We start from the raw sequence: 57,671 nt of genomic DNA on the forward strand, positions 1-57,671 counted from the left end.
AAGGCATTTCTTTTAGAAAAGGATGCGTTTTCTTGTCCAATGTAAGTTGTCTTTGCATATCATAACGATCGTAATTTTCTTTGTTTTGCTTATATTTCCGTTCTTTGTCTAGCAAGGCAGAATTGTAACCAACGGTCTAACACTTCTATTTGTGCTTCTGTTGGAAAGATTTCATATTTTTGATTCAACAACATCGTCATCACCTCCTATTCGTTATGTCCTTGTGTTTCGATGTATTGTTTTAGAATTTCTAATGGTTTACCGCCCACAGTCTATAAACAATAACTTTGAGACTACAAGCATTCTTTACATACATTCTATCTGATTTGAGGAAACTCCTTTTTCATTCCTTTGACTTACGCCAACCAAAATTCATCTCCTCCCTACTCATTAGGCTTCGCTCTTCTCATTCCTTGAGGAAGGGGAATTCTTTTGGAAATATGTTAAAAAAGACCTTTACTCATAGACGAGTAAAGGCCTGAATACGCAAAAAGATACATGTTGTCTGTTAACAAGTACATATATTTCATGGCAGTAATAGGCATAATTATATTCACCTATTTTCTCCCTTTTGCATAAAATTTAATCACATATCATATTTTTATACTAGACTAAAAAAGTTGGTCGAGGTAAAATATTAAAGTAGGACGCTACTTTTTTTGACAAAAGAAAAACAAACCATATTTTAGGTTTTTAAAATAAAAAATACTATATTAACTTTCTGAACCAAATGAAAAAGGAGAGGATACGTTATGGAGGAATTAGAAACAGCCAAAGCGCAAAATGCGGTTGCTGTGTCACACCAGGAAGGATGGCGACAACAGAGCAGCGATCCTAGTTTACGAGAAGTGTACAAAAGTATGAAGATTCCGAAGAAAGGAAATACCCTTCGAAAGTTGCTTGCATTTATGGGACCAGGTTATCTTGTTGCAGTAGGATATATGGATCCCGGAAACTGGGCTACATCGCTAGCTGGAGGATCTGCTTATAACTATACGTTATTGTCTGTCATTTTAATTTCTAACTTTATGGCTATTATTTTGCAGGCATTATCTGCAAAGTTAGGGATTGTAACAGGGCGAGACTTAGCGCAAGCATGTCGCGATCATTACAGTAAGCCTGTATCGGTTGCTTTATGGGTGTTATGTGAATTGGCTATTGCAGCTTGTGACTTAGCGGAGGTAATAGGTGCCGCTATCGCATTAAATCTTTTATTTCACATTCCTCTTGTATGGGGTGTATGCATTACTTCATTTGATATCTTACTAATACTTTTATTGCAAAATAAAGGATTTCGCTATATCGAAGTTGTTGTCATTAGTTTAATTGCAACCATTTCCGTTTGTTTTGGTGTAGAACTGTTTATGTCGCAACCACAACTGAGTGAAATTGCAAAAGGCTTTATTCCAAGTAAAGAGATTATTCAAAATCCACAAATGCTATTTATTGCACTTGGAATTTTAGGAGCTACGGTTATGCCGCATAATTTATATTTACATTCTTCTATCGTACAAACGAGAAATTATGAAGAAACGTCTAACGGAAAACGAGAAGCGATTAAGTTTTCAGTGATTGACTCTACTATCGCATTAATGTTGGCTTTATTTGTTAATGCATCAATTTTAATATTGGCAGCGTCTGCTTTTCATAAAACAGGCCATACCGAAGTAGCAGAAATCCAAGATGCCTACCAATTGTTAAATCCGATTCTTGGAAGTGGGATTGCGAGCGTATTATTTGCGGTTGCTTTATTAGCCTCAGGACAAAATTCTACGTTAACAGGAACGTTAGCTGGGCAAATTGTAATGGAAGGTTTTTTAAAGATTCGTTTACGACCATGGATCCGCCGCTTAATTACGCGATTAATCGCAATTATACCTGCGGTAATTGTGACACTTATATATGGAGAAAAAGGAACCACGGATCTTTTAGTATTAAGCCAGGTTATCCTATCTCTTCAACTTTCATTTGCGGTTATTCCACTTGTTATGTTTACTAGTGACAAAAAGAAAATGGGTGAATTTACAAACTCACTTTGGACCAAAGTGATCGCTTGGTTCATTGCCATTATTATCGCTATTTTAAATGCCTATCTGCTCTTTACTACATTTGTAGGATAAAAGTATTCTATATATACAAGTTAAAAACCCCTTCAACCATTATGTTTGAAGGGAATTCTTCTATTCTCAATCTTCTTTATTAGAATGAAACGAAAAACCAACCAAAACAATAAAAAACTCCTGTTTAACCAGGAGTTTTTCTACTTTTCTTCTTTTTTAAAAGTTTTCTATCAACTTTTTACATACATCCCGTTATCGAGAATTTTCTTAAAAGCAATCTATTTATTTTTCCTTTAATTGTTTCAATAAGTCTTTAATTTCCGTTAATTCACTCTCTATATGGTGAAGCCGACTCTGCATATCATCGATTTCTTGCTCTGCTTTGTAATTAATCGCAAAGTCAATAACAGATTCATGTTTGTCACGCGCAGCTTGACGGTTTTGGCTCATCATAATAACAGGAGCTTGAAATGCTGCTATAAAAGATAAACATAAGTTCAACAGAATGAATGGCGGAGCATCAAAGTGTGTTCCTTTTGTGATAGACAGGCTATTCCAAATAATCCATCCAGCAAGAAAACATGCAAACCAGGTAATAAATCGCCAGCTCCCTCCAAACTGTGCAATTTTATCAGCTAGTCGATCTGCCCACTTTGTTCGTTGTGTATATGCACTATCAAGTTGGCGAAGGATCTCTGACTCGTAACGATCTACAAGTCGGTCAATACGTGTTAAACTTTCTTGGTTTAAGTTAATATCAAAACCTTGGATTTTCGTAGCTTCTTTTTTTTGTCCTTTAATTTGATTCCAGATTTTTTGTACCATTGTACAAACCTCCCCATTTATAGAGGAAGCCATCTTTCTAAAATTCACATAAAGCGGTAACTATTTCTATAAAGTAATCCGCTTCGAATATTCAGTTGTATGACTACCTCTGATGTCGATTCTATATCCGACTCTCCTATGCTCGGATTACTCATAAAACAGTTCCACCTCACTTTTTTTAAAATCCTTTCTCATTATATGTTATCTTGTCTCTTCTGACTATGTAATTATTGAAAACTATTCTTTAATTATCTTACATTTCATATAAAGAAAATCATTTAAACAACCGTTTATGGTGATATATATAAGTTAAAAAACCTCTTTCTTTTTAGGGGGACGAGAGCATCTGGCCGTGCATAGAAGCGGTCAGGGCCTTTTCCTGCCACATGCGAGGTTTAAAACAAAGGGAGCAAGCAAGTTTCTGCATAGCAGCGACTTATAAAGAAAAGCGGAGCCGACTGTTTAGGCCTGTTGGCTAAAGTTCTTTCACACAGAAGGTGTTTTTTACCTTCTCGTGTGGAAGGTTCTTAGACATGAGGATCTAGGAGGCAGAGCTAGACAAAGATGTCAAAAAATTAAAATGGATTTATATATTATTAAAAATACTATGGAATAAAGTGAAACTTTAATCAGTGGGGGTTTTCTTCATCCCCCACTGATTATTAGTTGAACCAATCGGGCTTTTACGGGCAGTTATCCCCCACCTATCTTCTTCGATTCTCTTTCAATCTTGAGGTGGGGGTCTTACTGCCCGTTAATGCGGGATAAAAAAAAGCAGACCCTTTTCTAAAAAGGTCTGCTTTTTCATTAAGTTTCGTTCTTTCTTCTCCCTGATTATACAGGTAAGAAATCCGTTATGGTCGAAGTCCATCTAATGAAGTAGTAACGTTAATATCAACTGCTCCTTCTACTCCATTTACATTCCCGCTTTCTGTATATTGCCAAGAATTCCAATTGTTCCAATCACTTAATGTAGTTGGAACGGTAGAGTTATATCTGGAAATCCAAAGAGGTACATCGCCAAGTCCGGATAAATTAAAACCATTTACATACCAAGGCCCTGTATAAAGCATCACACGTTTCCCTGTTGTCTGCTGTACATAATTAATAAAAGTACGTGCCCAGTTTGACACATACGGTCCGGTTATATTACCTGTCGGACTAGCTGGTGATTCAAGATCAAGGACAGGCATTAAATCCGTATGATATCGATTCAATACATCAATAAAATGTTTTGCTTCTGTAATCGCGTCATTTTGTTCTGGATGAGCAAAGTGATATGCTCCAACTAAAAGACCTGCTGCAGATGCATCTTGCACATATTGTGCATAGGTTGGATCTGTATATGAAACACCTTCAGTTGCTTTCATATAAGAAGCACTAATGCCAGACTGCTTTACTTGATTCCAATTTATATTTCCTTCCCAGTGTGAAACGTCAATAAATGTATACGAAGGTTTCAGTATTGTCGTTACTTTACTATCTTCTGTACCTTGCATATATTCCACTTCGATCCAGTGAACATCACTATTTGAGTTATCTGTAACATCAATTTTTAATGCTTTTTCATTGTAACCATGATATCCCCATGCATCTACAACTTTTTTTCCATCTACATATACACGAATTCCATCATCCGCTCCTGTATACAGAAGGTACTGACCAGCTTTCAGATGCTTAGCTGTAACATAGCGTGCTGAGAAATGGGTTCCTGATACACCTCTAGCCGGTGAGCCTTCAAAACCATTATCATCTTGCAAGCCGCCATTTGCTGCTTGCGGAAGAGTCTTAGCTGCAACCGGATATCCAGAAAGAGATTCATTCGGATAGTAATATGCAAGCCAACTATCAAATGGTACTACATCTGAAAATACAGCTGCTTGTCCACCATCTTGATAATATTGTGTGTGAATACTATGAGAACCTGCTGCTATGTTTGGTAATACGGTACGATTCGTTTCACCAGCAGCTGCTGACCAGCGATTAATAACTACATTATCATCAACCGAAACCTTTATGCCATCATCTGCAAACGACTGAACGAAATAATCTCCTCCAGACAATTGCTTATTCTGAACAAAATCAGCTTGGAACTGTTGAGAAGGAAAACCAGCAGGACCTCCTGATCCCCAGTTATAATGAACTTCACCGTTTGGATCCAGCTGAGTATAGACAGTTTTCGAAGATAGTACATTCGCATCAACCCAGCCTATAATACGATTGTCTTGCTTAATTTTGTTCCAAGTAGTAGAACCTTTTGTAAGACTTTGTACAACTTGCACCATTTGATATTTGTAATCATTTGTAGACGCTACGAACTTCGCTCCATATTCTCCATACGGTACTGTCCATATACCATCGCCGTTCGTCGATGGTTGTATAACTGCTGCTCGATTCTCATCTTTAATATTAGTTATATCTGTAAGTGACTTTCCGCCATCAATCCAGCCAAATATCTTACCGTCTTTCGCTATTTGATCCCAAGTAACATTTCCTATTGTTGCAGTCTTCACAACTTGAAACGTTTGATAAGCATAATCATTTGTACTTTGTACATATTTTGCGCCAGGAAGGCCGTACGGTACTGTCCATATGCCATTGCCATTCGTACTTCCAATCGTAACCGAAAAGTTCGCCGGCTTAGCTATCCCTGTATTGTCTATTGCATAACTGCTAATCCAGCCAATAGCTTGACCATCTAGACTAAACTTATACCATTGTACACCTTGATATGTAACGCTCCCGATTAACTGCATATCTCGAAAAGCATATTGATTAGAAGATCCTAAATAACTTGCACCTGGAAGGCCATATGGCATGCTCCATATACCATTGTCATTTGTCGCCCCCATAACAGCCGCCTGATTTATAGCTTGTAGATTCGTCAAGCTACTTAACGCACGACCATCGAGCCAGCCAATGACTTGATTGTTCACGCTACATTGATACCATGTAACATTTCCAATCGCTACTTTCTGAATCACCTTTACATCTTTTCCTACATAATTATTAGTGGAACTAATATAGTTTGCGCCATTTAAACCATATGGAATAGACCAAACTCCGTCACCAGATGTAGAGACAATAAACTGATTCTGATTCACATTCGTTGTAGTATATAGGGCTTTACTATCAACCCATCCTGCATCTTTTCCATCTACTTGCAGATGATACCAAAGTACATTCCCAATCTGCGCACTACCAATAACATGAACGACCATACCACTATATTTCGTAACGTCCCCAAGGTAACTAGCCCCTTGTAAACCATATGGTACTGTCCATATACCATTACCACTCATGTTATTTTTAATCAAGCTATCGCAATTTAACGGAGTTTGATTCACACTCGCTGTAGTATTTAGGACTTTACTATCAACCCATCCTGCATCTTTTCCATCTACTTGCAGATGATACCAAAGCGTATCCCCAATCTGTACACTACCAATAACATGAACGACCATACCACTATATTTCGTAACGTCCCCAAGGTAACTAGCCCCTTGTAAACCATATGGTACTGTCCATATACCATTACCATTCATGTTATTTTTAATCGAACCATCGAGATTTACCGATTGTTCATTTGCAACTGTACTAGCTGCCAAAGCAGTATTCGGACTTCCAACAATTACCGTCTGGGCACCACAAACCGTAATCGCGGTACACACAGATAGCCAAACTTTCTTCACTTCTAGACACCCTCTCCTTAAATTGTAATAATCTTGTAGCTGGAAGAGGTCTATTTTTATGTAATCTTTTAATATATATTTCAATAAATAAGATCCCTAACAATTATGTCCCTCTCTACTACCTTTACATATTACTATTTTTATAGAAATTTTAATATAGTATTTTTGATAAGTATTTCGAAATATATTTAACATAAACACTTACCAAAAACCTTTATATGGAAACGTTCATTCATGTTTCACACAAACGAACGATACCTTCTAATACATACCATTTTATTATCTTGGTATATTTTTACCATTTTCATATATTATGTACTTGCACTTTCTTTCGTGAATATTAATGTATCCTGCTATTTATAAATCGCAGTCTCCTATTTCAAGATTTAAGAGAAATTGTCCTTGGCTAATGCAAGCAAAAACATTATACCTCCAATCATGTATCCGTTTAACTGGCTGCTTTACTCCTTCTTGAAGCAAAGTAAGAACGTCAATTACAAAGAATACATGATAAAACCTTCAAAACTATTAGAAGACTTCTACTAAAAATCTCTAGAATCATTAATACATCTGCTAATGAAGAAATGAATCGTACAATAACACATTGTAACATCTTTACATTCAATAACACAATAAGTTAAGGTATTTCATACTTTAATAGATTCAGAATGAGTATCTTACGCCAAGTCTTACACGAATTCCTCCTTCCCTATATATAATATTCGAACCGACTCATCTTTTTGTGGGGGTAGTTTTTTAAATTTTTTTCAATAAAATCGAAAAAACTTCGAAATATATGATTTTGCGAAGATATCTATACAATATCCCACTTTTGTATCTCTTTGCTCCCCTCCTCCAACTGCCTGAGATACAGTATGTTGTACTCACTTTAAACAGCGTAGAAAAATAAACCTGCCTACCATTATAAACACCTTCATCATTTCATTACTTGAATGCCAAAAGTAATTAGATTATAATCTAATTAGACAAACGTTAAAGTAGGTGATTTCTACATGCAATTAAACAAAATTGTTGAGTTTCATAAAGCATTAGGTGATCTTACACGTGTTCGTATTATCGCCTTGCTACAGCAAGGTCATTTGAGCGGACAAGAGATTGCCGGAAAGTTAGGACTTAAGCCCCCAACAATTACCCACCATATGACAAAGCTGCGAGATGTTGGACTTATAAAAGAACGTCGTGATAAAAATACTATCTATTTTTCTCTTAACACAAAAATATTGGAGATGAATGCTAAGGCTATTTTTACTGTAGGAACAGGAGGCGATTCAAATATGGAAATGTCGGTTACTGAAAAGGAACGTTCAACTATTATCAATAATTTCTTCACAAAAGATGGAAAACTAAAAACCTATCCTGCACAACGAAAGAAAAAACTTGTCGTACTTGCACATATGATTAAAGGATTAGAATTCGGAAAAGTTTATCAAGAGAAAGAAATGAATGAATATTTAAAGCAATTTCATGAGGATTACGCGACATTAAGACGTGAACTCATTATGTGCCAATATATGTACCGAGAAAATAATCAATATGAGTTAAACCCCGTTGAGTTATGGTGGTTAAAATAAAGGGCGTCACTTGGCGCCCTTATTTTTTAATCAACTAATTAGATAGATATGAAATTAGATACTTATAAAACAAGGAGGATAGCTATGAATATTTCATTTATAAATGAAGAAAGACAATATCGGAGGTTATTTTTAGCCGGCATTGTGAATGGTATTGGAGATCGCTTTAGTTCCGTAGCTGTGCTAGCGATGCTACTCCATGTAACAGGTTCAGGGTTGGCTGTGGGAATGACTTTAGCAATCCGTCTCATCCCCTCTTTATTTTTCGGACCAATAGGCGGAATGTTGGCTGATCGATTTTCAAGAAAAATAATATTAGTTGTAACAGACCTTATAAGGATTCCATTTGCCTTGTCCTTTCTATTTGTTCAAAGTAAAGAAGATATTTGGATCGTTTATTTTAGTTCATTTATTTTGGCGGCAGGAGAAGCTATATATGGACCGGCAAGAAAATCAGCAATACCTAGGCTTGTTCATAAAAAAAATCTTTTAAAAGTAAATAGTTTAGAACAAGTAATGATAGGGATCGTTTTAATCATTGGAGCACTTTCAGGCGGAGTAGTTTCGTCTCTTTTCGGACCTAATGTGACTTATTGGTTAAATGCAGGATCATTTTTAGGGGCTGCCGCTATCAACTATACGATTAAGTTTCCAGTGAATGAAGATGTAAAAAAAGCAGAGAAGTCCGAAAAGGTAATCTTGACGTCGATTACGGTGCAAATTCTTTTTTTCTGTGAAATATTAATAGCTTCAATAAATGGAATTGATAATGTTTTAATTAGCGTCTATGCGATTAACGAGTTCCACCTTGGTGATGTTGGTGTAGGTCTTTTTTATGGCGCATTAGGTATTGGCCTAATATTAAGCTTTTCTGTTGCAAATCAACTACGAAAAAATTTCCTTGTTACAGGTTTAGTATGTTTATTGCTTGAGGGAATATTTCAACTGTTATTAAGTCAAACACATTTAGTAATTTTTGCATTTCTTATGTTTTGCGGGATTGCATTTATGTCTGGGATTGGTAATGCATGCTTTGACACCATTCTTATGAAGGAAGTTCCTGAACAACACCAAGGAACCATGTTTGGACTACTAGCAACAATCATAAATACCGTATTGGGAATATCTATGTTTATTTCTGGATTGGCATTGCAATTCCTTACTCCACGTTTCTTAGGTTTGATTGGAGGTATCGCCTATATCCTTATTGCCATTTCCCTAATTGTAACTATTTCAACGAAAGCATATCGAAAAAGAGGTACCATTTGAGAGGTACCTCTTTTCTTATGAAGACTTTCTCCTATTTCTTCCATTCACTATAATTATTACAAGTTATGACTAAGTTTCCCCTTTTCTGTATTTACCTTAGTCATGCTTATGTTTATGTTTATCTTTTTTATCTTTTTTATCTTGATTCTTTTTACCTTTGTCTTTTTTATCTTTATCTCCACCATGATCTGAGTCTTCATTATCATTTCCTTTCCTATCGCCCTGTTCCGGATTTTGAGCTCCCGGTAAAACAACTGCAGATGGGGCTACTGCTGGTGGAACAGCGTCAGGGCTAACCCCGTTAATATACAGCTCATTATTCATTGCGTATACGCTGCTCGGCTGTTGGAATCTGGATGTGTCTGTTCCAAATGCTTGAATCATTGCTTTAAAAATAAGTTGTGAGATTTTCGTTGTATCTCCAAGCATATAATTGCCTGGACCATTCTTCGCATAGCCAGTCCAAACAACCATCGTGTATTGTGATGTATAACCGGCAAACCAACTATCATTTGTCGCTTTAGAGGGATAGCCGAACTGACTAAGTGTCTTGTCGTCAAAGTTTGTTGTTCCCGTTTTCCCTGCAATATCAAAACCTGGTACATTAGCTGCTGTACCTGTTCCGTTAGAGGCATTCACTACACCACGAAGCATATCGGTAATCATATAAGCCGTATAGTCATGCATAACACGTTTACCATTCGACTTAAAGCTTATTTCTTTATCATCTGATAGAACAACTTTTGTAACAAAATGCGGTTTTGTATACACACCATCGTTTGCAAATGCACCATATGCTCCTGACATTTCAAGAGGAGACACAAGGTTACTTCCAATTGCGTAAGACTCATAAACCTGATTATCAGGAAACGTAATCCCAAGTGATTGCGCAAACTCTTTTGCTTTATTCGAACCAACTTCCTGTAATGCTTTCAAAGCTGGTATATTACGTGACTCTACTAGAGCATTTCGTACAGACATAGGACCTTTATAATCCGTATAAGCGTTTCGAATCGGTTTTCCATTTGAGTAATGATACGGTTCGTCTACAAGTTGATGGTATGTTGACCATTTTAAATGTTCAATTGCCGGACCATAATCAAAGATTGGTTTAAACGTCGAACCTGGTTGACGGTTTATATCAATAGCGAAATTATTTCCTCGGAATGTTGCTTTGTATTCATTGCGGCCACTTCCAATCGCACGTACTTCACCCGTTTTCGAATTCATAAACGTAAAAGCTGCCTGGAAACGGTCATTCGGATAACTCACAATATCTTGCGTATTCATGATTTTATCGGCATACTGCTGTGCTTTCGGATCGAGTGTCATATAAATTTGAAGACCATCCGTACCGATATTGACATCTTTCAACTTATCTTCAACTTCTTTTGTTGCAGCATCCAAAAACGCTTCGTAAGGCATACCTTCTTGATTGGTTTTCGGAACAAGCCCTTTCGTTACCGGAACTTTCATCGCATCCTGCATTTGTTGCTTCGTAATATATCCTTGTCTATTCATAGAAATTAAGACGAGGTTACGGCGCTTTGTCGCTGCTTCTTCGTTTTCCGGTTTGGACGGATCATAGTTATTTGGACTTTGCGGTAGTCCTGCTAACATAGCAGCCTGTGGAAGGGTCAATTTTTTCAAATCATTCGCTTCAATACCGTAATAATTTTTAGCTGCAGTAGCAACGCCGTAAGAGCGGTTTCCAAGGTTAATTTTGTTCAAATATATTGTCAAAATATCGTGCTTAGAATATTTTTCTTCCAATTTATATGCCAAGTACCATTCCTGTATTTTTCGTTCTAGCGTTTTTTGAGAAGACAAAAATGAATTTTTAATAACTTGCTGTGTAATGGTACTTCCGCCCTGAGATCCGAAGTTCCCAGTCAAGTTTTCGAGAATTGCTTTTCCAGTTCGTTTTATGTCTATACCATGGTGTTCATAAAAATGAGAATCTTCTGTAGCAATAAATGCATGTTCCAACACTTCCGGAACTTGATCATAAGTGACTTTTGTTCGTTTTTCCTTTCCATATTCATAGATAAATTTTCCGTCTTTATCATAAAACTTCGTGGATAGCGGATCCACCAATTTTGAGGCCTCTATTTGGGGAGCTTCCTTAATAATGGAAAAGAAAATAGCAACTCCTACTCCTACTAAACTGAGGCCAATCAGCAAACAGACAAGTAAGATTTTTTTCAACAATGATCCTTTTTCGGAGGACTTTCCGCTTCCTTTTTGTTTTTTCTTTAGCTGTTGTCGTTCTTCACGAGAACGATACGTTTCTGACATTATTCTTCTCACCTACGTTTGCTTAGTTTACTTATGAAAGTTAAAGACCATGTTAAGTAAGCCCCTTTTGTTAGCTTACTACCTACTAAATTATGAGTATTATATTTGGCCTAGCACTTAGTTATCGCTTCCTTCTATTTATACTTATTTCGCAAGGAACCTTATTTTTAAGGGGGTCATAAGAGTTTTTTCAGAAAAAACTCTTATAAATCCCCAAATAATGTAGTTTATCTCCTGGATAAAAAAGACGCTGAATATGTATTGAGGTTGCTGAAAAAGTACCTACCTTGAGCAAGTAACAGAGATTTTATCCATATACAGAAAATAAAAAGCAGATAATCACCTAATATAGTAGGCAGTTATCTGCTTTTTTCTTTTAATAGACTTTTCTAATGTCCTCTATGTATGAAAAACCTTTACAAACAAATGAGAAAGGTTTTTCAATAAAATAAGCTCTTTGCTCCTTACATAGACATAACATGTAAAAGGCAAATTCCACTACTATGAAGGAGCAAGATGACTGATTATGATAAACCCATACTTTCACAATACTAGGCAATTGGGCGCTGCTACCACATATAGTTCTGCCCAACAGACACTTCATGCCATTCACCAAGTGATGGCAACAGAACCTTTTTTTCTCCATAGCGTACATTATCCTGTTACACATCATTACGTTGTACCTCATCATATTATACATCATGTCATCTATCCAACTGACATTTCAACAATTCCATTTGGCTCCACATACTATTTCTAAGAAAGGCCTTTTACTTTTCATTTTCTTTGTATAAATAAACTGAAGCTTCCATCAGTAGTGGCTTCATCCTAACCTAAAATTATATTTTTTATGCTCAATACTTATGTGATTAATGATGGTTTACATCTATAAAGGGCTCTCATAAAAAAATCATTTTATTTAGCTATCCATTTTATAAAAAATACCCATAAAAGATTAACCTTTACGGGCATTATAATTATAGTTCTATACTTAAATATACGCTGTGTGTAGTACTTATATTGAAAGTCTTTATATATTACCTATCGATATGACAAGGCGGCGTCAATGTTGATTTCGTCTCTTTTGTTTTATTGTGGTCTATATACAGGTATACACCAAGCATTACTAAAACACTCACTACTGTGTATGTAAAAATTTTCTTTTTCATATCTTTCTCCTTACTTTATCAATCATGTAACCTACATTAACCAAACCATTTTTTCAAAGTTGGCACTCTTTTTATTACCAGCCAATCAAGCGTCAAAGCCACAAGCAACGAAATGCCTACTAGCGGGAACAAAATCCCCAGCATGATAATAAGTATTACTGCTCCTTTCATTAATTTAAAGTTCTTTGGTAAAGAAGGTGCACCTAACGTACCAGATGGCTTACGTTTCCACCACATCATGCAGCCTGTTACAGCAGTTCCGATTAACACAAGACAAATTACAAGATCCAATAGTTGATTAACTAACCCGAAATAACGCCCTTCATGCAGCGCAATCCCAATAGAAATCGCTTTAGCTAATATTCCATAATCTGCAAATTGCAAATTCGCCAATACCTTTCCGCTGTACTGATCAATATGCAGCGTTACTTCCCCTTTTGGATTGTCAGGTTTAACGGATAATGTGTACACACCTTTTTCTCCTTTAGGGAATGTAATTGCGTATCCATCTTCTAAATGATTTTTTTCTGCTATTTCCATAATGTCTGCCACCATAAGAGGGGCTGTTTTATTTTCCTTAGATTCTGGAACTGGTAACTTTTCTGCTGCCCAAGGAACATCCGCTATCGCTTTAGATGGAACAGTAGACTGCGGCAAATTACCATCCCATAGTCCTGTCGGGTATCCTGTTTTTGTCGCCGTTGCGATTTTATTAATATAATCCCCCCATAATCCAGACCAGGGAAGTCCTGTCAGTATAAATAGAGAAATGAACAGTGAAAACCAAAACGCCGGAACAGAGTGTAAATCCCTTAGCATTGTCCTCTTTCCTTTAGAAAACCTTGGAATCAATGTACCAAAAATTGATTTTTTATTACGCGGCCACCATAAATATAAGCCGGTAATCAACAAAATCATGGCCCAGCAAGCAGCCATCTCTACAATCCGATCTCCCGCCTTGCCAATCATAAGCTCGCCGTGCATCCGCTCCACTTGACTCATAAATTTCTCTTCTTTCTTTAAATCCCCTAAAATCTTTCCATTATGTGGATTTACGAATACCGTCATCGGAACTTTCTTATCTACGATTCCCACTTCTGCTGAACGATTTGACGCAAAAGATGGCTTGTACTTTGTAACAGAAGCACCGGGATACGCTTTTTTGACTGCATCTATTTGCTCTTCAGCAGTCAACTTTTCCTTTGTAGCCTGTACATAGTAATAATCTTTGTATATAATATTTTCAATTTGTGGTTTAAATAAATAGATAATACCTGTGATTGCTAATAAGATTACAAAAGGTGCAAAAATAATACCAGCATAAAAATGCCAGCGCCATACAGCTCGATATAAAAATATTGCTTTTGAACTGTCTACCTGATCTTCAGTAGAATGATTTACTGTTTGTTGTTTTGCAAACATATTTGGTTTTCCCCCTAAATGATACTCGTCCTTCCTTCTTTACAAAAACTTATAAGACTATAATTTCGATTTTTAATATATCGAATATATGTGAACATTTTGTGAGGATTATTCAAACTTATTTACAATTTTTCTATAAAACTTTTGACTGCAAGATTTCTACGTTCATTTTTACTAAACACGAAAGACCTTACATACACAATTGTACATAAGGTCTTTCTCTCAGCAATTCTGCAAAAACTTTATTTAAATTATAATTCTTCACTCATGAAAATAAGCTTTTTCCATACTTTAAATTGAAAATACTACATGATAACGTATAAAAAAGTGAATCGATCAAGTTAACTAGTGCTCCGACAGATAAAGAGACCACTATAAACCAATAAACTACAGTTATGCTTTCGGCAATACCATACCTTTATACAATTGTACTGTTGTCCAGTAATATGCAAAATAAATGAAAACAAACAAACTAATTGGCACCCAAATTTTCACATACGGATCAAGCAAAATGAATGAAAATAGATTCATACCAACTAATACATGAGCGATTCCGACAATCCCAGGAAATAAGAAGATAAAGAATACTTCTTTATAGATGCTGCGAGAAAGCATTCCCTTTCGTACACCAATCTTTCGAAGCATGGCATAGCGCCGTTTATCTCTAGATGCTCCTGTTAAAATTTTAAACATAAGTGAACTAGCCATCATCGCAAGAAAAGAAGCGCCTAGGAAAAAACCCATAAACATTGTGCCGCTCATAAAAGTATACATAAACTGGTACGTCGTCATTTTCGTTTGCATCGGTACTTCTTCACCAACATGTTTTTCAGCCACTTCTTTTTGGCGTTGATCAATTTTCGCAAGAAACGGTTTATATTTTTGCAAATCATCAACACGAACTAAAAGGAGTAAATGCATTGTCCCTTGTACTTTTTCATAATTTTCTTTGTCAGCAATGCGGAGCGGCTTTCCTTCAAATTGATTGTAGCTAATTTGAAATTCACGAGTAAGTGCATCTTCCCATTGCTGAGGCATGCTTGGATATTTCCTTGTTGATGGATTCTCAAGCGAGGTATATATAGATTCAGGAAGTGTCTCACTTACGCGAACACGAATTGGCTCTTTACTTTTTTTCGCACTTTTGTGCTCTGAAATAAGCGGTGGATGATCAAGTAAATCGTCACGTAAAAAGTATACCGCTTCTTCATTTTCTTTATAAGAATACTTCTTTTCTTCTAAAATGTTCATTTGCTTTAATTCTTTTATTTCTTCGACATTCGGATCATGAATCGTCGCATCATACACTCGTGAAAATTCCGTTGTCATCCCAACATTTTTTTGAAATGCCATCCCAGCTGTCATCGCACCAGCACCTAACGCAATGAGCATAGCAACTGTACCTAACACTCTAGATAAACTGTTAATTCGAAACCGTAGCTGTGCAAGCGTAAAACTATTAAGCCCTGCTTCGTTTCTTTTTTTATTTCTTTTTAACATCGTAACAAATAAAGGCAAAAATGAACCAAATATAAAATAAGTTCCAATTGTCGTACTAAATGTTGCAATTATAAGTCCCATTTCCTGCAAGTCATTCACATGAATGATTGAGTAATATCCAATACTTAACATCAAAATTCCAAGCACCGTAAAAACCGTAATACGAAGTTTACTTTTTTCTACCTCATCTTGCGTCTCATCTTCTCGTATAAGCTCTAATTCTGTTTTGCGCAAAAGACGAATGCTATTAATCATCCCAGTCACTACAAAAAGAACAAAGAAGAAAAGTAACGTTGCAATTAAAGCAGGAAAATAAAATGCCTCATATCCCTTCGCTGATACATCCATACTTTTTATAAGAATCTTCCCTACTACACTAGCTAATCCAATTCCTACTGCATTTCCAATCATTAAAGCAATCATTCCAAGCCCTAATGTTTCGATAAATAGCAGCTGTGCAACCTTCTTCTTTTTTGCCCCAAGCATCATATACATGCCTAATTCTTTTCGGCGCAGTGTAAGCAAAAATGAATTCGCATAAAGAATGTAAAATAAGGTGATAAACGAAAGTAATACAGAACCAATCCCGAAGACAATACGAATGCTGTGAATGATACTATTTTCTTTCGTAAATTCAGTATTTAAGGCCATCGTTTGAAACATATAAAAAATACTTATACTAACGATAAGACCAATTAACAAAACAAGATAATCTTTCATCATTTTTCGTATACTATGTACAGATAATTTGAGTAACATGCCCTCACCTCCTTATATCGCTTCCTTAGAAGAGCTCATTTTTCCTAGCACATTTAAAATATCTTGATAAAATGCTTCTCTACTTCCATTGCGGTGAATTTCATCATAAAGCAATCCGTCTTGGATAAATAAAATTCGTTCACAATAACTAGCACTAAATACATCATGCGTTACCATCATAATACTAACTTGATGATTTTCATGTAAATCACGCATCGCTTCTAATAAACTTTTTGCATTTTTACTATCAAGCGCTCCCGTTGGCTCGTCTGCAAGAATAATTGCTGGATTATGTACGAGGGCACGAGCTGCTGCTGTACGCTGCTTTTGACCACCAGAAACTGCAGTTGGATATTTCTCTAGAATTGCTTCTATCCCAAGTTTTATTGCTACCTCTTGTACTTTTCCTTCAATATCTTTTGAAGGAACTCCTTGCAATGACAACGGCAACGCAATATTTTCATAAATTGAAAGGTTTTCAAGAAGATTAAAATCTTGAAAAATAAATCCTAGCTTTTGCGCTCTAAAATCAGATAATGCATTTCCTTTCATATTTGTTATGTCTGTTCCAGCAATTTTCACGGTACCACTAGTCGCTTGATCAAGTGTCGAAATCACATTCAACAACGTCGTTTTTCCTGATCCCGATGGACCCATTATCCCAACAAACTCGCCTTCTTTTACTGATAACGTTATTCCTTTTAATACCCTTGAATGGTTTTCCTTTTTCTTTCCATATATTTTTTCTACTTGATTTACTTCTACTACATCATTTTTCATCACTTCATCCCCTAACTCTCAGTATCTGTTAGTATCTTCTCAGAAATTTTTTAAGTTTCTTATAGGAAAATTCTTAAGAATTCTTAAGATTCACGATATATATACAAATAAAAAATAAGCTTGGCATCATACCAAACTCATTTTTTGTTATGCAATATTCTCTTTTTTCTCTATCTCATAATCAATCTCTAGAAACTTCGCACCAAACAGCCACATTTGATGATGTGCTGTTAACGTTGTTGCATCCTTCTCTCTTATCGTAAACGTTTCTGTGAGCGGCAAGCGAATCGTAAAGAAGCGGCTATGTAAATAAATCCCCTCATCCCCTCTTGCACTATTCCTTAATCGACTCGTAATGATAAGATTGTTTTTATCATTACGCAATTTTAATATCCCCGTCATATTTGCATACGGTAATGGCAATGCAATATTCATGTATGTTTCCTCATTATATTCATGCTGAGAATAGAGCGCGACAAAGATTGTTTCATTCAGTTCGTTTTTCCGAACCCACGCTCTAACGTCATTTCTACCGTCTTTTTCATCTTTTATAGCAACAATTTCCCCATACATCCTCTCTAAGCGATTTCCCATCCCTAAATGAATTTGTTGTAAACGTCGGCTTACTTTTTCATATAGAGAAGCAAATAGCCAAAACCAACGTGACCAGTGAATAGTTGCTTTTAACTCATATTCTTTCGTGTTCTCATAAAAATCAATAATAAGTGGTGGTACATTCTTTGTATTAAAGTGTTTACTATCAAAATCTATCACTTTATTTATAAGACCTGTATATTCCTTCTCCTCTATTAAGCTATTTTCTAATAAAACATTTTCTCCAATTTTCATCTTACCTTTTATACGACTCATCGGTTTTCCATAACGCATATATGTCGGTGCAGCTTTTTCAATCATCCAGCCAATACAACCAGGTAATGCCACGCCCACTCCGTTCACAACTCCATGAATCCAAACCATTTGTGCAATCGTAATAGTCATCATTCCTTTAAAATTCCCGTATGAGTAGAAAAGTGAAAAAAGAATAGTTATCATAAGCGTACTAGACGAGATAATAAGAAGAACTTTCGCACTTATAGAAGTAAACTTTGTTTTCCATACAAAAATCCCGTAAATATAAAGCGAAATAAGATAAAATAGTACCGCAAAAAATTCAAATACACTCGAATAAGTAATACCAATCGCAACTGTCATCGGAGAAATGATGATAATAAACATAATGATCATATATAATTTATTTTTCGTTTGTTGCTTTCTCCCTAACAAACCTGCAAACAAAGGAAGTAAAAAAGCAGAATAATGAAAATGAGCCGCTGTGAGTAAAACAATATCTGAACTAAACTGCATAATTGATATATTTGCTACAGAGGCAAAGAACCAAAAACCACCTAAAAATAAATATATAAATCCACTATCAATCGCAGTTTCTTCTAACGGCTTCCATCCTCTTTCTAATAATCGGCTTACTCCAAACAATGCGATAATACCGGTATATATAAACCAGATTATCGCAAATAGAAAATAGTTTGTTACAAAAGCAAGCATTGCACTGATTGCTGCGATCGGATAAAAAAATGCTGCGAGCTTATAACAAAATAGTTCGTTCCCGTCTCTTTTTTTCTTATCTACAATAGAAAACGCCATCGGGATAAATACAAGAATGGACAATAATATAATCGCTTCAACAGGGTACAGATTTGACCACTCTAGTATGAGAAAAACAACATAACAAATACAACCAATTATTATATTTCGCATAAATTTATATCCCTTTCTCTAAACGTTCCCTTATAGGAGAAAAGCGGTCCTAATAATGGATTTTGTACTTGTACATGTATTCGATAACACTCTAATTCATCATCATAACTTTCTATAATCTTTGCCTGTCCATATAAAAACTTGGGCAATGGAATCTTCATTCCGCATAAGTAGAACCACTGTTTTTTAGATGAAATATGCATTGCTCCTTTTGCATCGACATGAAACGCGAGCGTCGATACAAGCAAATGTGGTTCACCAAAATAATCGACGATTTCGTCTTGTTTATCATTCAAATACATGACAGCATGAAAATAACGTTTTTTTTCACCGAACAAAAACATCCGATTCCATCTTACAAATACCTCTCCTTCACTATCTTTCTCTGCTTTATTTTGGATAATAAACGGTACTTCTGTCCCTCTTTCTGAAAAGAACATCCGGAATTTTGCTGCTACCTTTAAAAACATTCTTACAGCAACAGAACCTTCTGTAATTTCATCCATTCTACCTTCTCCTGTAAAACTATATTCTTCTGTAATCGCATACCGTTTTTGTAATTTTGGATGTAACTGATGATAGGATTCTTCTAATAATGTTTCGTAAATGGAAGACAAATTTTTTACTCCTTTCTACTTCTCTTACAATTCCTTGCTTGCGGTAAGTTATTACTATTCATATAACCGATTATTGAGAATCCAATTAATATGATGTTTAACGTAATCGGATTAAAAGGTTGTATAAAACTAACGATATTTGTAAATCCCGCCGCAGCTGTCAATATTAATAGTATAAATGTATGAAGAAAAAATAATTTTTGTTTTGAGAAAGGTAACAACCAGATAACCCCAAACACAATTTCCAAACAACCAATTATTTTAATTATTACGAGAATATGATTTTCTGAACCAATAAGACTGGAAAGCATCTGCACCTCTTCTGGGTGAGTATATAAAATTTTCGGAATCAGTCCTTGATAAATCCACACAAAAGATAGTAAAAAGCAAATGAGATAATATGTAACCGCTCTTTTTAATAATAAACGTGGATGAAATCCTTTTTCTAACCACAATTTTAAGGCGTCAAAACTCCAAGCAGTTGCCCACCCTAATAACGGACGAAATATGTATGAATCTATAAATCTTCCTATACCTCCAAATCTCGTTTCATAATCATACTGCGTTTCAAAGCGAACCTTATTCTCATTCGGTGTATACTTCCAATAACCTCTCCCTACCGCAATTAACGAAAGGTTACTATCTGTCCAAAATTTCAGTGACGAAATGCGTTCCCCGCCTTCTTTTTGTAATTCTCCTATTGATTCTCCTTCTCCAGCAATTTCAAATCCGAAACCAATTTTTGTTTTATATAAAAAACGCTGTGGTTCGCCTTCGTTTTTTTCTAAATACGATATTTCTGTAAACCGTGCATCCCATTCAGTATGTATCTTTGGATCTTGTGTATACTTCCAAAGTTCATCCATTGTTGTTTCAATTTCCATTTTTACATAAATAGGGTTTTGTTTTTTCATTCACACTCCTCCATTCATATGTTAAATATTGCAACAATCACCCCTTTTAACCATATTTTATATTATTTTCATTCTACCAATAAACAGTTTTAATTTTCAAAATAATTATAACCCACTTAATTTCTCTTAACATTTTGATTACTATGAAACAAATGTTACCAACAACTTCATACAACCAATTACTCTCGCCTAATGACGTGAGATAGAGGTCGCAACTTTTATGAGTATTCTATAGGAGACACAGAGATTGTCAGTGAATGTAGATGAAAGGAAAAGTTGCCGAAGCACTTCATGAATCATTTATGGTAAAAATCAAACCGTTTGTATCAATTCATAAAAAAACAAAGAGCCGACTTCCCAAAGCACCTATGTGCCTTTGGGAGATCGGCTCCTTCTTACGTGTCCACCGATATATCGGCGGAAATGGTACATTTATCGGCGCTTCTCTCACTAATGGAAAGCCCGCCCAATTGGGCTTTTACGAGCAGTTTTCTTCCCCGTACTTCTCCAGCCTTTACTGCCCGTTAATGCGGGATAAAGATTCTCCGACAATATTTGATACAAAAATAGTCTAGCTCCTGAAGCTGTGTCTTTTAGAACAAGTGAATGTTTTGCTTTTTGCACTCTTCACGCATTTCATCTGGCCACACTGAAGACTGCACTTCACCGATATGTGCTTTACGTAAGAAGTACATGCACATTCTTGATTGCCCAATGCCACCACCTAGTGTTAGAGGCAGTACATCTTCTAAAATTCCTTTGTGGAAATCGTATTCACGTTTGAAATCTTCTCCTGCTGTTGTTAATTGTTCATCAAGAGATTTACTGTCAACGCGAACCCCCATAGAAGATAGCTCAAATGAAGACTGCAGTACTGGATGCCAGAATAAAATATCTCCGTTCAACTTCCAATCATCATAGTCCGATGCGCGTCCATCATGTTTTTCACCAGAGCGCAGTGCCCCGCCAATCCCACTAATAAAGACTGCACCGTGTTCTTTTGCAATCGCATGTTCACGATCCTTCGGTGTTAATTCTGGATATTTATCCTCAAGCTCTTGTGATGTGATAAATACGATCTCTTCTGGTAAATACTTGCCAAGGAACGGGTATTTTTCAAACAGATAGCTCTCTAATTCTTTGAATATTCCGTAAATTGTTCGTACTGTTTCTTGTAAATAATCCATTGTACGCCATTCTTTTTGAAGAATTTTCTCCCAATCCCATTGATCAACGTAAATGGAATGCGTTGCATCTAACTCTTCATCACGGCGAATTGCGTTCATGTTTGTATATAAACCTTCACCAGCTTCATATCCATATTCATGCAAAGCGAATCGTTTCCATTTCGCTAGTGAATGTACAATTTCTAACTCTTCTCCTGAATGCAGCATATCAAATTCAATTGGACGCTCCACACCGTTTAAATGATCGTTTAATCCTGATTTTTTCGTTACAAATAATGGTGCAGATACACGGAATAATCCAAGACGCTTTGATAATTGCTCTTCAAAAAATGTTTTAACTTCCTTAATTGCGATTTGTGTTTCTCTTACTGTCATTAATGTTTGATACATGATGTTTTCCTCCTAAAATGTTTTGATGTAATGAGGAAAGAAACCAATAAAAAAAGCCCTTCTTTCCCAAAAAACTGGGACGAAAGACTTTGGTTCCGCGGTACCACCCAAATTAGCAACAGAGGTTGCTCACTTATCAGTACGGAGATTAGAGATCACTCGATACTGTTCTTCTTGTAACGGCGAAGTTCCCGGCTAAGTCTACTTTCCTAAAAAGGATTTCGGTTAGCGACTCCAGGAGGTTCTTCATAACAGGCTTCGTATCAGGCTCACACCATCCCTGACTCGCTTGGACTACGTCCTATTACTACTCTTCCTTTCACAGTCGTTTTACTGTCACATCTCTGAAACATTTTATTAATGTTTATTCTATACAAAAAAATAAGAAAGTCAACAAAAAGTTTTAAAATATTTTTCAATTCTTTATTTTGTGGATTTACAAATAATTCATGTAAAAATATATTCGTAAATCCATTACACAATGAGTCACACTTCAACAAATTATTCTGTCTTATTAGTACAGATAAAATGTAAGGAGGATCTTCATGAGTAATGTAACAAATAAAGCTTCTGAATGGTTATACGTATTTGTATTTTGCACCGCTGGGATTAGTGTCGTTTCTCAAGGTTTCATCATGATTCCAATCGAAAGTCAACTTATATTCTATTTTCAAATCCCTAAAAATGTTACCTATCTCTCAAGCAGCATATTTTCCATTTTCTACGCCATTGGATTCTTAATTTTCGCTCCTCTTTCCAATCGATTTGGAAAGAAAAATATATTAGTTCCCGGTCTATTCGCTTTGTCCTTTTGTACGCTGGCGATTAGCGTTTGCAAAATATACAACTTATTTTTGTTCCTTAGAGCTTTACAAGGACTAGTAGCAGCTACATTTACTCCTTTAGCACTTGCATATGCATTCGAATTGTTTATTCCAAAACGTCAAGGCTATGTTATCGGGATTTTAAGCACAGCGTTTACAATGTCTAGCCTATTAGGACAAATACTCAGTAATTGGTTTATATCTCAATACGCTTTTCCTACTCTTTTTTATTTTTTCGCTTTCATTCATCTTTTATGTGCAATAATCTTATCTTTCATTCTGCCTACATCTATCAAAAGTGATCGTCCATTATCTATGGCATACTGGTTTGATATGTTTACATTATTTCGCAATCGCTACTTAGCAATTTGCCTTGTGATTACCTTTACGCAATTTCTTTCATTCGTTGCCATTTATAGTTCTTTACATCACTTATTAATCCAAATGTATCACCTTACAAGTCATGAAATTTTGCTCTTTCAATGCCTTGGCTTAATTGGAATGTCTATTTCTCCTTTTATGAATAACTTTATTACACATATTAAAGCCCCAAAAATGATTACATTAGGGCTTCTGATCACGTGCACCGGAGTACTTCTGTTCTTGAAATGGGATCGTATTTATTTTCTCTCTATCACTACAATCCTATTTGCGGCAGGAATTTCAATCGTACTACCTTCTATCATTTTTCATATTGGACAAATAAGCGGGAAGAAAAAAGGAGTTGCAATGGCCCTTTATACATTTACTTTATTTCTAGGATCTAGTATAGGTCCTTATATCGGGACCAAAATGATGTTTAAATATGTCGTACTTACTATTTTCTCTATCTTATTCTTGACTATCCTAATATCACTTTCTTTACGAAAGAAGCAAAGTTATTTCTACGAAAATATACAAGTTAATCAAAATGATTAACTTGTAACAATATAAATAAGAGCTGTTCTAAATGTCATGACATTTAGAACAGCTCTATGTTTCAATCTTAATTTTAATATCCGGAAATACGTTTCAGCTTATCTGGATTTACGACATAAAAAATCTGCTCAATTTGATTGGTATCTTGCTTCCAAGCGAAACTGAAAACACCAACTACTTCTTCACCTTTTACTATGAGAACACCTGGTTGATTATTTACCAATACTGCTTGTGCTTTTTTCCCGGCAAAGAATTTCGTAGCAATAGCAGATAACAAACTTAGTACACGTTTTTTACTAATAATTTGATTAATAGCTGTAGCGACGTTCCCTCCTCCATCTGCAATAAGTGTTACATCGCTAGTAAGAATTGCTGAAATTTCTTGAACGTTGCCTCTCGATAAAGCAGAAATAAACTTATGAATTTGCTCTTGCTGAATTTCGTATGATGTAGAATTTTCATCAAAAGATACATTCATTTTCTTCTTCGCACGGCTAAACACTTTACGGCAATTCATCTCCGTTATATGGAGTAAGTCAGCGATCTCACTATGTTTTAAATTTAACGCTTCTTTTAGAACATAAACTGCTCGCTCTGTAGCCGAGAGTTTTTCCATAAGAACAACAAAAGTATAATATAGTTGGTCATCTTGAATGATTTTCTCTGAAGGATCCCATTTCATGTCCTGTACAATCAGCTCTGGCAACCACGTACCAACATAAGTTTCTCTTTTTTTTCGGCTTGATTGCAATTCATTTATACAACGATTTACAACCATTCTGCTTACATACGACTTTATGTTTTTAATATCAGTTGGATGAATTTCTTTCATCTGCAGTTTTATAAATGTATCATGGACAATATCTTCGGCATCGCTTAGAGATCCAAGCATTTTGTATGCTATAGAAATAAAATAAGATTTGTACAATATGTATAATTCATTTACATCCAAGTTATTTTGTTTCATGTTAGTCCCTCCTCAAAACTCCTTGATTCAAAAATCTAATATAGTGTGCAATCAAAAGTACCCTAGAAAAAATTTTTCTAGGGTGTACCTATGCAAATTTCTCTACAAACGGACTTTCAAAAATAATCTTCTTATACTATGAAAAAGATTCTACAAATGATTTTGAAACCCTTTAGACCAAGAAGGATGAATGGGCTCCCACCCATATTCTTTTCGAGCTTTCGTATTTGAAGCGCCGCGCTCACCACGATTACTGCCAGCTTGAAAAGAAGGCTGAAGTGCACCAATTGCAGAAGCATAAACAGGCAACCAATCATTTCCTGATACAGGATGATTATCGACAATGTTGATCGGACCAGTTGGCCAATCCAGTGCCAATAGTGCTGCTCTAGCTGCATCTTCTACATGTAGAAAAGAAACAACACCATCCGTTGCTGCCATTTCTTGTCGTCGTACTTGATTTGCAATCATTCCATCTGTTGCATACCAAGTTCCTGGTCCATAAAGTGTTCCGTAACGAAGGATTACAAATTCCGGCATTTGAGACACTTTTTCTTCTAACGCCATAATACCTTCTATCGTTGTTTTTCGCGGAAACGGAGCAGTAATATCTAACGTTTCCTCTTCTGTAGCAGGTTCCTCTCCAGGCTCATATGCCCATGAAATACTTTGTGCAATCATTCGTCTAACACCTACTGATTTTGCTGCATCTACAAGATTTTCTGTCCCCTCAATTCGCATTTTCGCATTATCCACCGAGCTTCCCGCACTTAACGATGTAAGTTGATGAATCACTACATCCGGCTGACTCTTTTCTAATGCAGAGAATACAGCATTTCGATCAAATGCATCGGCCACTACTGGCTTTGCATCCAAATTTGTAATTGTGCTTGCCCGTGATTCATCACGAATCATTCCGAACACTTCATGCCCCTCTCCTACTAACAAAGGAATTAAAGAACGTCCGATTACACCAGTTGCCCCGGCTAGAAAAATTTTCATTTCTATACCTCCCATATACGTTTCAACTTATTCGTCTAGTTTTTCAGACTGCTATTTTGCTGTTCATATATAAGACAAATTGAGTTTATAAATCGTGACATAGATAGAAAAAAATTTACCGCAATAAAGAATCCTTTATGAATACACTAGATTTTACAACTTATTTACGATTGCTTCTACGATATTTTCAACCGTCATCTCCCCATCAATTACGTAGTCAGCATTAGGTTTCACACTTTTCTCCATCTCTAAGTATGCCTCTCTCCCAGCTTGCAAGTATACCTCACATTCGAAAAGAACCTCATCAATAGTATGTAAAGGATTACGAATAAATCTTCTCGCCATTGCTATATCTAATGGCGTATCAATATAAAACGAAATGTCTATCACATCTTTCATCTCATTATTAAGGTACGAAAATGGATAGTCCAAAATAATGTAATCTACAACTGAATCATTTAATACTGATAGAATATCTGTCATTATGGGACTAACATTCCACTCATTATAATCTGCACCTTTTTCCATCCATGCACAAATGTCACTTGGCCCCTCTAAATTATAATCATCAAAATGAAAAGTCTTAGCGTTATTCAGTCTATTAGCTAACTCCTTCGTAACGGTTGTCTTACCGCCGCCAGATACAGCTGAAATAGATATTACTGTTGTTTTTTCCCCCATATTACTCCTCCATGAAATAATAGAATTTTAATCTCTTTCCTATCCCTTTACTCTAAAATAATCTTTTGCGGGAGTCTATAGTTACAAATGGGCGTATATTAAACAGTAAAAAAAAGCAACTACTCAGCCATACACCACTTATTACCTTTCAGCACATAGATTGCTGCCGTGACGATACAAATGACAATGCACCTTGCTGCCTTTCTTTGTTACCATACTTTGCACATGACAGAAATAGGCAATGACCGCTTCTATGCATGGCCAGTCCCTCCCAGGCCATTTAAAAAAAATGCTTTTCTACCTTTTTTACAGAGTAACTGAGTAGTTACAATGTATTCAAGATTTAACCCCTTTTACATAACACATTACTATCAGCAAAAATTAAAAGATTTCTATTAGCGGGATAAACCTGAGAATTTTGCGCATTACTGTCCATGTTATGATATACTATTATATCCTGCTGTTCATTTTTATGAGCAACTGTCGGAAAGGAAAAAGTCATAAACCCAAATTTTATTTTAAAGATTTATTGACTACTGTGGAAACAGATTTGCTATACAATAATAACGGAGTGATTATATTATATGAGTAAAGCTAAAGGTAAAGGTGGAACAGGTAGAGGAACAGGCAGTAAGGGCTGGAACCGATGGAAAGCCAGTGCCAACAAAAAAAAGAGTGCCAAACCTTATACAAGCAAAGGTGTTAAAAAAGCGGGTGGCGCAAAGACAAACAGTAATACAGGTGACAAATCCGAAAGATAGGGACTGCTATTTCCGCTTGGTATCTTTCGTGTAAGTGTAAGATAGATGTTGTGTGGGTTTATTTTGCGGAGAAAAGCAAAGATTTAAAACAACAAAACAAGTGGTTACTCATTGTAAAAAGATAACTTTTAAAATTCATTACTACGATAATCTATATTATGAAAAAAGCTATTCTTTTAGTAAGTACTTATACAAAAGAATAGCTTTTTTATGATATGGATACAGTTTTCTATTTACTTGATGACGATATGACAGAACCACTTATAGAAATTTTCAAGTTATATTTAAAGCACAATATCGTAATCCTTTATTTTAATCGTCTTCAGTTAACCGCTTCGCTTCAAAATACAACACTTGAATAAATTTCTTCGTATTAATTCGTGTATGACCGGTCGTTGATAATGATTCGTTTGTTAACTCTGTCATTCGTTTACGCACGATTGTAAAATCAAAAAATTTCGGAGCATAGCTTTCAAATTTTGGATTCGAAAAATCTGTTAAACCGAGAGAAGCTAAGTGATTGAGCGATTGATAAATCGCACGGCGCACCCTTTGTTCTGAAGCTTTTCTTTCTTTATCAATTTCTCCCTCTGAAGCCATTTCACCTAACTTTTTAACAGTAATATGTTGAAAAATATCTTTTAATACTGGAACTCCATGTTCAAAGGTTTCCTTCTTTTCGTATTGATATAAAAATTCCAGCATACTTAGTAAATCTTTACTTCCGTTCTCTCCGGCGATTCCGAGCTCCGATAATAAGTAACGACCTGAGTCCGCTATTTTTTTCTCTTCTTGCAATGGTTCATTTCGAACTTGTGGTTGTTCCCATTGAAATACATTGTTTAATGATTTTTGAATATCTTGAATAGACCGTTCCAAACGAATACGCTCTACCACTTTTCGTACAACGGATACAACTTCAATTTTATTAAGAGGTTTTGTAATATAATATTCAACACCAAGGGAGTAAGCTTCACCAATTAATTGTTTTGATTCTACTTGAGAAATCATAACCACTTTCCCCGCAAACGACGGGGCAATGTGCCGAACCGTTTCAATCCCATCGCGAATTGGCATTAATAAGTCAATAAATAATATATCTACTTTTTTAAAATTTAACTGATCTCCTTCTACGAAAGCTCCATCTTCTGCTTCTCCCACTATTTCTCCAAGATCCTCATCTTCAATAATTTGCGCTAACATAGAACGAAATACTTCATCATCATCTATGATGTAATAAAACATAGGCTCATCCTTCCTTAGTCAGGCTAGATTCCGGCAGCCGTACAATAAACTTGCAGCCTCTTTCAGCGTCTCTGTCTTGTAGTATAACCTCTCCACCTAGTTCCGTCACCATCTCTTTTATATAAGATAGACCAATTCCTGTTGAAGGTGTTCCTGTTTGATCATATTTTGAAGTAAAACCAGGCTTAAATACTAACTCCTTATATTTCCCCGAAATGCCCGGACCATCATCTATTACTTCAAACGTGACAACCGCCCCTTGCTTCTTAACATGAATTGTAATTGCACCAACACGATCAATTGCTTCTACAGCATTCGCAACTAAATTATTTAAAATCGACAAAACAGTATATACATGATACTGCGTATGTTCCCCTTCTATCTGTTTAGAAAATACAATTTCCTTTTGTAATAACTGTGCGTATTTCTCGTTAATTCTTATAATCATTTCCGCCAGTTCATTTCCATTTATATATTCCGAAAGATCTTTATCTAAAAGAAGTTTAGATAATCCTGCAAAAATTCTTTGATTATCTTTTTTGATTTCGTGTACTTCTCCTGCAATTTTTAGCGCATTTTTACTATACGCCTCTATATCATTCCCAGTGCTTCCTTTCTGTTGTAAATCTCGATATAATTGGTACGCTCCTTGTGTAATCCTTTCCGCATTTTGCAGCGTTTTCTTCAAATGAACAGATTCTACATACAAATTAGAAAGATGCATAAACATCTTTTCATTTTCTTTCCGGACCTGCGCCTCTTTTAATTTTGTCTCATATAAACTCATCATATTTAAAAAACCGAGCGCAAAAAAACTACGGAAAATAGCAATAATAATAATTTTATTGCTTTCTGAAACTGTAATGACCGTACTCAGCACAAAAATATGATAAAAAGCAAGTTCTGCCATGCTTGAAATAATTTCAATCGTAATGCCAAAACATCCGATAAAAAATGGTTTTTGATGAAATCGATTTACTTTGCATATTGAAAAAAGACTTCCATATACGAAATAATAAAAGAAGACTGGATAACGCATACAAAAGGAGTCTGAGAAATGAAAAGAACCTTGTAGCATCCAGTCAAGGCCAATTCGAAATGCTACTACAGATGCCCCAACAAGAATTCCTGCTACAGCAGCTGGAATTTTCCTTAAAAATAATAGTAAAAAGAAGAAAATCGGTGTTCCAAAGCTAACACGAAACGTATCATTAAATGGATGAAAATTCAGTTCTCCAGCTATCGGAACAGTCAAAATTAAAATAATTAACAGCGAAATATCTTTCTTCCACAATTGATGCCAGTTCAAACACGTCACTTCCCATTAGTTAGTTTTGAAACATAATAAGGAAAGCCCGCTTATTATATAAACGGGCTCTATTCCTATGCTGTTACTTTTTCAACTGCTTTTATTTGACGATAAACAGGTTGCCACATTACATCTTGAACAGCCTTCCTGATATCGTTATCACTTAATACCTCACGAGCAACACCTTCAGCAACCGCCGCTTTTGCTACTTCAACAGCAACGATCTCTGAAATATTACGCAGTTCTTCTACTTCCGGAAGAATTGGTGCACCAGGTTGACTTGTATCTACCATACTTGCTACCGCTTCTGCTGCTGCCGCAAACATACCATCTGTCATCACACGAGCACGAACAACAATTGTACCAAGACCAAGACCCGGGAAGATAAGTGCATTGTTAGATTGCCCAATTACATAAGTAACTCCATTATATGTAACTGGCTCGAACGGACTACCAGTTGCAACAAGCGCTCGCCCTTCTGTCCAAGAAATTAAGTCAGCTGGTTTCGCTTCCGCAAGAGGCGTTGGATTAGACATTGGTAAAATAATTGGCCTTGCCACATGTGCTGCCATTTCTTTTACAATTTCTTCTGTAAACGCACCAGCAACTGTTGACGTTCCGATTAAAATAGTTGGTTGTACATGTTTTACAACTTCAGCAAGACCAATCGTTTCTGATTGCTTCCATTGTTCGACTTCAGACTTCTCACGTGCATAAGGACGTTGGAAATCAAGAAGATCATCCATATTATCAGTAAGTAAACCATTACGGTCAATACACCAAAAACGTCGGTTTGCTTCTTCCTCGGATAAACCTAAGCGCACCATCGCATCACGTACTTGATCTGCAATTCCAATTCCAGCAGTACCCGCACCAAAGACTACAACGCGTTGTTCACAAAGTGGAACACCGGAAGCCTTCACAGCTGATAACACAGCTGCCAGTGAAACAGCGCCAGTTCCTTGTATATCATCGTTAAATGTACATACGTTATCGCGATATTTATCTAAAATTCTGCGTGCATTACGCGAGCTAAAATCTTCCCAGTGCAGTAATGCATTCGGAAACTTGTTACATACAGCGTTTACAAACAAATCAATAAATGTATCATACGCTTCTCCGGTTACACGAGGATGACGATTTCCGATATAAAACGGATTATTTAATAAATCCTCACGGTTTGTACCAACATCTAAAATAACAGGTAATACACGACTTGGATCAATACCAACTGCTGCTGTATAAACAGCTAGTTTTCCAATGGCAATATTAATACCACCTACGCCCCAGTCTCCAATTCCTAAAATACCTTCACCGTCTGTTACAACAACTAAATCAATATTTTCTGCAGTTGCACCAATGTTAGCAAATGCGTCCTCAATACCATTTGGATCATTAACTGATAAATACACACCACGTGGTTTACGATACTCATGACTATATCTTTGAATCGCCACGCCAACAGTTGGCGTGTATACAATCGGAAGCATTTCTCGCAAATGATCTGTAAGCAAACGATAAAATAGTACTTCATTACGATCATGCAGTGCTGTTAAGTATACGTTTTTTAATAAGTCATCCGGCTGTGAACAAAATTGTTCATACGCACGGCGTACTTGTTCATCCAATGTTAATACAGCTGGTGGTAACAACGCTTTTAATCCTAATTCTTCTCTTTCCTCTGTCGAGAAAGCGACACCCTTATTTAAAAGTGGTGTTGCTAATACTTCCGCTCCTCGTAATGCCGTTTCTAAATTTCCATCCGAGGAAACTGTAAACTTACTCATATAACCCCTACCTTTATGTATATATAACATTTCTATATTGTAAACAAAAAAAGGAGGAAAGTCCCCCTTTTTTTAATTTTTCTTTAAAAGAGATGCTCCCGCAATTCCAGGATGCGTCATTTCAAACGGATCTAAAATCAAGTCTAATTCTTCTTGTGATAATACACCGTTTTTCAAGCAAAGCTCTCTGACAGATTGACCAGTTGCAATTGCTTCTTTGGCAACGCGAGCTGCTGCTTCGTATCCGATATGTGGATTCACAGCTGTAATAATACCAACGCTTTGCTCAACATACTCTCTCAAGTGCGCTTCATTTGCTTCAATTCCTTTTAAGCAATTATCTGTGAAAGCACGGAAACCGTTATTCATAATACTGATTGATTGAAGTAAGTTGAATACTAGCACTGGTTCCATTACATTTAGCTCTAATTGGCCTGCTTCTGAAGCAAGACAAATTGTATGGTCGTTTCCAATTACTTGGAACGCAATTTGGTTAATCACTTCTGGCATTACAGGGTTTACTTTCCCTGGCATAATAGAAGAACCAGGTTGACGAGCTGGAAGCATAATTTCACCTAACCCAACGCGTGGACCAGATGCCATTAAGCGCAAGTCATTTGCAATTTTTGACATATTCATCATACATACTTTCAATGCAGCTGATACTTCTGTATATGCATCTGTATTTTGCGTTGCATCTACTAAATCCTCTGCTCCAACAAGTGGCAATTTACTAATAGTCGCTAAATGTTTTACTACAGCCTCAATGTACTGCGGATCTGCATTTAATCCTGTACCAACAGCTGTCGCTCCCATATTTACTTCATATAAATGTTGACGAGATTTCTCGATGCGTTTAATATCGCGCCCAAGCACACGAGCATATGCTTTAAACTCTTGTCCTAGACGAATTGGTACAGCATCTTGTAAATGCGTACGTCCCATTTTAATAACATGATCAAATTGCTCTGCTTTCAACTCAAAGATATCACGCATATATCCCATCGTTTGTAATAACTCTTCTAACAAGTTTAACGTCGCAATATGAATTGCAGTTGGGAATGCATCATTTGTTGATTGTGCCATATTCACATGGCTATTTGGACTAATATAATGATAATCGCCTTTTTCCATTTCTAATAATTCAAGAGCACGATTGGCAATCACTTCATTTGCATTCATATTCATAGAAGTTCCAGCTCCGCCTTGAATCGGATCAACGATAAAATGCTCGTGCCATTTCCCCTCAAGAATCTCTTGTGCCGCCTCTGCAATTGCTGTACCTTTTTTTAGTTCTAATCGTCCAACATCTGTATTCGCAAGCGCCGCCGCTTTTTTTACAATCGCAAGTGCTTTAATTAATCCCTCATGAATTTTATAACCTGTAATCGGGAAGTTTTCGACTGCACGCATCGTTTGAACACCATAATACGCATGCATTGGTACTTCTTTCTCACCTAAAAAATCTCTTTCAATTCGCACATCTTTTGTAGCTTCAGTTATTGTTGCCATATATGTTCACTCCTCAACTTATTTTGTCCCACATTCATATGTAACCATTCTCCTAGCTCAAATTTTACAAGAAATAAAAAATGAAGCAGGAGATATACTATTTGTGATAAATCAATTCGTTCACGAATAATCAACGAGAGATAAAAATCTCTCACTAATTAAACTTTCAATTTATGCTGCTTTTGTTTGACTTACAGTTTCTACATACTGGTCTGCTTTCGCTTGATCAAATTCACCTTCCCATTTCGACATGACAATCGCTGCTAATGCATTCCCTAATACATTGACAGATGAGCGAATCATATCTAAAATGCGGTCAATACCAGCAATTAAAGCAATTCCTTCTAATGGAAGTCCCATCGAACCTAATGTTGCCAATACAACAACAAAGGAAGCGCCAGGAACACCAGCCATTCCTTTAGACGTTAACATTAAAACAAATAACAATGTAACTTGCTCTGTTAGTGACATGTGTACACCGTACATTTGCGCTACAAATAGTGACGCTAACGCTTGATAAATAGCTGATCCAGTTAAGTTAAATGTATAACCAGTAGGTATTACGAAAGATGCAACGGCCTTCGGACAACCGAACTCTTCCATTTTTCTCATAATATTTGGTAAAACAGCTTCTGAACTCGCTGTTGTAAAAGAAAGAATCAATTCTTCTTTTAAAATTTTCATTAAGGTGAAAATGTTTACTCCCACCATTTTTGCATTTATACCTAGTACAACAATAACAAATAACATAACTGTTACATAAACTGCCACCACTAATTTCCCTAACGGAAGCAGTGTAGCCACTCCAAATTTTGCAACCGTAACAGCAATTAATGCAAATACACCAACCGGAGCAAATTTCATGACTTGATTTGTCACCCAAAACATTGCTTCTAATACACCTTCAAAGAAATGAAAGACTGGCTTTCCTTTTTCTCCGATTGCAGCAACCCCTAAACCGAATAACACTGAGAAGAAAATAATTGGTAATAAGTCGCCTTGTGCAATAGATTCAAACACGTTTTTTGGTACAATATGAACAATTGTTTCTGCAAAACCTTTTTTCTGCGTTGCATCAGCTGTTGCTTTGTATGCTGAAATATCACTTTGATGTAAATGGCTCATATCAACGCCCGTTCCTGGATGGAACACATTTGCTGCTATTAATCCCATTAAAATAGCAATCGTCGTGATAATTTCAAAATAGAGTATAGTTTTTCCGCCTAATTTACCGAGCTTCTTCATGTCGCCCACACCAGCTACCGCTACAATAAGTGCAGATATAACAATTGGAACGACGATCATTTTAATTAAATGAATAAAAATATCTCCAAGCGGTGTAATATAGGAAATAGCTGTTTTATTCCCATAAAAGATTGCCCCTACTACAATCCCTAAAATGAGCGCTACAAAAATTTGTGTAGCTAATCCGAATTTTTTCATGTATTTTCATCCCCTCCATGCGAACGCTTTCAATTTGTATGTATAAAAGCTTATTCACATGATATAGGTGAACCTACAAAATCAGACAAAAACCTACAAGTTTGTCACAAAACTTTCGAATTTTTTTCTTGAAATATTCACTTATGTTGTCAAAAGCAATATAAAAGTGATGGAGCATTCAGCTTTACTACTTGCTCGTGACTATCATTTACCCGTCCATCTCTGTAACTTTGATGAACAAGGAGTCATGATTAGGAGAACATATAAGTCGCTGCCTTGCAGAATACAACATGACTGCTACTCGCTTTCTCCTTTTGTTTTAAACCTTGCATGTGGCAGGAAATGGCCCTGACCGCTTCTATACATGGCCAGATGCTCTCGACCTCCTAAAAAAGGGGTTTTTATGTCGTTTTCTAACTTATATGTATGTACATTCACAAATTGTTAAATACAACTACTGGTTCTTCTATAGTATTATTGTTCACAACTACGTCCGCACAATCCTTTGGTTCATGCTCTTCTATGTACATATGACAAGCCGCATGATATCGCTGTAAAAACATTTCACCTGCCTTCTCTTCACTTCCAAAAGCTTGCGCTTCCCTCTTGGAACCACGTTCTCTAGCAATCTTGAAGTCTGTTTCTACAAATACTTTATAGTCAAATAAATGTTTTAGTTCTTCCTTAAATAAAAAGGTTCCATCTACTATAAATATTGTATCTTCTGATGCTAGTACAGGTTCAGAATGGATATACATATCGGTCTCTAAATCGTGTGATTGTATTTCATAACGCATCGTACCATCAGATCCTAATGGCATTAATAATCGTTCAGAAATGGCTTTATAATCATGAGCATCTTCATAATACCCCTTCGCTGATTCCTTCCCCTGTGAATATCGAATTGCTCTTGGATTGTGAAAGTGATCGATACTCGTTCGAATTACTTTTCTTCCTTGATTTTGAATTTCTTTCGCCAATTCATTTGCAAATGTTGTTTTTCCCGAAGCTGTAATACCACTAACACCCACTCTTACTGGATGATTTAATGTAAGCGCACACATTTTCTCCGCAATCTCACGAATAACATTTTGACGTTTCACTCCAATTCCTCCTCACGGAATCCAGCCACACACTTTCTTTTACTAATGGAAAATAATTCTTTCCTGCCATTCTAGTTTATCATCCAAAGTATATGTTGTAAAAATATGTTTTCGTTTCTTCAAAAATCATTATGAATGAGAAAAAATGCAGCATCACGCTGCATTTTCTCTCATTCATATTTCTGCTTCTATAAGTAATAATTAAACATCCCAACGATCTTTTCTTTACATTTCTCTAAAAAGGATAAATGATTTAAAAATGTTATCGTCATTTCTTTTGAATCTTGAATATCCTGTGCTAATGCCTGATTTACTTGTTGCAGAAGTGGACCACCCTTTATATAGAAATTCATCTCATCATTGATATAAAAGCTACGTGGAGTAAAATTCGCTGTTCCGATAACAATTGTTTCATTATCAAATACCATAGCTTTTCCATGAAACATCCCTTTTTTATATCCATATACCGAAATACCATTCTCGACCGCTTTACGAATATAAGGGTATGCAGCCTCTTTTATAAAAGGAATGTCCGGCTTGAAAGACCACACTATTTTAATGGAAACACCACGCTGCCTTGCTTGAATTAAGGCATTCATAAGTGTTTCATCTTTTGGTATAAAGTACGGAGTGGCAATTACGATAGAGTGTTTTGCCTGTTTTATTAATTCAATATACTTTTGGATTATATCATGACCATTATAACTAGACAGTGTATATAACGTTTTCCCTGGGATACTCTGCTTAGAAATACTTGCTATCGCTTCAGAAGTATCTCGTTTCCAGTCTAATGCAAACTGTTCTTCTAAATCCTTTACCCCGTCTCCTGTTATTCGTATATGATAATCTCGCCAATATCCAAATTTCTTATTTTTCCCTAAATACTCATCTCCTATGTTAAAACCACCACTATATCCTATTTTCCCATCGATCGTTGTAATTCGGCGATGATTCCGATGATGTAGCGAATAAAAAAAGAATGGCAATTCAGCTTTTCTACTATATGTAAAATGAACACCACTTGCTTGTAATTCATTTTTCATTTTTGTTTTGAAAGACAAATCATTAATCCGATCGACTGATAGGTATACTTGTACACCCTCTTTTGCTTTTTCTTTCAACAGCTTCAAAAAAGTATGGCTGCTTTTATCATCTGAAATGATAAAAAAATAAGTAAAAATTGAATGTTTCGCCTCTTTTATGTCAGAAAATAGCTGCTGATACAAAGATTGTCCATCAACATATAGTTGAAAATCACTATAGTGAAGTTCATATTCTTTCGTTTGATTTTTTTTCGCTTCTATTTTTCTTCCCAGTGTAACATCAACATGCATGCAAACAAGCAGTAAAACGAATATAGCAATAATAATAGAAATAATTCGAAGTATTTTTTTCACCATTTCGATTTCCTTCCGCACAAAATAATTGCCTCTACATAGTATTTCAGCAGAAGGTGCTTTTCATGCTTGTTTACAGAGCGTTTCATATTATTTTTTACTATTATTTATACATACGGGGAGGAATAGATGAAAAATCTTAACGCAAAAACACCTATTGTCTTTATTCCCGGCCTTTTTGGTTCTATGAGTAATATTCATACCCATATACATATACCCAAAACGATTAAAATAAAGCTTTCATCAAATTAAGTTACTAATGGCATCTTTCAAAATGAAAGATTCTATTTTCTATTCTATATGTTGTTTCACGACATATATCGTGTTACGATGTGGTTTAGGAGATGAAAAAATGGACAAAGAGATGATGAAAGGAAGTATCGATATACTTGTACTCTCTATAATTTCTCACTATGATACTTATGGTTATGAAATTATTCAAAAACTAAAAGAACAAAGTAACGACGTTTACCATATGAGTCAAGGTACACTATATCCAGCACTCAAACGAATGGAACAAAAGAATTTGATTGAATCTTACTGGAGAGAATCAGAAACAGGACAAAAGAGAAAATTTTACTGCATTACTGTAACTGGCAAGCAGGAACTAGAGAAGAAGCTGAATTATTGGGGACAAATCACTGCGCTTATTCAAACTTGCAGGAAAGGAGAATTCGCATGAAAGATTTTGAAAATTACATAGAATGTATTGTAAAAAAGAGTAATCTAGATAAGTCAGCCCGTGAAGAACTAGCTTTAGAATTGCTTGATCATCTTACTAGTTTAAACGAAGAATATATTAGAAAAGGGATGTCAACAAAACAAGCAAAACAATTAGCCCTACAACATTTTGGAGAACCAAATTTTATTGGGAGAGAACTTCAAAAAGCTATTTTTCCATATGAAAAATTCATAAGGCGCTCTGCATGGTCTTTATTTGTTCCTTACATATTATTCTTTGTTTGGTATCAGTATTTAGGAAATAGCGTTGGTCGTGAGTGGTTTCTTAGGATTATTGAGCAATTTTCAAGAAATCATGATGTAATGTGGTTGCTTCGTACTTTTATTGATATCACACCTTTCTATACCCTTTTTCTGTATAACATACCTGGTTATTGGGTAGCTCATGCAGTTAAACCTATTATTTTATTGATTCCATTGGGATTTTTAATTCCTATTCTATTTCATAGGTTCCGTTCTTCTAAAGCAGCTTTTATGCTCTTTATTAAATTAACTTTAACAATTGAGTTGTTGTATATTGTCATGTTAGTAGGTACTTTTGACACTACTAGTATTATTTTTCATTTGGTTGGCCTCTTAGTTGGGTTTACAGGATGGAAATTACTACGAAGGATACCGGTTAAGAAATTCCTTAAACCATCAAATACAAACTATGTGAAGTGATCGTTTTATTACAATTAATCTACAAAGTGATTTTGAAGGGGTACAGCATTCAACTGTACCCCTTTTCCATCTTTATTAAATAAAAGTCCTAGCATCATTATTACGCCCAAATTTATAAATAGCAATTAAGAAGAAGCAAATTGCAAAGGCGAATAAGATTAAAATGTTTAAATATAAATCTGCGAACTGCGTTCCTTGCTGTAATTTTGTGATTGTATCTAATAACCAACGCTGCGGAAGAAATTCAGCAATTTTTTGTACTGATGTTGGCATAATGTCGAACGGAAAGAAGCATCCCGCAAGCAAACATGTCGGTGTAATAATAATATTTTGCATTGCGTTTGCTGAACTCGAGTTTTTTGCAAAAGATACAATCGCTAACGATAAACCAATTGCAATTAAGCCAAATATCATCAATACTCCAATCAAAACCAATAATGGTATATTCGGATTAATATGAAATACATTGGTCATAAACAGTACCGTTACAATGATTTGTACCATCATGATCACCACATTAACAGCAACGTTAGATAATATATATTTCCTTCCGTCTATTGGTGTCGATAATAATCTAAAATACGTTCTATTCTCTTTTTCTTTTAAAATGAGTTCTGAAAAGTTCACCGCTGAAAATAACATAAACATCATAAGGTAACCAATCGTTTGATTCGTCATATCTTTATTTTTCGAAGTATCCTTAAGCGTATGAGCTGTTAACTTGAATGAATTCTTTTGGTAACTTGCATACATCTTGTCAAACTTACTTTGATCATCTTGTGCTACTTTACCCATTGCCGTTATATTATCCATATAATTATACAAATACGATTTGATAAAACCTGTAATTTGCGCACCTTTAATGGAGGAGATTTCAATGTGACTTGGCTTCCCGTCTCGAACACTTTGCGAAAAGCCTGAATCTAACGTAATGACCGCATCAAGCTTTTTTGAGGCAAGGCTCTCTTCTATTTCTGATGATTGAATTTTACTAATTTTTACATGGTCTAATCCTTCTATAAATTTCACCGTATCATTTGCGATATAATGATTTTCATGATTTACAATCCCAATACGCAATGTCCCCTGCCCTGCATTTCCATAAATCAGAAATGAAAGCAATGCTCCTGCAATTGGCAATCCGATAATAAGAAGTAACCCTTTTTTATTTTTCAAAAGTACAGATAATGTTTTTTGTATGAGCCATAAAATATCTTTCATATTATAGCCCCTCCCGTCTGCGTAATGCGATAATCGCAATCAATAAAAACAGTGCTGAAATTCCAAGATTTAAAGAAATGACCGGAAATGCTGCTCCTAAATCATTCGCATAAATAATTTTCATAATCGCTGTATTTGCCCATGTTAATGGCGACATATTTGTAATCATGTTTTCTTCGACTACAAAGTATGCTCCGCCAAAAAAAGAAGCTAACTGTACAACAACCATAATAACCGCTCTAGCTGCCTCACCTGTTTTCATAATATATCCCATTCCTAATCCAAAACTAATCGCGAGTAATACTTCTGTCAGTAAAATTAGAAACACTATACCAAGATGGTCACCCCAATTTGCCTGATACACAAACTTACTAAAGAAAATAACAAGAAGTACACAAAGTACATTTGTGACAAGACTACCCAAAATTTTTCCAATGAAAATTTCCGCTTTACTAACAGGAGAGGCAATTAAACGATCTCCGGTTTTTCGTAATCGCTCTTCGCGAATCAGAGAACTCCCCCCCATCGCACCGTACAAGACAATCATTGTCGTTGTTACAACCGCATAATAATCCATAGAACTTGGTTTTTTAGCAGCTTGTAAAGAGGTCTCTTTTATATAATCATCATGGTTCCCACTTGAAATCACCGTACTCACTTTCGCAGGATCTACTTTTGCAACTTCTACTACTACATTGTACTTATCGACAAATGTAGTAAGCATTCCCTCAACAATACTTCCTTCAATGCTATTTCGATCACTCTCATATAACTTCACACCATCTTGATTCATTTCTACATAGCCAGCATATTTGTTTTGTTTCACTTCTTCTTTTCCATCTACATCCGTAGAAACTTTTGTAAAGTGAATTCCCGATTTATCTGTTTCTTTTATAAATGTTTCAAAAGCCTGTGAGAACTTACTATCCGCTTCATCTTTATATAATATCTTTATATTTTTAATAGAAAGATTGTCAGTGTTAAATGCATTTGTTAAAGCTGTTCCCAAAATTAACATCAGTACAACTGGGAATGCCAACATAAAGACTAATGTTCTTATATCTCGAAACTCTTTTTTTATTTGCGTGATCGCAATATTGAAGATATTCAAGCAATGAACCTCCTTTTGTAATTACTCAGCCCTACATTCCATTTAGAAATTTTCAGCATATAGATTGTTGCCACGAAAATAAAAATGGCAATGCGCCTCACTGTATTTCTTTATTTTCATACTTTGCGCGTGGCAGAAATAGGCCCTGACCGCTTCTATGCATGGCCAGTTCATCTCGACCATTTAAAAAGATGCTTTTCTGCTTTTTTTCATAAAGCGGCTGAGTAGTTACCCCCTTTTTCTATTTATTATTAATCTCGTAATTTTCTTCCCGTCAATGTTAAAAACACTGTTTCTAAGTTAGGTGCCTGCTCCTCTAATGATCGTATTTCTATATCATGACTAATAAAATACTGAATGATTTTATTTAAATTGTTCACTCCTGTATCGGAATTCACTTTAATTACGTTTTCCTCTATTTGAACAGCCTTAATCCCGCTAATTTCTTTTAGTTGATCCACATCCATATTTTCAAGTGATTTTACTTCAATCCAAATATCTTTCGTATCCGTAATAATCGCTTTTAACTGTTCTTTCGTTCCTTCTGCAATTATCTTTCCATGGTCAACAATCGCAATTTGCGTACAGATTTCCTCTACTTCTTCCATATAGTGACTTGTATAAATGATTGTGCTCCCCATTTCATTTAACTTTCGAACAGACTGGAGAATGTAGTTCCTTGATTGCGGATCAATCCCTACTGTCGGCTCATCCATTATAATTAACTTCGGACGATGCGCAATCGCACAAGCAATGTTAAGTCTTCGTTTCATTCCACCGGAAAAGTTCTTTGGATAACTTTTATGTTTATCACTCAGCCCTACAAATTGAAGAGCTTCTTCGACTCTTTCCTTCAATTCCGCTCCTCGTAAACCATATAATCCTGCAAAAAACTTAACATTTTCATAGGCCGTTAACTCTTCGTAAATTGCTATGTCTTGCGGGACAATACCGATATTCATCTTCGCAAAACGGTTATGTTTCTTCACATTTTTCCCCAGTATACAAATCTCACCTTCGTTACTTCGTAATAACCCAGCAACCATATTAATTGTTGTACTTTTACCAGCACCATTTGAACCTAAAAAACCAAATATTTCTCCTTGTTTAATAGCTAAAGACATATTATCTACTGCGATGAAATCCCCAAATTTTTTCGTTAAGTTTTTGATTTCTAATGCGTTCATCATTTCACCCCTATTTTCGTTTCTCTGCTGTTATTATAAGCAAAAAAAATGAACCTGCTCAGTGCAGAAGTTCATTCTTTTCACATGAGAATATTCACTTTTTTCATATGAGATCATTCATCTCACTTATTCTTTATTGTATCGGCAGTAGCATTGTTACAGAAAAACCATTTGTACCATCTACAATAATCGTCCCGTTAATAGAAGCTGTCCGTTCTTCCATACCGATAATGCCGAGTCCTTTTTTCACTTGAGGTACACCCTTTCCATTGTCTTTCACTTGGACCTTCACAACAGTATTAAGTACATGAATATCGATTGAAATAGCTGTTGCCTCCGCATATTTCATAGTATTCGTTAATGCTTCTGTTACATTTTCTCCAATGATTTTCCATTGTATTGGAGAAATCACATCCAAATTTCCTTTGTATAGAAACGAAATTTTCATATCATGTGTTGCCGCAAATTCATCTATGAATAATTTCATACGATGAATACCAATTTGTTCAGTTGGTGGTTTCATATTCTTTAACGTTATTCTAATGCTTTCAATTCCATCTTTAGAAATATAAATGGCATTTTGAAGCAACTCTGCCGCTTTCTCTTTATCAATATCCATCAATCTTTTTGCTGCTTCCATTTGAATTAACGCACCTGTCATAGAATGACCAATTTTATCATGAATTTCTTGGGATAATCGATTTCGTTCTTCTAGTTTAAATGTGTATTCAGATTGTCTGATGTATGCTTTATTTTCATTCAAATTTTTTGTAAGCCTTTGCATATCTTTTCGCATCATGTCATTTTCTGCTTCATATTTGAATAACCTTTCCGTATATAGCTTGGCCATTGTGAAAATAACAAAACTAAATGCAGTGATTAAACCGTATGTCATACGTATATTTTCCTCCACAAACACAACTGGAAGAAGCATAATAAAAGGAATCATCCATCTTTTCTGTATGTAATAAGAAGTAAACTCATATAAATTCAATGGTAAAAATAAAAATAATAACGGATGAATCTGTTCGTGCGAAACAGCTATCATCACAATTGATACAAAAATAATCACTTTTTTCACTGCATCTTTTTTGAAAATATATATCGCAATATTGATACAAAAATAGAGAAGCAAAGCAAATACAATCCATGGTAAATTCGTCACATTCGAATAGACATAAATAAACACGATGTATAGGAAAACGATAAGCTTACTAATAATCATCCAAAATTCCATATTTCTAATCCACGGTTCCTTTTAAATAATAAATAGCAATTTGTGTACGATGCTCAAGTCCTGTTTTATTAAGAATTGACGTAATATAGTTCGCAATCGTCCCTTCTGATATAAAAAGCTGTTTTGAGATCTCTTTATTCGAAAATCCTTTCGCAATAAGAGCAATAATACTAAGCTCTCTTTCTGTGAAAAGACTCTTATCTATTTTCAGCCCTTCTTTACTTTCTTGTAAGTTTGATTTAATTTTATCGAGAACTACATCTTGCATTACAGTATGTCCGTGATAAACACTTTTTATCGCATCCCGAATTCGCTCTGGATCATTATTTTTTAATAAATAACCTTTTGCCCCATTTTTCACTGCATCTAAAATGTATTCATCATCATCAAATGTCGTTAAAATAAGCGACTTCGTTTTTGTCTCCTCACAAATTAACTTCGTTGCTTCTACACCATTCATATTTGGCATCCGCACATCTAAAAGCGCAATATCTACATCATGTTTTTTGCAATAATCTAGAGCCTCTTTTCCATCACTTACTGTTTCTAACACTTCAAATTCTTCATATGTACTTAAAATAATCTTCATGCCTTCTCTAATAAAAGAGTTATCATCAGCTATTAATATTTTTATTTTCATATTTGTTAGTACGGAAATTCTCCTACTAACATTCACATCCTTTCTCCATGTAACATTTCCCTATTGCTCATTATATACTTCTCTATACCATTTTTTCACACTTTTTTGATATAGCCTCTTCTCTGAAAATATATTATTCTTTTTTTACATCATGTGTAGGGGGACTTCTCATTTCTTACGTCTATATAATAGAATGCGTCAAAAAGGAGGGAGAGAACAATTGAGGAAAAACAATTAATTGAAAAAGCACAACAAGGAAGCGAGCATGCTTTTCGCATCCTTGTACAAACATATCGTCATTATATTTTCCAAGTTATTTTTGCTATTTTAAGACATCAAGAAGATGCCCAAGATGTCACACAAGAAGTGTTCGTAAAGATCCACGCTTCTCTTCCTAATTATCAATTTCGTGGATTCAAAACGTGGATTACACGAATTGCTACAAATCACGCTATTGATTATAAGAGAAAGAAAGCAAGGGAAAATGAAGAACTCTCCTTATCAAAAGAAACTCAGGAAGATATAAAATCCTCCCATAATATTGAGGCATTGTTATTGACGAAAGAGCAAAAATTGTTGATTGCTCAAAAACTAAGAGAACTTCCAAAGAATTATCGTGATGTCGTTCTCGCACATTACTTAGAAGAAAAAAGTTATCAAGAAATTGCTGCTCAACAAAATACTGAAATCAAAACGGTGGAAATGAAACTTTACAGAGCAAGAAAATGGATTAAAAAACATTGGAAGGAGGAAGATTTTTTATGACGCATTTTTCAAAAGAAGCTTGGTGCAATTATATTTTAGACCTTCTATCAAACAGTGAACGCGAATCTATGGAACAACACCTTTATGAATGTGATCATTGTTTAGCACTTTATATGGAAATCATTGATGAACAAAATGAAAACCTTCCAATGATAAATGATGATTCATTTACAAATGAAGTTATGGAGCAAATCAACTTTGAAGCCTTAGAGTCTGAAGAAAAAATGAGTAAGAAGCAACCAAGACAAATAAAAAGTACGCTCATTCACTACATAATTGCAACTGCAGCTACGTTAATTTTTATGGCAAGCGGTTTATTCCATTATATTTTCACGGTAACTGCTAGTTTTGAACAATCTTCCAAACAAAGTGGGGTTTCGATTTCAAAACAAATTGTAAACAAAACGATACACACAACAAAAACAAACGGAGGTTCAAAACATGAATAAAAATCCCTTTTTAGCGCTTGTTTTAGGGCTAATCCCTGGACTCGGACATTTATATTTACAACGGATTGGGCGTTTTATTATATATAGTGGTTGTTCATTATTACTATTCATTGCTGCGGTAGGATTTATTATTAACTTTGGGTATAGCGATTTCATTTTCCTTATCGTATTTTTATTAGCACTTGTATGGGGAATAAACCTACTAGACTTAATTATTTCTATAGTAAATCAGTCATGGAAAAAAGAGAAAGGCCGAACGCAAGAATCAGCATGTGAAAGTGAACGATTTTATATCATTCTCTTATCCATCGTACCTGGACTTGGGCACTTTCAATTAGGACTTATGCAGCGCGGACTTACATTTTTAGTTGCTTTCACAGGACTAGGTAGCATGATTATATTCGTTACACTATTAACATCTCGTGAAAGCTTTCTTATCTTTCTTGCTACGTTACCTGTTCTATGGATTTATAATTTCTTCGATGCCGTCCAGCAGCTGCAGAAAAAAGAACGTGGCGAAATATTAGTCGATCGTACTATTTTCGAAGAATTTGAAGAGCACCGAGAACAAGGAAAAAAAAGCAAAACATTTGCTTCTATTTTAGCTATGTTCCCTGGAGCAGGCCATATGTACTTAGGCTTACAGCGCCGCGGTCTTCAACTCATGGCAGCCTTTTTACTTGCTATTTATTTGCTCGACTTATTAAGATTATCAGCCTTCTTATTTTTAGTACCTATTATTTGGTTCTATAGCTTTTTTGATACATTACAGCAAACATCTAAATACGGAAAAGAAGACTTACAAGACACACCTATTATTGATTATTTTATTAATCATCAAAAATGGCTCGGCATCGGACTTATCGGGTTAGGAGGCTACTATTTATTAGATCAAACACTCCTTCCTATTTTAAACGATTATTTCGCTACTATATTTAACATTCATATTAGCGAATTGTATTATCGCTATTTTCAAACATCTATCGTTGCCCTCCTTTTAATTGGTGGTGGCTTTAAATTATTACTAGGAAATAAAGAAGAAAAAGGTGGTGCGAAAGAATGAGAACATGGCGTGTAGGAACGATATCTATGGGGATTTTAACTATTACATTAGGTTGTTTCTTATTATTTTCAACTATAAAAGGTATACAAGTATTCGATAACATTACAGCATGGTGGCCTGTTCTTTTCATTGTACTCGGCATCGAAATTTTACTATATGTTATATTCTCTAAAAAAGAGCAGCCTATCATTAAATATGATATTTTTAGTATTTTCTTTATCGGTATCTTAGGGACAATTGGTATCGCTTTCTATTTCTTATTATCCACTGGATTACTAGAAGAGATTCGTTATTCTATTCATACAACTGAACAAACGAATAACATCCCAGAAGTACAGTATGACATACCTGACTCTATTAAAAAAATTGTAGTTAATACGAGTAATGCTCCTCTTACAATAGAAGGAAGCAATAGCAATAAAGTTCATTTATTAGGAACATATGAAATGACTATGAAAGAAAATGAAAAAGACAAACTAAAGCAGGACGACTTTATTGCGATTCAAACAGTCGGCGAAACGATGTATGTGACATTAAAACCATTACCCGTTCACCATAAATTCTTCGCATCACAATCACGAATGACAGCAACACTTGTCCTCCCGCAAAATAAAAACGTGGAAATTCGTGGTTCTGAAAGAGAACTCTCTCTTTACCCAGGTCAATTACAAAATAATTGGTCTGTACAAGAAAGTTCAAGTGTATCTGTTCATCTTGTAAAAGATAGTGATATGACACTATCAGCTGTAACCAATCAAAAGGATTCTCATGGTAGTACACCTTGGGAACATGTAGAAGAACTAGCGAAAACAGAAAATAATACTTCAGAGGGGAATCCCGATTCAAATCAGAAAGAACAATGGTATAAAAACACCATAAAAACGGGAAATGGTACACACCAGCTAAACATTCAAAAAACTTATAATATAGACATAAGTGTTCTTGAAAAATAAGAAGCTAAAAAACCCTTCCACATTCAATATGTAATGACCCAGTAAAGTGAGACAAGGATAAAGCACCCCCACTGTCGTATGTAAATGCAAACGACAAATTGGAGGTGTTTTTTCTATATAACCGCTTTTAAACCTTCCAAAACTAATCCAATCATAAAGCCACAAACAGCGCCATTTACACGAATCCACTGCAAATCTTTTCCTACATTATTTTCAATCATTTCAATTAGTGTCTGATCATCTAGCTTATCCAAATTTTCTTGTACAAGTTTTCCAATTTTAGAATGATTGTTTTCAACAAAGGTTACAATTTGCTTTTGCAACCAGCCTTCCATTTTTTGAATCGTTACGGGATCTTCTTTTACTCTATTCATTTGCGCCCTTAAAAATGAAAGAAGATATGTATCGGTAAACTCTTCTTGTTTTATAAAAGCAACTGCTCTTTCCTGCGCTTGTCCCAACAATTCTGTTATTTTTTCAGTAGCATTCCAATTTGCAATCAAACTTTCTTTCCAATTCTCTAATTCCTGTAATACCGCTTGATTTTCCTGAACATGAATAAGTTCTTGACGAATTTTCATTACTATAAGTTGTCTTGTGCTATTATCAGGGTTTTGTAAACTACTAATATTACTAATCAAAAACTTCTGCAAAATGTTTCCGATTTTTTCTTCATCTACAATATTCATAAAAGATTTAAGCGTAAACTGTAAAAATCCCTCTACTTTTATATTTTCCATCGCTTTCATGCCTAAACTTCCGAGCTGATAACGCGCTTCATCTTGAGCCGTCCACTCTTTTGCTTTAACTAACATATAATCAAATGTTTTTTCATCGTACTCTTCTGCAACTAATTGATCAATAAGGATTTGCAGTATATTTCCTGTATGAATCGTATGCAAATACGTTTTTAATTCTTTTTCAATTACAGTAGCTAATTTTTCAGTATTAATTTGAAGAATCGCTTTTTCAGCAATTGTAACAATGCCTTTTTTCACGCTATCCGATTGCAACTCTCTTTCTGCAATCTGCAATACGATTTGAGCTAACTGCATCTCTTTTACTTTATCTGTTATACTTTCTTTCGTCAGCCAATCATTTTCCAGTGTGGAAACGAGCCCTTTCGTAATTCGTTTCCGATTTTTTGGTAGTAGCGCCGTATGCGGAATTGGGATTCCCATCGGGTGGCGAAACAGCGCCGTAACTGCAAACCAATCGGCAAGTCCGCCTACTAAACCAGCTTCAAATCCGCCTTGTATAATCCCCCCTGCTATCGTTCCTTGGAACGGGATTGTTGCGGCAAAACCAACTCCCATTATTCCAAGTGAAATTCCAGCTAAATATTTTGACTGTAATGACATTGTATTTCCACATCCTCTTATTATGTATAAGTAAACCTTTCAATTTGTAAATTCATTGAATGATTTAGACTTTTATGTATAGAATCTCAATTTTTTCATCTAAAGCATATATATACTATAATAAACCAAATTAAAAATAACAAAGAAATTCAGAACAAAAATGAGAGGCTTATATGCCTCTCTCGTTTTACAATTTTATAATATTGTTAAAAATTCAGCAATCGGTCCGAGTACAAGTACTGGTAAAAATGTTAAAGCACCTATTATAAATATCGTACCAAGTAAGATTCCTCCAAACAAGCGATTGTCAGTTTGGAACGTGCCAATCGTTTCAGGTACAATTTTTTTCTTTTTCAACCCAACTGCAACAGCAAGCATCGTAATGATACTAAAATAACGACCAACATACATAACGATTCCTGTTGAAATATTCCAAAATGGTGTATTATCATTTAACCCTTCAAATCCAGATCCGTTATTTACAGCAGACGATGTATATTCATATATGACTTGCGTTAGACCGTGAAAACCGGCATTCGAAATTGCATCTGTTCCGAAATGTGTTGAAAAGGCAATTGCTGCAGCGCCAAGAATAAATAATGGCTGAGATACAATTGTAATGGCGATTAATTTCATTTCTTTACCTTCTAATTTTTTATTAAGAAACTCCGGCGAACGGCCTACCATTAATCCTGCCAAAAATACTGCAATCATTGCATACATGATTACGTTCATGAATCCGACTCCAATCCCGCCAAATACAGTTCCTAGAAGCATATTTACGAGCGGGACCATTCCTCCAATTGGTGTTAACGTATCATGTGTTGTATTCACGCCCCCTGTCCCCGAAGCGCTTGTAACAGTTGCATATAAAGCGGAAGATATAACGCCAAGACGCATTTCTTTCCCTTCCATATTTCCTTGCGAACGATCTACACCAATTTGATTTAACAGTGGATTTCCTTTCCATTCAGATATGGCAAGTGTCGAAAATCCAACGATAAACAAAATGAGCATCGATACAAAAAACATTCTTCCTTGTTTACGATTTCCAACCATTCTTCCGTATACAAACGGAAATGCCATTGGAATTAACATTTGTAGCATCATTTGCAGCACATTACTAATCATATTTGGATTTTCAAAAGGATGTGCTGAAACTGTTCCAAAAAAACCGCCGCCATTATCTCCAAGTTCTTTAATAGCTAGTAAAGACGCTACTGGCCCGCGAGGAATTACCTGCTCCGCCCCTTCTAACGTTTTTGCGATAATTGTAGAATCTAACGTCTGCGGTGTTCCTAGTGCTAGAAAAATGAGTGAAGCTACAAATGAAATTGGTAACAATACCCTTACAATAGATTGAACAAAATCAACAAAGAAGTTCCCTACTTTTTTACCTGCTAACACACGAATAAACGTAATCCCAATCGCTATTGAAGTTGCAGGTGCTGCAAACATCATAAACGTTACTCCAGCCATTTGAGAGAAATACGATAAATTGCTTTCGCCCCCATAATGTTGTAGATTCGCATTTGTCATAAACGTAATGGCTGTATGAAACGCTAACGTCGGCTCCATTCCTGGAAAATGATTTGGATTTAACGGTAACATCCCCTGTAATCGAAATATAGAGTACACAACAAGTATAAAAAATAGATTTGTGATGATTAAACAAAACAAATAGCGCTTCCAGCCTTGACTATAGCCCTTAATGCCCGCAATTTTAAACAAAATTTTTTCTAGTGGACCAAATACCTTTTGAAATGGTCCCTTTTGCTGAAAAACATTATATATATAATCTCCCATTGGTTTTGCGACAACTACAAATAGACAAATTGTAATTAGACTTGTAAGCCAGCTCACTCTTTTCCTCTCCTCTGTTATCTCTACATTTTTTCTCCATTACATATAGAAATAAGTTATAATGTATTTTTTTACCATAAGAAGAATAAAAGAAAACACTAGGCTGCACCTAGTGTTTTTTACACACAAGTCCCCCCTCTCAAAACGCTGACGAGGTTAGCTGTCGGATTCGGACCTTGAGAGTAGCCCTACCTAAAAAGGATTCACCCCGAGTGACAAAGCACAAAATTGGTTCCCCCGCTCCTAAGTGGATTAAGCGATATTCGGCTGTAAAATTTTTCATTTGTCTGTTAATATACTCTTCTAAACTCTTATTGTAAAGAGAGAAAATATAAAAAAAGAAAACCTCCCTAAATGAAAGGTTTCCTTCTACACATTAATAACAATAAACCGCCACTACAAAAATAAGTGCGATATACAAACAAAGCGGACTGTATAACCACGAATCATACATCGAAAATTTTGTCCCCTTTACTTTCTTAAAAAAACCAACATATTTCATATCACCAATTGCACGTAAAAAGAAAATTCCCGCTAAAGCGATACATCCCCATTTTGTATAACGACTTGGATTCCAGAAAGACAAATATTCACTTTGTGCTAATAGAATCATAGCAAAACATAGAATGGCAAGCGCCACTGCAAAAGTCCCTATTTTCCGCGGAACAAAAGCATATTCGCCACTGTCTTTTTTCATCGGAAGAACAACCTTGCTCCCCCAAGATCCACCACATCCCCAATACATATGAATGAGACTGATGAACACAAGTATGCTTGCACCTACAATGATGAAAAATGCTGCCATTGTATCTTCCTCCTACTTGTACATATGAAAAATCAAATTTTCTCCTTCATAGTTTCGCTTACTTTTAGTAACTTCCTTTCATGTATAACCTATACAAGGTAATCATCCATATATATCCATTTTATTTTTTGACCTATAAGTCACAACTATATAAAATACAATATGACATGACCGCTACTTACATTCTCATTTTGTTTTAAACCTTGCATGTGGTAGAAAAAGGCCCTGACCGTTTTTATGCGCGGCCAGATGCTCTCGTCATTCTAAAAAAAAGGGGCTTTTATGTCGTTTTTTTAACTTTTATATATAATGAAAAACTTTTCCTCATAGCTTACGAATAGGACTAATAAGTGCAATAATAACTTCAATTATCTTTGCAACTGACGCCAATGCAAATACTGCAACTGGATTATAACCAGAAATGATCCCACCTACTAAAGCTCCTAATGGCATAGCTAGACGAGTAAGTACTCGTGAGAAGCCAAGAACCCTTCCTTGTATATCAGCGGGCACTGTTTCTTGCCGGATTGATGCTACGATCGTGTTCCAAGCTATATTACAAATCATTGCAACACCAAAGGCAATACCGGGTGCTAGCCAATATTCACTCCAGATTGCATAGGTTAAGCCAATCGCACCTATGCCCAGAAGAACAGGGATAAGAATCCCACGTCGAAAGTACCTTTCGAGCGGAACTGCAATAATGCTCCCTAAAAGTCCCCCAACTCCAATTAAAGTGTAGTTAAGACCGCTTTGCTCAGCAGATAAGTGTAATGTTGAAAGCAAATAATACATGAACACGCCCAGTACGCTACTTGCCCCAAAGTTGCCAACCATAGCTTGGAGAGATAAAGCAAGGTTAAGCCGGTTATTCGTCAGCCATTTCAGTCCCTCTTTCAGATCTCTCGCTATGCCTTGCATTACATTACCTTCTCTAACGACGGCCTTATTTCCCCCTAATTCAGGTAAGAGGAATACTGCGATTAAAGTAGCGGCAAAGGAGAAGACATTTAACCAAAGCGCGTTAAATCCTCCTATTATGGCAATTGTCATTCCTGCCAATGTTGGTCCTGCTAAACTAGCAATCTGATTAATCATTTGATATGCCGAATTCGCTTTTGTTAACTTTTGACCCGCAATATACGGAATTGCTGTAACAGTAGCTACATCAAATAACATAGATAAGACAGCTAACATAAAAGAAATAACGTATAGATGCCAAATCTGGAGTACCTCTAGAAAATTTAAAATAGGAACTAGTCCGACCAAGACCATACATCCTAAATCAGCTGTCCACATCAACTTCCTTCGATTCCAGCGATCTACCATTACGCCAACTATTGGTCCGAATAAAACAATAGGTAAGACACTAGTAGCAAAAAGTGAACTCATAACTACTACGGAACCAGTTAACTCATAAGCAATCCAAGGAAGAGCAAAAGTATAAAGGGCGTCACCGAGTCTGGAAATTAGTAAACTAGAAACAAAAAACATATAGGAATTAGATAAATATGTAATTTTATTCAACTCTTTTTTACTAGTTTCATTCGGAGTCATCGATGAGTTGAACTTTGTCTCCTTTTTCAAGGACAATTCTAGACCCTCCTTTCAGTAAATAAAGTGAAACTTTAATCAGTGGGGGTTTTCTTCATCCCCCACTGATTATTAGTTGAACCAATCGGGCTTTTACGGGCAGTTTATCTCCCGCCTAACTTCTTTGCTTTTGCTGAATTTTGAGGCGGGAGTATTACTGCCCGTTAATGCGGGATAGATGTTTTAAATATCATTATTTAAACAAGAACCGCGAGATATTTCTGAATTTTACAAACTCTATTTTTAGTTTAACATAATTCTGAATGAAGCCCCTCACTTCAAATATATAAAGAGAGTAGCCGAACGGTATGTGGCAAAGGAATTTTAGAATATAAAATTACTATTTTCCGTGCAAAAAAAGGAGTCCTTCCCTAAATCAACGAATTTGTTGCTTGCAACCTAAAACAAAAAATGACTGAAGGTGACTGGATGGTAATTTATATCGCGCTGTTACGAGGCATTAACGTAAGTGGACATAACAAAATTAAGATGGCTGAATTGAGACGTACCTTGGAAACGATGGGCCTTAGCCAGGTGCAAACGTATATTCAAACCGGCAATGTCCTTTTCAAATCGGAGGAGAGCCCAGCGCCGCTTCGCCTTCGAATCGAGGATGCGATCAGAATAAATTTTGGCATTTCAATCACCGTTATTTTAAGAACAGCCGAGGAACTAGAGCGGATCATCGCAAATTGCCCATATGTAGATGTCTCTTTAGCAAAAGGCGCAAGTATTCATGTTTCAATATTGACAGAAGCACCTCCGCAGAAGATAGTCGATCGATTGGCAAACAGTGAACGTAATAACGATGAATACCATATAGACGGACGTGTAATTTACTTCTTGTTTCGTCAAAGCATCTTGGATTCCAAGTTGGCAAAAAATATGCAAAGTCTTGGCAATACAGCAACAACGCGTAACTGGAATACAATCAACAAAGTAGCGGCGTTAGTAAAAGCAATGCAAGTTTGACGTGAATAAACATGTTCGATTTTCGTAGTCAAAGCCCTATAGGTAATCTATAGGGTCTACATTATTTTTGACATATAATACTCATCATTGAATTCATCATTAATGATAAGGGAATGACGTTTTATTCCTTCAATTTCAAACCCTGACTTTTTATACAAGGCTATTCCCGCTTCATTATGTACCATTACTGTCAATTCTAATCTATGAATACGATTATCTTTTGCCCATTCTTCTAAAGCTTTAAAAAGATGTGTACCAACCCCTTGACCATGATAAGAAGCTAAAATCCCCGTGACAACATAAGCACTATGCCTGCATCTATTGAAGTTTTCTCTATAGGCACCAACATATCCAACTAAAACATCATTTTTTTCAGCAACCAAAATAGTTGAACTTTTATTCTCTAAAATGTCTTGAATTTGCTTTTCTTGTTCGTCTATGGTGATATTTCGTTCATTTGGCTCTAACATCATGAATTCAGTCTCTTCATCTAATCGCTTACAAAGTAAAAGAAAATTTTCTGCATCTGCTATTTTAATGCTTCGAATTTGTATATTTTCCATTTTTTAAGCAACCTTCTCTCCCCTATTTTTCTGGATCAATGATTCAATTAAAATCAACTTTTTCATAAAGTGAAACTATAATCAGCCCTCACCAATCGGGCTTTTACGGGCAGTTTATCTCCCACCTAACTTCTTAAGAAAGGCCGGAAGCGGCTCGCTCAGAATCGCAGGACGCCCACGCACAGGGCGGAGAGGCGCTTTCTGCCTCGTCCGAGGGGGCGAAACGACCGGAGATTCTAGCCGCTAGAGCTGGACAACAAAGAAATGTGGAAGTGGCTCGCCCAGAATGTGAGGGGGATGGAGCTTCTGACGTAGAGGTGTTTTTTACCTCGTAGGAAGAAGCGAAGCCACCGAACATTCTATCCACTGGAACTGGACAATGCTTTCGCCGAATTTTGAGGTGGGAGTATTACTGCCCACGAATAGCGGGATAAATATCAATATAGGTAAAATCGAGTGTTCTTTATCAAAAAACTACATATAAAATTTGGATTACTATTATTCAAGAATACGGAACTCAATGCATTTAATAAACTTATTAGTCTGAAAAGTCTGTCACAAAATATTCAAATATTAATTCTTGTTAATTAAATATAGGTTCGTTTATTATAATAGTTGAGACTCCACCAAATAATGGAAAACGATAGTAAGAATCTGGTATACAGAGCGCATTTTTTCAACATATAAGTCACTGCTATGCAGAACACAACATGTCCTGTACTCGCTTGCTCCCTTTGTTTTAAACCTCGCATTTGGCAGAAAAAGGCCTTAAACGCTTCTATGCACGGCCAGATGCCCTCGTCCTCTCTTAAAAAAAGGGGTTTTTATGTCGATTTTTTAATTTGTATTTATATAGATTGGTAAAAAGTAGTTTACTATGATACTTGTTTTTCAAACCTGATTATAAAGAGCAATTCAATGATACCATTCGGAATATGAATAAACACTACAAAATAGCATTTCTCACATATGCCAGTATATATTTTTGTTCAGTCATTACTGCCATATGGTTCATTATTCGATCCATCTTTTATTTATTAACATCTATAGAATCTTTTACTTGGGGAAATGCAAAAGGTTTGTTCATTGTAATCATTATAGTTTTAATTAGGACCATAATTGTCTTCGCACTAAAATTCAAAAAGTCTGGAGGAACAAAGCATGACAACAAAACACCCTATTCTTCAAGTACAGGGAATAAAAAAAAATTATGAAACAGAAGCAGGAATCATCCATATTTTAAAAGGAATTGATACACAATTTTACCGAGGAGAAGTGGTTAGTATTATAGGTCCTAGTGGGAGTGGAAAATCTACATTACTCGGAATATTAGGATCATTAGACACCCCAAGCGAAGGACGCATTATGATTGAACAACAGGATATTACATCCCTATCTGAAGAAAATTTAGCGGATTTTCGTGCAAAAAAAATTGGGTTTGTTTTTCAATCGTATAATTTAGTGACAACGATGACAGCCGAGGAAAATGTCATGATGGCACTTATGTGCGCTGGGATGAAGAGTCGAAAAGAAATGATACAAAAGGCAAGAGAGATGCTCGATCTTGTTGGGATGAAAGAGCGTTATCATCATTTACCAAACCAGCTATCAGGAGGGCAGCAGCAACGCGTTGCAATTGCCCGTGCATTAGTAAACAACCCCGCTATTGTTATTGCAGATGAACCTACTGGTAATTTAGATACGAAAACGGGACAAACTATTTTGGATTTAATCTTTCAACTACGTGATCAACTTAACATGACTTTTATTATCGCTACACATGATTCTTATGTGGCAAAGCTTTCAGATCGTATTTTACAAATGGAAGATGGATTGTTAATGCAAGAAAACGTGAGTAATCATACAACTCCAAAAGAGGGTGGAACAACGTCATGTTACTAAAATCGGCATTACGTAGTTTAGTACGAAATCGTTTGAGAACCCTCTTTACTATGTTCAGTATTGTAATTGGGGTAGCTAGCTTTTTCTCAATGTCACTGTTAGTCGAATTAGTTCCTCGTTCTATTCACGAATCCTCTAAAATTCTTTTAGGAGGAGACGTAGCGATTCAATCTTATTTAAACCCTGTTAACCGTGATACATTAATCTCTTCTGTTCCTAAAGAAGAACAAAAAGCACTTACAACTTCTTTATTAGGTCAGAGTATGGTAAAGTCTGATAAAAAAACAACAAGCTTAATAATAAAGGGTATAGAACCAAAGCAATATCCGCTGTATGGAGATAAACAGTTTCCGAATGTTCGTAATTTACAAGAGAATGAAGTGCTTTTATCCAAAAGTACTGCGGATCGTTTACAAGTGAAAGTCGGAGATAATGTGGAGATTCCGAATCGTTCTACTGGAGCGCTGTCTTCTTATAAAATTCGCGGACTCGTCGAAGGTATTCAAGAATCTTACGGTGATGCTTCTATCTTTGGAACAGTTTATCTACATTTAAATCAAGCACAACAACTTTTAAATGTACCAGCAAATACAATTAATGAAGCTTTAATTGTATTGCATGATAAAGTGAACGTTTCTACTTTTAAAAGTAAAGTGCAAGAACAATTCCCACAAAGCAGTGTAATCGACATTCGTGATAAAGAATTAGAAAAACAAAAAGATTTGCATATGTTACTGCCATTTCTTCAACTATTTAGCATATTAGCTCTTGGAATCGCGGCAATCACAACTTCAAATACAATGAAAGTAATCATTGCCACGCGCACACATGATATCGCTGTTATGAAATCAGTAGGAATGAAAACGCGATCTATCGTCCGATATTTTTTGCTAGAAGCATTCTGGTTAGCAATCCTCGGAACAACTGGTGGGATTGTAATTGGATTATTAGTGAGTAGTTGGCTCACCTCATATTTATCAAGTGTACTTTCCTTACCTCTTACGTGGGGAATGTCATGGTCTGTTGTTGGTACTACAATCATCGTTGGATTTGTCGTAACCTTTTTAGCATCATGGATACCAGTAAAAAGTGGAATGCGTGTGTCACCTCTGCAAATGTTACGGGATACAGAGAATACGAATGTAAATTATTCATTACCTTTTAGAAAAAAACTTCAACTTTTTATTTTAGTTTGTAGTATTCTTTCTATTTATGTTTACAAAGTAGCATTTACAACCGGTGCAAATGGTAGTTTTATATTTAAATGGATTCTTGCTTTCCTACTTACAACAGGAGTCATGTTACTCATTTTTGCTTTCGTTCGTTCGATTGGATTTATATACGCTTTATTATTCCGAATGATTGGGGCTATGAAAAATAGGA

45 protein-coding genes, 2 pseudogenes, 2 riboswitches and 1 other annotated feature (1 of these 50 running past the window's edge) are annotated in these 57,671 nt (G+C 35.7%); of the genes and pseudogenes, 16 read left to right on the forward strand and 31 right to left on the reverse strand.

The genetic code is table 11. The features are described from left to right. Positions 1-752: 752 nt before the first annotated feature. Entirely contained in the window at positions 753-2,120 is a 1,368-nt protein-coding gene (locus tag MR076_RS20530; protein WP_242223772.1) for an Nramp family divalent metal transporter, read from the forward strand. A gap of 222 nt (positions 2,121-2,342) precedes the next feature. Here the strand turns inward: MR076_RS20530 and MR076_RS20535 are convergent, their stop codons facing one another. The 3 genes and pseudogenes from MR076_RS20535 to MR076_RS20545 form a co-directional block, all read right to left on the reverse strand. Continuing rightward, the gene (locus MR076_RS20535) at positions 2,343-2,885 is read right to left on the reverse strand and encodes a DUF1003 domain-containing protein (RefSeq protein ID WP_242223773.1); all 543 of its coding nucleotides are present in this window, start codon (positions 2,883-2,885) and stop codon (positions 2,343-2,345) included. Between the two features lie 860 nt (positions 2,886-3,745). Then, a pseudogene (locus tag MR076_RS26870) lies at positions 3,746-4,948 on the reverse strand (GH25 family lysozyme); the annotation flags it as partial. A gap of 135 nt (positions 4,949-5,083) precedes the next feature. Next, positions 5,084-6,577, reverse strand: a pseudogene (locus MR076_RS20545) (GW domain-containing glycosaminoglycan-binding protein); the annotation flags it as partial. Positions 6,578-7,590: 1,013 nt separating this feature from the next. Between MR076_RS20545 and MR076_RS20550 the strand changes: the two are divergent. Both MR076_RS20550 and MR076_RS20555 read left to right on the forward strand, forming a co-directional pair. Next, complete coding sequence (locus MR076_RS20550; protein WP_242223774.1) at positions 7,591-8,169, forward strand: DUF2087 domain-containing protein; 579 nt, start codon at positions 7,591-7,593, stop codon at positions 8,167-8,169. Positions 8,170-8,253: 84 nt separating this feature from the next. Further along, on the forward strand, positions 8,254-9,438 hold the full coding sequence (locus MR076_RS20555) for an MFS transporter (RefSeq protein ID WP_242223775.1): 1,185 nt from the start codon (positions 8,254-8,256) through the stop codon (positions 9,436-9,438). 96 nt (positions 9,439-9,534) lie between these two features. Here MR076_RS20555 and MR076_RS20560 read toward each other — a convergent pair whose 3' ends face one another. Continuing rightward, a complete protein-coding gene (locus MR076_RS20560; RefSeq protein WP_242223776.1) occupies positions 9,535-11,736 on the reverse strand; it encodes a transglycosylase domain-containing protein in 2,202 nt (733 codons plus the stop codon). A gap of 526 nt (positions 11,737-12,262) precedes the next feature. Between MR076_RS20560 and MR076_RS20565 the strand changes: the two genes are divergently transcribed. Beyond that, positions 12,263-12,496 carry a DUF3947 family protein gene (locus MR076_RS20565; protein ID WP_242223777.1) on the forward strand — a complete coding sequence of 78 codons (234 nt, stop codon included), beginning with the start codon at positions 12,263-12,265 and terminating at the stop codon, positions 12,494-12,496. Positions 12,497-12,941: 445 nt separating this feature from the next. On the opposite strand, the gene MR076_RS20570 is transcribed toward MR076_RS20565, so the two are convergent. The 6 genes from MR076_RS20570 to MR076_RS20595 form a co-directional block, all read right to left on the reverse strand. Further along, positions 12,942-14,327: a PepSY-associated TM helix domain-containing protein gene (locus tag MR076_RS20570; protein WP_242223778.1), complete on the reverse strand. Its 1,386-nt coding sequence runs from the start codon at positions 14,325-14,327 to the stop codon at positions 12,942-12,944. Between the two features lie 393 nt (positions 14,328-14,720). Continuing rightward, positions 14,721-16,586, reverse strand: a complete 1,866-nt coding sequence (locus tag MR076_RS20575) for an ABC transporter permease (RefSeq protein WP_242223779.1) — start codon at positions 16,584-16,586, stop codon at positions 14,721-14,723. A gap of 12 nt (positions 16,587-16,598) precedes the next feature. Beyond that, positions 16,599-17,366 carry an ABC transporter ATP-binding protein gene (locus MR076_RS20580; RefSeq protein ID WP_242223780.1) on the reverse strand — a complete coding sequence of 256 codons (768 nt, stop codon included), beginning with the start codon at positions 17,364-17,366 and terminating at the stop codon, positions 16,599-16,601. 147 nt (positions 17,367-17,513) lie between these two features. Further along, the gene (locus MR076_RS20585; RefSeq protein ID WP_242223781.1) at positions 17,514-19,142 is read right to left on the reverse strand and encodes a YndJ family protein; all 1,629 of its coding nucleotides are present in this window, start codon (positions 19,140-19,142) and stop codon (positions 17,514-17,516) included. After that, positions 19,130-19,759, reverse strand: a complete 630-nt coding sequence (locus MR076_RS20590; RefSeq protein WP_242223782.1) for a DUF4166 domain-containing protein — start codon at positions 19,757-19,759, stop codon at positions 19,130-19,132. Before MR076_RS20590 ends, MR076_RS20585 begins: the two co-directional genes overlap by 13 nt. A gap of 5 nt (positions 19,760-19,764) precedes the next feature. Beyond that, positions 19,765-20,673: a DoxX-like family protein gene (locus MR076_RS20595; protein ID WP_242223783.1), complete on the reverse strand. Its 909-nt coding sequence runs from the start codon at positions 20,671-20,673 to the stop codon at positions 19,765-19,767. A 195-nt stretch (positions 20,674-20,868) separates the two neighbouring features. Further along, positions 20,869-20,971: riboswitch (Lysine riboswitch) on the forward strand. On the opposite strand from MR076_RS20595, the gene MR076_RS20600 reads away from it, so the two are divergent. Continuing rightward, positions 20,937-21,248 carry a hypothetical protein gene (locus MR076_RS20600; RefSeq protein WP_242223784.1) on the forward strand — a complete coding sequence of 104 codons (312 nt, stop codon included), beginning with the start codon at positions 20,937-20,939 and terminating at the stop codon, positions 21,246-21,248. Its footprint overlaps the riboswitch before it by 35 nt. 18 nt (positions 21,249-21,266) lie before the next feature. Here the strand turns inward: MR076_RS20600 and asnA are convergent, their stop codons facing one another. Beyond that, positions 21,267-22,250: an aspartate--ammonia ligase gene (gene asnA / locus MR076_RS20605; RefSeq protein WP_242223785.1), complete on the reverse strand. Its 984-nt coding sequence runs from the start codon at positions 22,248-22,250 to the stop codon at positions 21,267-21,269. A 72-nt stretch (positions 22,251-22,322) separates the two neighbouring features. Further along, positions 22,323-22,582, reverse strand: a binding site (T-box leader). Between the two features lie 213 nt (positions 22,583-22,795). Between asnA and MR076_RS20610 the strand changes: the two genes are divergently transcribed. After that, positions 22,796-23,992 (forward strand): MFS transporter, encoded by a 1,197-nt coding sequence (locus MR076_RS20610; protein WP_242223786.1) that lies wholly within the window; start codon positions 22,796-22,798, stop codon positions 23,990-23,992. A gap of 73 nt (positions 23,993-24,065) precedes the next feature. Here MR076_RS20610 and MR076_RS20615 read toward each other — a convergent pair whose 3' ends face one another. The 3 genes from MR076_RS20615 to MR076_RS20625 all read right to left on the reverse strand — a co-directional run bounded on the left by MR076_RS20615 (position 24,066) and on the right by MR076_RS20625 (position 26,642). Next, positions 24,066-24,959 (reverse strand): sigma-70 family RNA polymerase sigma factor, encoded by an 894-nt coding sequence (locus MR076_RS20615; RefSeq protein ID WP_242223787.1) that lies wholly within the window; start codon positions 24,957-24,959, stop codon positions 24,066-24,068. 150 nt (positions 24,960-25,109) lie between these two features. Continuing rightward, positions 25,110-25,961 (reverse strand): NAD-dependent epimerase/dehydratase family protein, encoded by an 852-nt coding sequence (locus MR076_RS20620; RefSeq protein WP_242223788.1) that lies wholly within the window; start codon positions 25,959-25,961, stop codon positions 25,110-25,112. 153 nt (positions 25,962-26,114) lie between these two features. Then, positions 26,115-26,642 carry a nucleoside/nucleotide kinase family protein gene (locus MR076_RS20625; protein ID WP_242223789.1) on the reverse strand — a complete coding sequence of 176 codons (528 nt, stop codon included), beginning with the start codon at positions 26,640-26,642 and terminating at the stop codon, positions 26,115-26,117. A 584-nt stretch (positions 26,643-27,226) separates the two neighbouring features. Here MR076_RS20625 and MR076_RS20630 point away from each other — a divergent pair. Continuing rightward, complete coding sequence (locus MR076_RS20630) at positions 27,227-27,403, forward strand: DUF3934 family protein (RefSeq protein ID WP_020060606.1); 177 nt, start codon at positions 27,227-27,229, stop codon at positions 27,401-27,403. A 312-nt stretch (positions 27,404-27,715) separates the two neighbouring features. Here MR076_RS20630 and MR076_RS20635 read toward each other — a convergent pair whose 3' ends face one another. From MR076_RS20635 to MR076_RS20670, 7 genes are all read right to left on the reverse strand, one after another. Next, positions 27,716-28,648 carry a response regulator gene (locus MR076_RS20635; RefSeq protein ID WP_242223790.1) on the reverse strand — a complete coding sequence of 311 codons (933 nt, stop codon included), beginning with the start codon at positions 28,646-28,648 and terminating at the stop codon, positions 27,716-27,718. Positions 28,649-28,652: 4 nt separating this feature from the next. Then, on the reverse strand, positions 28,653-29,957 hold the full coding sequence (locus tag MR076_RS20640) for an ATP-binding protein (protein WP_277928562.1): 1,305 nt from the start codon (positions 29,955-29,957) through the stop codon (positions 28,653-28,655). A 74-nt stretch (positions 29,958-30,031) separates the two neighbouring features. Further along, positions 30,032-31,774: an oxaloacetate-decarboxylating malate dehydrogenase gene (gene malS, locus MR076_RS20645; RefSeq protein WP_277928563.1), complete on the reverse strand. Its 1,743-nt coding sequence runs from the start codon at positions 31,772-31,774 to the stop codon at positions 30,032-30,034. A 42-nt stretch (positions 31,775-31,816) separates the two neighbouring features. Further along, positions 31,817-33,256 carry an aspartate ammonia-lyase gene (aspA, locus tag MR076_RS20650; RefSeq protein ID WP_242223792.1) on the reverse strand — a complete coding sequence of 480 codons (1,440 nt, stop codon included), beginning with the start codon at positions 33,254-33,256 and terminating at the stop codon, positions 31,817-31,819. A gap of 171 nt (positions 33,257-33,427) precedes the next feature. Next, on the reverse strand, positions 33,428-34,699 hold the full coding sequence (locus MR076_RS20655; protein WP_242223793.1) for a cation:dicarboxylate symporter family transporter: 1,272 nt from the start codon (positions 34,697-34,699) through the stop codon (positions 33,428-33,430). Positions 34,700-35,133: 434 nt separating this feature from the next. Beyond that, complete coding sequence (locus tag MR076_RS20665; RefSeq protein ID WP_242223794.1) at positions 35,134-35,802, reverse strand: nucleoside/nucleotide kinase family protein; 669 nt, start codon at positions 35,800-35,802, stop codon at positions 35,134-35,136. Positions 35,803-35,990: 188 nt separating this feature from the next. After that, positions 35,991-37,202: a phospholipase D-like domain-containing protein gene (locus MR076_RS20670; RefSeq protein WP_242223795.1), complete on the reverse strand. Its 1,212-nt coding sequence runs from the start codon at positions 37,200-37,202 to the stop codon at positions 35,991-35,993. A gap of 349 nt (positions 37,203-37,551) precedes the next feature. Between MR076_RS20670 and MR076_RS20675 the strand changes: the two genes are divergently transcribed. Both MR076_RS20675 and MR076_RS20680 read left to right on the forward strand, forming a co-directional pair. Next, positions 37,552-37,881, forward strand: coding sequence for a PadR family transcriptional regulator (locus MR076_RS20675; RefSeq protein ID WP_242223796.1), 330 nt, complete (start codon positions 37,552-37,554; stop codon positions 37,879-37,881). Further along, positions 37,878-38,603, forward strand: coding sequence for a VanZ family protein (locus MR076_RS20680; RefSeq protein WP_242223797.1), 726 nt, complete (start codon positions 37,878-37,880; stop codon positions 38,601-38,603). The genes MR076_RS20675 and MR076_RS20680 overlap by 4 nt, the downstream gene beginning before the upstream one ends. 75 nt (positions 38,604-38,678) lie before the next feature. On the opposite strand, the gene MR076_RS20685 is transcribed toward MR076_RS20680, so the two are convergent. The 5 genes from MR076_RS20685 to MR076_RS20705 form a co-directional block, all read right to left on the reverse strand. Continuing rightward, on the reverse strand, positions 38,679-39,824 hold the full coding sequence (locus MR076_RS20685) for an ABC transporter permease (protein ID WP_242223798.1): 1,146 nt from the start codon (positions 39,822-39,824) through the stop codon (positions 38,679-38,681). 1 nt (position 39,825) lies between these two features. Next, positions 39,826-40,935, reverse strand: a complete 1,110-nt coding sequence (locus MR076_RS20690) for an ABC transporter permease (RefSeq protein ID WP_242223799.1) — start codon at positions 40,933-40,935, stop codon at positions 39,826-39,828. A gap of 251 nt (positions 40,936-41,186) precedes the next feature. Beyond that, positions 41,187-42,122, reverse strand: coding sequence for an ABC transporter ATP-binding protein (locus tag MR076_RS20695; RefSeq protein ID WP_242223800.1), 936 nt, complete (start codon positions 42,120-42,122; stop codon positions 41,187-41,189). Positions 42,123-42,255: 133 nt separating this feature from the next. Continuing rightward, entirely contained in the window at positions 42,256-43,359 is a 1,104-nt protein-coding gene (locus MR076_RS20700; protein ID WP_242223801.1) for a sensor histidine kinase, read from the reverse strand. Positions 43,360-43,363: 4 nt separating this feature from the next. Then, positions 43,364-43,999 (reverse strand): response regulator transcription factor, encoded by a 636-nt coding sequence (locus MR076_RS20705; protein ID WP_242223820.1) that lies wholly within the window; start codon positions 43,997-43,999, stop codon positions 43,364-43,366. 276 nt (positions 44,000-44,275) lie between these two features. On the opposite strand from MR076_RS20705, the gene MR076_RS20710 reads away from it, so the two are divergent. Genes MR076_RS20710 through MR076_RS20725 form a run of 4 tightly spaced genes read left to right on the forward strand, consistent with a single transcriptional unit; the run spans position 44,276 to position 47,229 of the window. Continuing rightward, complete coding sequence (locus MR076_RS20710) at positions 44,276-44,764, forward strand: RNA polymerase sigma factor (protein ID WP_313897357.1); 489 nt, start codon at positions 44,276-44,278, stop codon at positions 44,762-44,764. After that, positions 44,761-45,213: an anti-sigma factor gene (locus MR076_RS20715; RefSeq protein WP_242223802.1), complete on the forward strand. Its 453-nt coding sequence runs from the start codon at positions 44,761-44,763 to the stop codon at positions 45,211-45,213. Before MR076_RS20710 ends, MR076_RS20715 begins: the two co-directional genes overlap by 4 nt. After that, complete coding sequence (locus MR076_RS20720; RefSeq protein ID WP_242223803.1) at positions 45,206-46,276, forward strand: hypothetical protein; 1,071 nt, start codon at positions 45,206-45,208, stop codon at positions 46,274-46,276. The genes MR076_RS20715 and MR076_RS20720 overlap by 8 nt, the downstream gene beginning before the upstream one ends. Further along, positions 46,273-47,229 (forward strand): LiaF transmembrane domain-containing protein, encoded by a 957-nt coding sequence (locus MR076_RS20725; protein WP_242223804.1) that lies wholly within the window; start codon positions 46,273-46,275, stop codon positions 47,227-47,229. Before MR076_RS20720 ends, MR076_RS20725 begins: the two co-directional genes overlap by 4 nt. A gap of 113 nt (positions 47,230-47,342) precedes the next feature. Here MR076_RS20725 and MR076_RS20730 read toward each other — a convergent pair whose 3' ends face one another. From MR076_RS20730 to MR076_RS20745, 4 genes are all read right to left on the reverse strand, one after another. After that, the gene (locus MR076_RS20730) at positions 47,343-48,590 is read right to left on the reverse strand and encodes a DUF445 domain-containing protein (protein ID WP_242223805.1); all 1,248 of its coding nucleotides are present in this window, start codon (positions 48,588-48,590) and stop codon (positions 47,343-47,345) included. Positions 48,591-48,785: 195 nt separating this feature from the next. Beyond that, the gene (kdpA, locus tag MR076_RS20735) at positions 48,786-50,453 is read right to left on the reverse strand and encodes a potassium-transporting ATPase subunit KdpA (RefSeq protein WP_242223806.1); all 1,668 of its coding nucleotides are present in this window, start codon (positions 50,451-50,453) and stop codon (positions 48,786-48,788) included. A gap of 129 nt (positions 50,454-50,582) precedes the next feature. Continuing rightward, positions 50,583-50,722, reverse strand: a riboswitch (cyclic di-AMP (ydaO/yuaA leader). Positions 50,723-50,829: 107 nt separating this feature from the next. Further along, positions 50,830-51,258 (reverse strand): DUF3995 domain-containing protein, encoded by a 429-nt coding sequence (locus MR076_RS20740; RefSeq protein ID WP_242223807.1) that lies wholly within the window; start codon positions 51,256-51,258, stop codon positions 50,830-50,832. A 324-nt stretch (positions 51,259-51,582) separates the two neighbouring features. Next, positions 51,583-52,752 carry an MFS transporter gene (locus MR076_RS20745; protein ID WP_242223823.1) on the reverse strand — a complete coding sequence of 390 codons (1,170 nt, stop codon included), beginning with the start codon at positions 52,750-52,752 and terminating at the stop codon, positions 51,583-51,585. A 528-nt stretch (positions 52,753-53,280) separates the two neighbouring features. Here MR076_RS20745 and MR076_RS20750 point away from each other — a divergent pair. Continuing rightward, complete coding sequence (locus tag MR076_RS20750; RefSeq protein WP_242223808.1) at positions 53,281-53,823, forward strand: DUF1697 domain-containing protein; 543 nt, start codon at positions 53,281-53,283, stop codon at positions 53,821-53,823. 56 nt (positions 53,824-53,879) lie between these two features. Here MR076_RS20750 and MR076_RS20755 read toward each other — a convergent pair whose 3' ends face one another. Next, positions 53,880-54,386 carry a GNAT family N-acetyltransferase gene (locus MR076_RS20755; RefSeq protein WP_277928564.1) on the reverse strand — a complete coding sequence of 169 codons (507 nt, stop codon included), beginning with the start codon at positions 54,384-54,386 and terminating at the stop codon, positions 53,880-53,882. 1,161 nt (positions 54,387-55,547) lie between these two features. Here MR076_RS20755 and MR076_RS20760 point away from each other — a divergent pair. Then, positions 55,548-56,288: an ABC transporter ATP-binding protein gene (locus MR076_RS20760; protein ID WP_242223809.1), complete on the forward strand. Its 741-nt coding sequence runs from the start codon at positions 55,548-55,550 to the stop codon at positions 56,286-56,288. Further along, positions 56,279-57,671, forward strand: the 5' portion of a protein-coding gene (locus MR076_RS20765) for an ABC transporter permease (protein ID WP_242223810.1). The gene runs 1,160 nt beyond the window's last position; 1,393 of the gene's 2,553 nt are visible here — the first part of the coding sequence; it begins with the start codon at positions 56,279-56,281; its stop codon lies off the right edge, out of view. Before MR076_RS20760 ends, MR076_RS20765 begins: the two co-directional genes overlap by 10 nt.

The sequence above is a fragment of the Bacillus cereus group sp. BfR-BA-01380 genome (genome assembly GCF_022663535.1).
In the GTDB taxonomy this organism is placed as follows: domain Bacteria; phylum Bacillota; class Bacilli; order Bacillales; family Bacillaceae_G; genus Bacillus_A; species Bacillus_A cereus_BB.

Excerpts from the sequence above, each read along its gene's own strand:
- MR076_RS20530 (WP_242223772.1), top strand. The coding sequence starts at position 753 with ATGGAGGAATTAGAAACAGCCAAAGCGCAAAATGCGGTTGCTGTGTCA.
- MR076_RS20535 (WP_242223773.1), bottom strand. The coding sequence starts at position 2,885 with ATGGTACAAAAAATCTGGAATCAAATTAAAGGACAAAAAAAAGAAGCT.
- MR076_RS20550 (WP_242223774.1), top strand. The coding sequence starts at position 7,591 with ATGCAATTAAACAAAATTGTTGAGTTTCATAAAGCATTAGGTGATCTT.
- MR076_RS20555 (WP_242223775.1), top strand. The coding sequence starts at position 8,254 with ATGAATATTTCATTTATAAATGAAGAAAGACAATATCGGAGGTTATTT.
- MR076_RS20560 (WP_242223776.1), bottom strand. The coding sequence starts at position 11,736 with ATGTCAGAAACGTATCGTTCTCGTGAAGAACGACAACAGCTAAAGAAA.
- MR076_RS20565 (WP_242223777.1), top strand. The coding sequence starts at position 12,263 with ATGATAAACCCATACTTTCACAATACTAGGCAATTGGGCGCTGCTACC.
- MR076_RS20570 (WP_242223778.1), bottom strand. The coding sequence starts at position 14,327 with ATGTTTGCAAAACAACAAACAGTAAATCATTCTACTGAAGATCAGGTA.
- MR076_RS20575 (WP_242223779.1), bottom strand. The coding sequence starts at position 16,586 with ATGTTACTCAAATTATCTGTACATAGTATACGAAAAATGATGAAAGAT.
- MR076_RS20580 (WP_242223780.1), bottom strand. The coding sequence starts at position 17,366 with ATGAAAAATGATGTAGTAGAAGTAAATCAAGTAGAAAAAATATATGGA.
- MR076_RS20585 (WP_242223781.1), bottom strand. The coding sequence starts at position 19,142 with ATGCGAAATATAATAATTGGTTGTATTTGTTATGTTGTTTTTCTCATA.
- MR076_RS20595 (WP_242223783.1), bottom strand. The coding sequence starts at position 20,673 with ATGAAAAAACAAAACCCTATTTATGTAAAAATGGAAATTGAAACAACA.
- MR076_RS20600 (WP_242223784.1), top strand. The coding sequence starts at position 20,937 with ATGAAAGGAAAAGTTGCCGAAGCACTTCATGAATCATTTATGGTAAAA.
- asnA (WP_242223785.1), bottom strand. The coding sequence starts at position 22,250 with ATGTATCAAACATTAATGACAGTAAGAGAAACACAAATCGCAATTAAG.
- MR076_RS20610 (WP_242223786.1), top strand. The coding sequence starts at position 22,796 with ATGAGTAATGTAACAAATAAAGCTTCTGAATGGTTATACGTATTTGTA.
- MR076_RS20615 (WP_242223787.1), bottom strand. The coding sequence starts at position 24,959 with ATGAAACAAAATAACTTGGATGTAAATGAATTATACATATTGTACAAA.
- MR076_RS20620 (WP_242223788.1), bottom strand. The coding sequence starts at position 25,961 with ATGAAAATTTTTCTAGCCGGGGCAACTGGTGTAATCGGACGTTCTTTA.
- MR076_RS20625 (WP_242223789.1), bottom strand. The coding sequence starts at position 26,642 with ATGGGGGAAAAAACAACAGTAATATCTATTTCAGCTGTATCTGGCGGC.
- MR076_RS20630 (WP_020060606.1), top strand. The coding sequence starts at position 27,227 with ATGAGTAAAGCTAAAGGTAAAGGTGGAACAGGTAGAGGAACAGGCAGT.
- MR076_RS20635 (WP_242223790.1), bottom strand. The coding sequence starts at position 28,648 with ATGTTTTATTACATCATAGATGATGATGAAGTATTTCGTTCTATGTTA.
- malS (WP_277928563.1), bottom strand. The coding sequence starts at position 31,774 with ATGTTATATATACATAAAGGTAGGGGTTATATGAGTAAGTTTACAGTT.
- aspA (WP_242223792.1), bottom strand. The coding sequence starts at position 33,256 with ATGGCAACAATAACTGAAGCTACAAAAGATGTGCGAATTGAAAGAGAT.
- MR076_RS20655 (WP_242223793.1), bottom strand. The coding sequence starts at position 34,699 with ATGAAAAAATTCGGATTAGCTACACAAATTTTTGTAGCGCTCATTTTA.
- MR076_RS20670 (WP_242223795.1), bottom strand. The coding sequence starts at position 37,202 with ATGGTGAAAAAAATACTTCGAATTATTTCTATTATTATTGCTATATTC.
- MR076_RS20675 (WP_242223796.1), top strand. The coding sequence starts at position 37,552 with ATGGACAAAGAGATGATGAAAGGAAGTATCGATATACTTGTACTCTCT.
- MR076_RS20680 (WP_242223797.1), top strand. The coding sequence starts at position 37,878 with ATGAAAGATTTTGAAAATTACATAGAATGTATTGTAAAAAAGAGTAAT.
- MR076_RS20685 (WP_242223798.1), bottom strand. The coding sequence starts at position 39,824 with ATGAAAGATATTTTATGGCTCATACAAAAAACATTATCTGTACTTTTG.
- MR076_RS20695 (WP_242223800.1), bottom strand. The coding sequence starts at position 42,122 with ATGAACGCATTAGAAATCAAAAACTTAACGAAAAAATTTGGGGATTTC.
- MR076_RS20700 (WP_242223801.1), bottom strand. The coding sequence starts at position 43,359 with ATGGAATTTTGGATGATTATTAGTAAGCTTATCGTTTTCCTATACATC.
- MR076_RS20705 (WP_242223820.1), bottom strand. The coding sequence starts at position 43,999 with ATGAAAATAAAAATATTAATAGCTGATGATAACTCTTTTATTAGAGAA.
- MR076_RS20715 (WP_242223802.1), top strand. The coding sequence starts at position 44,761 with ATGACGCATTTTTCAAAAGAAGCTTGGTGCAATTATATTTTAGACCTT.
- MR076_RS20720 (WP_242223803.1), top strand. The coding sequence starts at position 45,206 with ATGAATAAAAATCCCTTTTTAGCGCTTGTTTTAGGGCTAATCCCTGGA.
- MR076_RS20725 (WP_242223804.1), top strand. The coding sequence starts at position 46,273 with ATGAGAACATGGCGTGTAGGAACGATATCTATGGGGATTTTAACTATT.
- MR076_RS20730 (WP_242223805.1), bottom strand. The coding sequence starts at position 48,590 with ATGTCATTACAGTCAAAATATTTAGCTGGAATTTCACTTGGAATAATG.
- MR076_RS20740 (WP_242223807.1), bottom strand. The coding sequence starts at position 51,258 with ATGGCAGCATTTTTCATCATTGTAGGTGCAAGCATACTTGTGTTCATC.
- MR076_RS20745 (WP_242223823.1), bottom strand. The coding sequence starts at position 52,752 with ATGTTTTTTGTTTCTAGTTTACTAATTTCCAGACTCGGTGACGCCCTT.
- MR076_RS20750 (WP_242223808.1), top strand. The coding sequence starts at position 53,281 with ATGGTAATTTATATCGCGCTGTTACGAGGCATTAACGTAAGTGGACAT.
- MR076_RS20755 (WP_277928564.1), bottom strand. The coding sequence starts at position 54,386 with ATGGAAAATATACAAATTCGAAGCATTAAAATAGCAGATGCAGAAAAT.
- MR076_RS20760 (WP_242223809.1), top strand. The coding sequence starts at position 55,548 with ATGACAACAAAACACCCTATTCTTCAAGTACAGGGAATAAAAAAAAAT.